36 protein-coding genes (1 of these 36 only partly in view) are annotated in these 57,671 nt (G+C 35.6%); 21 read left to right on the top strand and 15 right to left on the bottom strand.

The genetic code is table 11. The annotated features are described in order from the left end of the window. Positions 1–117 precede the first annotated feature (117 nt). From M666_RS09925 to M666_RS09910, 4 genes are all read right to left on the bottom strand, one after another. The gene (locus tag M666_RS09925; protein ID WP_029446844.1) at positions 118–1,689 is read right to left on the bottom strand and encodes a carbohydrate binding domain-containing protein; all 1,572 of its coding nucleotides are present in this window, start codon (positions 1,687–1,689) and stop codon (positions 118–120) included. Between the two features lie 9 nt (positions 1,690–1,698). Continuing rightward, complete coding sequence (locus M666_RS09920) at positions 1,699–3,423, bottom strand: RagB/SusD family nutrient uptake outer membrane protein (RefSeq protein ID WP_029446845.1); 1,725 nt, start codon at positions 3,421–3,423, stop codon at positions 1,699–1,701. Positions 3,424–3,433: 10 nt separating this feature from the next. Beyond that, complete coding sequence (locus M666_RS09915) at positions 3,434–6,559, bottom strand: SusC/RagA family TonB-linked outer membrane protein (RefSeq protein WP_029446846.1); 3,126 nt, start codon at positions 6,557–6,559, stop codon at positions 3,434–3,436. A gap of 335 nt (positions 6,560–6,894) precedes the next feature. After that, positions 6,895–8,508 carry a tetratricopeptide repeat protein gene (locus M666_RS09910; RefSeq protein ID WP_158400231.1) on the bottom strand — a complete coding sequence of 538 codons (1,614 nt, stop codon included), beginning with the start codon at positions 8,506–8,508 and terminating at the stop codon, positions 6,895–6,897. 444 nt (positions 8,509–8,952) lie between these two features. Between M666_RS09910 and M666_RS09905 the strand changes: the two genes are divergently transcribed. From M666_RS09905 to M666_RS09855, 11 genes are all read left to right on the top strand, one after another. Next, positions 8,953–11,475, top strand: coding sequence for a glycoside hydrolase family 2 TIM barrel-domain containing protein (locus M666_RS09905; protein WP_029446848.1), 2,523 nt, complete (start codon positions 8,953–8,955; stop codon positions 11,473–11,475). 7 nt (positions 11,476–11,482) lie between these two features. Next, positions 11,483–12,709 carry a glycoside hydrolase family 117 protein gene (locus M666_RS09900; RefSeq protein ID WP_029446849.1) on the top strand — a complete coding sequence of 409 codons (1,227 nt, stop codon included), beginning with the start codon at positions 11,483–11,485 and terminating at the stop codon, positions 12,707–12,709. A gap of 109 nt (positions 12,710–12,818) precedes the next feature. Beyond that, complete coding sequence (locus tag M666_RS09895) at positions 12,819–13,610, top strand: IclR family transcriptional regulator (RefSeq protein ID WP_029446850.1); 792 nt, start codon at positions 12,819–12,821, stop codon at positions 13,608–13,610. A gap of 218 nt (positions 13,611–13,828) precedes the next feature. Next, positions 13,829–14,845: a (R,R)-butanediol dehydrogenase gene (locus tag M666_RS09890; RefSeq protein ID WP_029446851.1), complete on the top strand. Its 1,017-nt coding sequence runs from the start codon at positions 13,829–13,831 to the stop codon at positions 14,843–14,845. Between the two features lie 16 nt (positions 14,846–14,861). Continuing rightward, the gene (locus M666_RS09885) at positions 14,862–15,626 is read left to right on the top strand and encodes an SDR family NAD(P)-dependent oxidoreductase (RefSeq protein ID WP_173399844.1); all 765 of its coding nucleotides are present in this window, start codon (positions 14,862–14,864) and stop codon (positions 15,624–15,626) included. A 27-nt stretch (positions 15,627–15,653) separates the two neighbouring features. Further along, positions 15,654–17,057, top strand: coding sequence for a sulfatase (locus M666_RS09880; RefSeq protein WP_029446853.1), 1,404 nt, complete (start codon positions 15,654–15,656; stop codon positions 17,055–17,057). Positions 17,058–17,068: 11 nt separating this feature from the next. Further along, entirely contained in the window at positions 17,069–18,523 is a 1,455-nt protein-coding gene (aldA, locus tag M666_RS09875; protein ID WP_029446854.1) for an aldehyde dehydrogenase, read from the top strand. Between the two features lie 62 nt (positions 18,524–18,585). Next, positions 18,586–20,772 carry a glycoside hydrolase family 3 C-terminal domain-containing protein gene (locus tag M666_RS09870; RefSeq protein ID WP_029446855.1) on the top strand — a complete coding sequence of 729 codons (2,187 nt, stop codon included), beginning with the start codon at positions 18,586–18,588 and terminating at the stop codon, positions 20,770–20,772. Positions 20,773–20,789: 17 nt separating this feature from the next. Next, the gene (locus M666_RS09865; protein ID WP_029446856.1) at positions 20,790–21,881 is read left to right on the top strand and encodes a mandelate racemase/muconate lactonizing enzyme family protein; all 1,092 of its coding nucleotides are present in this window, start codon (positions 20,790–20,792) and stop codon (positions 21,879–21,881) included. Positions 21,882–21,890: 9 nt separating this feature from the next. After that, positions 21,891–22,940, top strand: coding sequence for an aldose epimerase family protein (locus M666_RS09860; protein ID WP_029446857.1), 1,050 nt, complete (start codon positions 21,891–21,893; stop codon positions 22,938–22,940). A gap of 22 nt (positions 22,941–22,962) precedes the next feature. Continuing rightward, positions 22,963–23,976, top strand: a complete 1,014-nt coding sequence (locus M666_RS09855; protein ID WP_029446858.1) for an L-rhamnose/proton symporter RhaT — start codon at positions 22,963–22,965, stop codon at positions 23,974–23,976. Positions 23,977–24,042: 66 nt separating this feature from the next. On the opposite strand, the gene M666_RS09850 is transcribed toward M666_RS09855, so the two are convergent. From M666_RS09850 to M666_RS09800, 11 genes are all read right to left on the bottom strand, one after another. Continuing rightward, positions 24,043–24,993: a family 16 glycosylhydrolase gene (locus M666_RS09850; RefSeq protein WP_029446859.1), complete on the bottom strand. Its 951-nt coding sequence runs from the start codon at positions 24,991–24,993 to the stop codon at positions 24,043–24,045. A 152-nt stretch (positions 24,994–25,145) separates the two neighbouring features. Continuing rightward, complete coding sequence (locus M666_RS09845; RefSeq protein WP_024481433.1) at positions 25,146–25,487, bottom strand: L-rhamnose mutarotase; 342 nt, start codon at positions 25,485–25,487, stop codon at positions 25,146–25,148. Between the two features lie 5 nt (positions 25,488–25,492). Then, positions 25,493–26,830 (bottom strand): L-fucose:H+ symporter permease, encoded by a 1,338-nt coding sequence (fucP, locus tag M666_RS09840; protein WP_029446860.1) that lies wholly within the window; start codon positions 26,828–26,830, stop codon positions 25,493–25,495. Positions 26,831–26,925: 95 nt separating this feature from the next. Continuing rightward, complete coding sequence (locus M666_RS09835) at positions 26,926–27,717, bottom strand: SDR family oxidoreductase (protein ID WP_029446861.1); 792 nt, start codon at positions 27,715–27,717, stop codon at positions 26,926–26,928. 10 nt (positions 27,718–27,727) lie between these two features. Then, on the bottom strand, positions 27,728–28,555 hold the full coding sequence (locus tag M666_RS09830) for an amidohydrolase family protein (protein ID WP_029446862.1): 828 nt from the start codon (positions 28,553–28,555) through the stop codon (positions 27,728–27,730). Between the two features lie 9 nt (positions 28,556–28,564). Continuing rightward, positions 28,565–30,016 (bottom strand): tagaturonate reductase, encoded by a 1,452-nt coding sequence (locus M666_RS09825; RefSeq protein ID WP_029446863.1) that lies wholly within the window; start codon positions 30,014–30,016, stop codon positions 28,565–28,567. Positions 30,017–30,077: 61 nt separating this feature from the next. Then, positions 30,078–31,730 carry a UxaA family hydrolase gene (locus tag M666_RS09820; RefSeq protein ID WP_029446864.1) on the bottom strand — a complete coding sequence of 551 codons (1,653 nt, stop codon included), beginning with the start codon at positions 31,728–31,730 and terminating at the stop codon, positions 30,078–30,080. 4 nt (positions 31,731–31,734) lie between these two features. Further along, on the bottom strand, positions 31,735–32,745 hold the full coding sequence (locus M666_RS09815) for a zinc-binding alcohol dehydrogenase family protein (protein WP_024481439.1): 1,011 nt from the start codon (positions 32,743–32,745) through the stop codon (positions 31,735–31,737). A gap of 244 nt (positions 32,746–32,989) precedes the next feature. Further along, positions 32,990–34,018 carry an SMP-30/gluconolactonase/LRE family protein gene (locus M666_RS09810; protein WP_029446865.1) on the bottom strand — a complete coding sequence of 343 codons (1,029 nt, stop codon included), beginning with the start codon at positions 34,016–34,018 and terminating at the stop codon, positions 32,990–32,992. A gap of 29 nt (positions 34,019–34,047) precedes the next feature. Further along, the gene (locus M666_RS09805; protein ID WP_029446866.1) at positions 34,048–35,208 is read right to left on the bottom strand and encodes a mandelate racemase/muconate lactonizing enzyme family protein; all 1,161 of its coding nucleotides are present in this window, start codon (positions 35,206–35,208) and stop codon (positions 34,048–34,050) included. Between the two features lie 11 nt (positions 35,209–35,219). After that, positions 35,220–36,530, bottom strand: coding sequence for an MFS transporter (locus tag M666_RS09800; protein ID WP_029446867.1), 1,311 nt, complete (start codon positions 36,528–36,530; stop codon positions 35,220–35,222). A 313-nt stretch (positions 36,531–36,843) separates the two neighbouring features. On the opposite strand from M666_RS09800, the gene M666_RS09795 reads away from it, so the two are divergent. From M666_RS09795 to M666_RS09750, 10 genes are all read left to right on the top strand, one after another. Then, positions 36,844–41,127, top strand: a complete 4,284-nt coding sequence (locus M666_RS09795; RefSeq protein WP_029446868.1) for a two-component regulator propeller domain-containing protein — start codon at positions 36,844–36,846, stop codon at positions 41,125–41,127. Between the two features lie 164 nt (positions 41,128–41,291). Beyond that, entirely contained in the window at positions 41,292–42,809 is a 1,518-nt protein-coding gene (locus M666_RS09790; protein ID WP_029446869.1) for a sulfatase family protein, read from the top strand. A gap of 29 nt (positions 42,810–42,838) precedes the next feature. After that, a complete protein-coding gene (gene galB, locus M666_RS09785; RefSeq protein WP_029446870.1) occupies positions 42,839–45,316 on the top strand; it encodes a beta-galactosidase GalB in 2,478 nt (825 codons plus the stop codon). Position 45,317: 1 nt separating this feature from the next. Beyond that, the gene (locus M666_RS09780) at positions 45,318–46,709 is read left to right on the top strand and encodes a sulfatase-like hydrolase/transferase (protein ID WP_029446871.1); all 1,392 of its coding nucleotides are present in this window, start codon (positions 45,318–45,320) and stop codon (positions 46,707–46,709) included. Positions 46,710–46,716: 7 nt separating this feature from the next. Continuing rightward, complete coding sequence (locus M666_RS09775; RefSeq protein ID WP_029446872.1) at positions 46,717–48,306, top strand: sulfatase family protein; 1,590 nt, start codon at positions 46,717–46,719, stop codon at positions 48,304–48,306. Positions 48,307–48,530: 224 nt separating this feature from the next. Further along, positions 48,531–51,404, top strand: coding sequence for a glycoside hydrolase family 2 protein (locus M666_RS09770; protein WP_029446873.1), 2,874 nt, complete (start codon positions 48,531–48,533; stop codon positions 51,402–51,404). 14 nt (positions 51,405–51,418) lie between these two features. Then, positions 51,419–53,263, top strand: coding sequence for a sulfatase-like hydrolase/transferase (locus M666_RS09765; RefSeq protein ID WP_029446874.1), 1,845 nt, complete (start codon positions 51,419–51,421; stop codon positions 53,261–53,263). A 33-nt stretch (positions 53,264–53,296) separates the two neighbouring features. Then, positions 53,297–54,253: a hypothetical protein gene (locus M666_RS09760; RefSeq protein ID WP_039325575.1), complete on the top strand. Its 957-nt coding sequence runs from the start codon at positions 53,297–53,299 to the stop codon at positions 54,251–54,253. A 4-nt stretch (positions 54,254–54,257) separates the two neighbouring features. Continuing rightward, entirely contained in the window at positions 54,258–56,075 is a 1,818-nt protein-coding gene (locus tag M666_RS09755) for a hypothetical protein (protein ID WP_029446876.1), read from the top strand. Positions 56,076–56,085: 10 nt separating this feature from the next. Beyond that, a protein-coding gene (locus tag M666_RS09750) for an arylsulfatase (protein ID WP_029446877.1) crosses the window boundary here: on the top strand, positions 56,086–57,671 show its 5' portion. 238 nt of this gene lie beyond the right edge of the window; only the first 1,586 of its 1,824 coding nucleotides appear in the window; the start codon lies at positions 56,086–56,088; its stop codon lies beyond the right edge, outside the window.

Raw genomic sequence — 57,671 nt, 5'->3', positions numbered from 1 at the left:
AAACTTTTAATAATTTAAAACCCTGATAAAAAAAAGGTTTGGAAGCTGTTCTGCTAAAATAAAAAAAGGTGCTTAGAAAATTCTAAACACCTTTTTCACTACTCAACTAACTAATTATTATGGTCTAATTTCAACTTCTGCAACGCTGATATTATCCATGTAAAATTTTAAAGTTTGACCATTGCCAACATTATAACCGCGAATAACAAAATTTACATCTTCGTCTGCTCCTGGCGTAATAAAGGCCGAAGTGTACACCCATTCATTCACAGGAAAATCTTCTGTAAAAAATGTAGTTGCTGCTTCAAAACCAAAGCTTCTAGGGTAAAATCTTAAATCTGACACAAAGTTACCACTGGTTGGGTAAGGAGCTGTAAAGAAAGGGCCATCAATATAAATCCACACCCCTACTTCATATGTGGTACCTGCTACCAAAGAAACTATTGCATTTTCACCAAGCATATCTGTATGGCTTATTACCATACCACCTTCAGGTCTAAATTCTACATAGGCACTTTTACTCCCATCTTGACTTACAACAGAGGATAAACTAAAGTCATATTCACCCCAGTTTCCACCCCAAAATTGATAAGGCCAATTGGTATTGGTTGTATTCTCAAAACTATAATCATAATTGCTATTCTCTAGCATATTTACGGTGTTGAATACAAGTGCCTCATCTGTAAAAGATGTGGCCGCTACAGCATCTAGAGTGCTTAATTCGCCCGCCGTATAAGAAACCATGACCTTATCATTATTATACACTCTTTCTCCTTCTAATTCCAATAAAAGAATATTTTCATCTACAGGATCTGTTGTGATTGATGCAATTTGTGGAGAAATTATAGCTCCACCTGCTGTTTCAATTGAAATAGAAAAATCTGTTTTAGCTGCAGTTGCTGCATCCATATCTCTACTAAATTCCAAAGCCACTTTACCCTCTTTATCGGAGACCGCGTCTAAAATAACAGGATCGGTAGACGGGATTACTTTTATAAAGTTTTTAATTGAAATGGTATCTCCGCCAAAAGGTCTACTTCTTGAAGCAATAAATTCTAAATCATGAACACCTACTTTACTATACCTTACATCTGCATCTCCCTCTGGATTTTGCAATGTGTTTGGCTTAGCATTAGGTAAGTTCCAAATAAAATTGATTGGATCACCTTCTGCGGTATAGCTCAATCTAATATAGTTACTTGCTGTAATTACATTTTCTGCATTATCAACTAATGATAATTCTGCTCCTAGAGAGCCATCAGCATTGACATAATTTGCCTGAATCTGTGCCGTTACATCTCCTAAAACCGTCACTACAATAGTCGTGTCTAATTCCGTAGAGCCACTAGGTGTTGTACGCTCATCTGCATAGGCTTCGTTTTCAAATGTTTGTTTCAGCGTCACATTATGTACCCCTACTTTACTAAATGTAGCTTTCACTACAGCTTCAGAAGAAGTAGATACATCTGCAACACCTTCAGGAAACGTCCAAGTACGAGATACAACACCCGATGAAATATCACCGAAATCTATATGCCCACCTACATTAATCTTATTTTCGAAATTCATTTCTGAAGTTACAATAGCCCTATGGCTCGCTTCAGTAAGCTTTACCTCATCTTCTTCTGTACAGGCATAAAATGCTAGCAATGAAACAATGGCAAAGCCAAATAATTTTATTTTTTTCATAATAGTATATTATAAATTATCATTAGTCTGTACTTCCTGAGTTGGTATCGGGAAATAATTATGCTTTGCTGGGTTATAATTTGCCGCAGCTAAAACAAAGTCGGGACGTATTCTTTCAATTATATATAAAGGAGCTACTCCGCCATCACTTACTTTAAGTACTGATTCTTTATTTGCTTCTCTCCAAATTTCATCTGCTCTTAAATCATCAAAAACTTCTTGAACAATACCCCAACGCACTAAATCTTTCCATCTATGACCTTCAAAACATAATTCTATAGGACGCTCCACACGTTGTAAATGTTTCATTACTGTTTCTGAGGAAGCCGCTACCATTGGAAAGTCTCCATGTACTTGCTTACTGACATGTAATTGCGGAAACATACCTGCATTATCGGCCATATACTGGCGAAGTGTAACCACACCCGCTCTACTTCTTACCATATCGATATAATCAATGGCAGTTTCATAATCATTATTAGCTTCTATAACTGCTTCTGCATACATCAATAAAACATCAGCATATCTAATATGTCTGAAATTAATACCTGATCTACTCTGCGCAGGTTCTGATTCTAAATGATACCAATTTGAATGTTTTTTCACGTAAGCACTCTGTCCGAAGGCAAAACCACGAATAGCAGAATATTCTTGCTGATAGTATAAGCCTTCTCCATTTCTGGTAGCGATGGTAGCGGTCATTCTTTTAGATTCGCTATTACCATCATTTATGGCATTGCTTGGATCTACTTGATCATTAACCAACATTTCATGTAAATTGTAACTAGGTAATATGGTATTGAACCCTCCATAATTTAATTGACCAACGGCAGTAGCCATCGTAGTAGACTCTGCTCCTGTTTCATTAGAGTTATCATCTACAACAGCTCCAGGAACTCCAGGGCTTAAATCAAACGAATAGTTTACTTCAAAAATAGATTCTGAGTTAAACTCATTTTCATGTTGAAAATTATCAGAAATATTTGCAGTTAAACTATACACGTTTGATTGGATCACATCATTAAATTCTGATGCCGCCTTAGAAAAATCTTTATCAAATAAATATGCTTTTCCTAAAAGGCTTTTTGCCGCTCCCCATGTTGCTCTACCTATATTCTTAGCATCCCAAGTTTGCGGTAAATTATCTTTTGCAAAAATTAGGTCTGGAAAAATTACAGCGCTATTAACTTCTGCTATAGAAGAAAATGGTTTAGATAACTCTTCTTTTGTTTCTGCTACACTCGTATGAATTACAGCACCTCCATAATTATGAGCTAATTGAAAATAAAAGAAAGCTCTTAAAAACTTTGCCTGTGCTTCTATTTGCAGTTTAGCATCCTCACTAAAAATAGCACTGTCTGCAGTTTGGATGTTTTGAATTACTTGATTGGCTCTAAAAATACCGACATACAATTGGTCCCATTTATCGGTTACGTGGTACGTACCATCATTATAGGTTAAATTTCTAAAAGCTGCAGGTCTATACCAAGATTCCGTTCCTGCTATATCTCCTAAAATCATTTCATACTGCAACTCTCCACCACTTATATCTTGAAACTGCAATGCTCCATATACTGAAGAAAGTGCACTAGTATATTGCTGTTCCGATTCCCAAAAAGTATCTGGTGTTATTGCATTAGGATTTATTTCTTCTAAAAAAGAATCCTCGTTACATCCAAAAAGCAATAGCGTGCCTATAAGGATGATATATATTTTATATTTAATTATTTTCATATTTCTAGCTTTAAAAACTTAATTGAACACCTAACATAAATTGTCTTGTAACAGGGTAGTTACCTCTATCTACACCTCTTGTGAAAATACCATCTCCTCCAACTTCAGGATCGTATCCAGTATAATTTGTAAATGTAAATGGGTTTACGGAAGTTAAATACAACCTTACTTTTTCAATTCCTGAGGTCTCTGTAATGCCAGGAATAGTATAGCCCAGTGTTAGTGTTCTAATTCTAAAATAAGTACCATCTTCCAAGAAATAATCAGATCTAGCTCTTACATTATTATGAAAGGCATTTTGTCTATCTGTTGGGATATCTGAATCTGGATTTTGAGGGGTCCACATAGAATACAAATCTTTGTGTCTACCACCACCATAAGCGTATAATTTTGCTCCGTTATAGATTTCTGCGCCATAAGAGAAATAAGTTTGTGCATAAAAATCAAAGCCTTTATATTCTAAATTCAGGTTTAATCCTGCTTCGAAATCTGCTTGCCCAGAACCTGAATAAACTCGGTCATTATCATCAATTTGACCATCTGCTTGATCTGCAATACCATCATTATCAGAATCTATTGTCAATTGATCAATCATCATTAAATCTCCTAATTGAGCACCACCATCAATAAGCTTGTAGGCATCTAATTGTTCTTGAGTTTTAATCACTCCATCATTTTGCACTAAGAAAAAAGCACCTGCTTCATACCCTTCTGCCAAAAATGTGGTATAATCAACATTAGTTCCCTGAGATACAATTGGCCTACCATTGGCATACCCACGTTCCACTCCGTTTAAATCTAATACCTCATTCTTATTTTTAGTAAATGTTCCTGAAATCGTATATTTAAAATCATCTCCGATTCTGTCTTTATAGCTTGCTGCTATTTCAAGACCTTTATTCACCATATTCCCCGCGTTTACGGTTCTAACACTATAAATATCTGCAGCTCTTGGTTGGTAAGTACCAGAAGAGGCTGGTAACCTTTCTTGCAATAACATATCTTCTTTATTGTTCTCATAAACATCTGCAGTTATGCTTAGCTTATTTTGGAACATACTTAAATCAATACCAATATTTTTAGAGATTGTAGTTTCCCATTTTAAATCGCTATTAGCATATCTACGTTGAATGTTTCCAAAACCAAGTTCTTCATTAGGACCAAATGGATAATTAACACCAGATTCTATAATAGGAATGGCTGAGTATGCCGCTCCTGTATTTTGATTTCCTAGTTCTGCCCAACTAGCTCTAATTTTTAAAGAATTAACGCTAGTGATATTTTTGAAAAAATTCTCTTCGCTTATATTCCAACCAATAGAAACACTAGGGAAAGATCCGTATCTGTTATCTTTTGTAAAATTCGAAGAGCCATCATGTCTGATACTGGCAGAAAGCAAATACTTTTCGTCAAAGTTATATTGCAATCTAGCTAGTTTCCCGGCAAGAGTACTATTTACATTAATACTACTTGGTTTAATGCCTTCTGCACCAGAACCCAAAGTTTGTAAATCGTTACTTGCATCTTCACTATAAATTACACCAACTCCTAATGCTCTTGAATTAAACTCTTCATAAGAGATTACTCCTGTAAAGTTGAAATTGTGCTTGTTAAAGCTCTTATCATAGGTTACAATATTTTCTATTGTTTCTCTTTTAGAAAACGTATAATCTTCATTCAAAGAAGCTTGTACATTAGAGGCAGTAGCATTAAGTACTCCTTGATTTGTAAATGCTAAATATTGTGGTTTGAAAAATTTTCTGAAGTAGTTATAACTATTTCTCCCTAAATTAATTTTATACTTTAACCCATCAATAATTTCATATTCCAAGCTTAAGGCTATGTTGTCAGACTTTACTTCACGTTCATCTACATTATCTAATTGGCGTGATAAAAAGCTAAAAAGTATATCATTATCAACATCCAACTCTACAGAATTTTGTCCTACAGAAGGAATATCCTTTAAAGGTTTGTTCCACGGTGCTTGTGCTATGGCATATTCATAAAGTGCAAAAGGCTCTTGATCTCTATTTTCAACAGAATATCCCATTGAAGCAAAAGCTTTAAATTTTCCTTTTGTGAACTGGCCTGTAAATCTATTTGTTAAACGATTGAAACCAGAATTAATTAAAACCCCTTCTTGCTTAAAGTAGTTGGTATTAAAATTTAAGGTTAAATTTTCAACACCTCCAGATATATTTACATCTAAATTTTGAATAACAGCATTATCATTCTGTACTTCTTCAACAAAATTAGAATCGTAGTCTAGAACATTTGCATTTAAGAAAAATGTTAATGGTTCTGTACCTAGTAATTCTGTTTTTTGCTCTAGCTCGTATAGCTGTTCTGTAGTATTCATTAAAGGAGTACCCGAAGTAATATTCTGAATCCCTGTATAGGTAGAGATATCTATTTTCATTTTACCCGCTTTTCCTTTTTTGGTGGTAATTAAAATAACACCATTAGATGCTCTCACCCCATAAACTGCTGCCGATGCACCATCTTTTAAAATGTCAATAGATTCAATTTGCTCAGGTGCTATATTAGGGTTACCATCAAAAGGAATACCATCTACAACATATAATGGACCTAAACCACCAGAACTAATAGACCCTAAACCTCTAATTTGTACGTTGGCTGATTCTCCTGGTCTACCACTTCCTGCCTGGATATTTACCCCTGCTACTTTTCCTTGAAGCGCCGTACCTAAATCTGAAGTTGCCGTTTTTACAATAGTCTCAGAACTAACATTGGCTACAGAACCCGTAATCTCTTTCTTTTTCTGTGTTCCATACCCTACGACTACTACTTCATTTAAGAGCTCTGTGTCTTCAATTAACACTATTCTTACATTTGAGGAAGCTCCAACCGTCACTTTTTGTGTCTTAAAACCGATGGAAGAAAACACTAAAACCTCACCTTTAGTTGCATTAATTGCAAAATTTCCGTCAAAATCTGCCACAGAACCTTCTTTAGTTCCCTGTTTAAGAATAGATACTCCTGGCACTGGAGTTCCTTGCTCATCTATTACCGTTCCCGTAATAGCACCTTGGGCGTAACCTTGCTGTACCACCAAGATCATTAATAGAGAGAATACTGAAAGTATTCGCCTCCATAGTTTGTCTTTTTTCTTCATAAATTTGTTTGAGTTAATTAGTATTAAACAAGTTTTGGTGAGTTATTTTTAATAAATTCTTATTTACAAATAGATATATTCATTAAACAATAAATTTATTGGCACTAAATTATTAATTTAATATTGTCACCCACCCTAAATAGACTCGACAAAAACTGAACAAAAGACAAAAAGATTAGCCATTTACCAGTGTTTTCCATGAAAACAAACACAACTAGACAATTTTATCTTACCTATTGAAAAGAAAAACACTGAAATTTTATTGTACCCTTTAAAAACGAAAATTGTATTTAAAAACCTGCTTTCCAATAGCATATGAGGCAGTTTTATAAGACTCAAAAATTAGCTATGAACTCCGTAAGATTATCGTTCCGTTCTAGGTTTAACTTTTTTCTTAAACGATAACGCGAAGTATGAACACTTTCTATAGATATCCCTAATAAAGAAGACATTTCTTTACTGGAAAAATTGAGTTTGACCAGTGCGCATAATTTCAGATCTGTCTGACTTAAAGAAGGATAAGTATCTTTTAGATTTTTATAAAAACTTTGGTTAATTGCTGTAAACCTAGCTTCAAATTCTTTCCAATTACTATTAGGACTCCCCTGTGCAGAGCTAATGATTCTATTGATTGCCGGTACATCTAGGTTTTCTTTACTCTTACCTATAGTATCCTTCATTTTCTTAATAAACTCTTCTTTCTCAATTAGCTGCAATGCAGAAGAGGTTAGCTCATTATTTTTAAGTTCTAAAATTTCATTCGCTTTTTGCAGTTCCACCGCTCTTTTTTCTTCAAGAGATTTTTTCTCCAAGCTATGCTTACGCCGAATATTTCTAATCAGAAGAAAACTTAAAATTAAAATTGAAAATATCACTACAACCAAAAGCCATGACTTTAGTGTCCAAAGTTTTTCTTCATTTTCTAAGTTGGCTATATGCTGCTCTTTTATAAGCTCTTTTTCTTTTTCTTTTTGAATTCTATAGCGGTCATTAATTTCAAAAAGATGCTGATTGTTTTTACTCTGCCTACCGAAAATAGATTTATCCAATTGGCTTGCTGCCTCTAAATGAAGAAATGCACTTTTATAATCTTTTGAATTTTTACTGATTAATGCCAAAGCTTCTTGGTCCATTAATTTGTAGTTGGAATGATTGGTATGCTCTTCGGTCAGTGTCAATGAGGTTTTAAAATACTTTTTACTAGCGGTCATATCGCCCATCATATAATAAACCTTACCCAATAAATAATTTATTATAATAAGGTACGATGGGTTTTCTTTTTCAAAAACAACTTTGGCGTTGTTCAATCGGTTAATAGCCAAATCATACTCCATATCAATAGCATCTTGGTATCCAATTTCAGCATCCAAATAACTAGATTTTGTTTGAAATTTTTTCTGGATAATGACACTACTATCAATGTATTTTCGCGCCATTACATTATTACCATTGGTTCTAAACAAATTAATTAACGAGAAATAATCAGAAAGTAGGTAATATTCTTTTAATTCATTTTTTTCAATAAGCCCTCTTTTAAGCTGTATGGAATGATTAAAATATTTTATAGCTTCGTTATCTCTTCGATAAAATAAATACAACCAACCTAGCGCTTGGTAAATTTCTGCGCGTGCAAAATTATCGTTAATTTTTTCTGACAGCAATAGAGCATCCCAGTACCCATCATAAGCATTTCCATAGTCCAAACTATGCGCATACAAATTAGATAATTCACATAAACTTTTTATTAAATGGGTCGTGTCTTTAGCACTTCTATTATAGGAAATACTTTTCTTATACAAAACAATAGCGCTATCTGTATCTATATCCTTTAATAGTTCTGCTTTTTCAAAATACGAATCGGACTTCACAGCTTTTTGAGCGTTAAGCACAAAACCGAAACCATTTAAAACACTAACAACTATTAGTATTATAAAATAGCTTTTCTTCATTTTGAGGAGATAATTCATCATAATATACCTGCTGTTCGAAATTTTAGATTCAAAAATTGATTGAATATATGCAATGTCTAGTTCAAATGTTTTTAAAACTAGCACAAATTAATGTCTGTTGAGTTTTTGTCTAGTTAGATGATATCTTTAAATCCTTTAATAGCTTGATATTTGCGTGATTATCAATGAGACATCGTTTGTAGTGCTTTTTTGTGATATTATAAATTTTAAACCCTCAAAATTATCAAATAGCACTATCCAACAGAAATATAGCACAAAACATAACCTGTTAATTAAAGAGATATTACAAATGCAAAAATCAGATTTAAAACTATAAAAGTACCAATAGTCTAGTACAGGTTAAAAGTTCATGTTTAGTTGGATAACCCATTATAAAAATAAAGAAACGTTAAAAAATAGCTAGTAATAAAGCACATCACCCTTATGAAATATATCATCACTATTCTTGCCTTTATCTCAATTTTAGTCACAAGCTGTCAAACCAAAGTTGCTCAAAATCCTATGGTAGATTTTAATTTTGATTGGGAGTTTAAATTAGAAGATACAGTATCCAATACCTATGATACAGATTGGAGAAAAATTAATTTACCCCATGATTGGAGCATTGAAACTCCCTTAGACTCCATAAAAGGAGAAGGTGCTACAGGGTATTTTTTAGGAGGTATTGGGCATTACAAAAAAGATTTTAGTCTGAATCTAAATGACAACCAAGTGGCCTATCTTATTTTTGACGGGGTATACAATAATGCCACCGTACATTTAAACAATCAGGAACTAGGAAAGCATCCTTATGGCTATGCTCCTTTTTATTACGACATCACCAACAAATTAAATAATGAAACAAATACGGTAAAAGTTACCGTAGATCGCACAAGATATGCTGATAGTAGATGGTATACAGGGTCTGGAATTTACAGGAATGTAAATTTAATTACCAAAAACAAATTACATATTCCGGTCTGGGGAACCTTTATTACGACCCCTAATGCTACAAAAGAATCTGCCACCATACGGATTGAAACTAGTATTAAAAATAACTACGAGGAAGCAAAAAATATAACCGTTACTACTGAAATAATAGATGCCAATCTAACTGAAGTTGGCAGCATAACGTCCACTCTGGATGTCAAAAAATCAAGCATTGAAAAAAATACTGCTGTGCTAACTATAGAACAACCCATGTTATGGGATGTAGACCAACCTCATCTATATACAGCCATTACTAAAGTGATAGAAAATGGTGAAATTATAGATACAGAAGAAACTGTATTTGGCATACGAAGTATAAAATTTGATGCAAGTACCGGGTTTTATTTAAACGGTAAAAACAGAAAAATAAAAGGAGTTTGTTTGCACCATGATGCCGGTTTGGTAGGTGCTGCAGTACCAAAAGACGTATGGAGAAGACGCTTAGAAAAATTAAAAGAAGCAGGTTGCAATGCCATAAGAATTTCTCATAACCCTGCCTCTAATGAATTCTTAGATCTATGTGATGAAATGGGCTTTTTAGTTCAAGATGAATTCTTTGACGAATGGGACAATCCAAAGGATAAACGAAAAAATATGAATGAGCGTAGTGTGGATTACATTACGCGAGGTAATGCTGAGCATTTTCAGGAATGGGCCGAAACAGATTTGAAAAATACAATCCTTTCGCACCGAAATCATCCCTCTATCTTTCAATGGAGTATAGGAAATGAAATAGAATGGACCTACCCTAGAAATGCAGAAGCTACGGGTTTCTTTAATAATATGGATTGGAGTGGAAACTATTTTTGGTCTGTACCTCCAAACAACATTGATGAAATAAAAGAAAAAATAAAAACTCTTCCTAAAGAAAAATATGATATTGGCGCTACTGCACAAAAATTAGCAAAATGGACCAAAGAATTAGATACTACGCGCTATGTTATTGCTAATTGTATTTTACCTTCTTCTAGCTATGAATCTGGTTATGCTGATGCGTTAGATATTATTGGTTTTAGCTATCGTAGGGTTATTTATGATTACGGCCATGAGAATTATCCTAACAAGCCTATCATGGGAACTGAAAATTTAGGACAATGGCATGAATGGAAAGCCGTATTAGACCGGCCGTTTATTTCAGGTACCTTTTTATGGACTGGCATTGACTATTTAGGAGAATCTAATGGTGGATGGCCTAAAAAAGGAACACCAAGCGGACTCTTAGATGTTGCAGGCTTTGAGAAACCCTCTTACTATATGTTCAAGTCTTTATGGAATGATGCTCCATCTCTATACATTGCGACACAAACAGAAGAAAAATCGAACTACAAATCTTCCCATAACGCAAATCCAATAGAAAAGAAAGAAGGTGCATGGAAAAATGCACTTTGGGTATGGCAAGATGTAAATGAGCACTGGAACTATGAAGATGGTCAAGCCACCATTGTGGAAATCTATTCTAATTGTGAGGAGGTAGAACTCTTTTTAAATGAGCAATCTTTAGGGATAAAAAAGTTAACTGAATTTGAAGATCACATCTATAAATGGGCAGTACCTTTTCAAAAAGGATCATTAAAAGCTGTTGGCCTAAAAGATGGGCAAAAAGTTGAAACGTTTTTAAAAACAACAAGCAATCCTGAAGCACTAACATTGTCTTCTGATAAGAAACAATTAAAAGCCGATGGATATGATACTGCCCATATCATCCTACAAATTACAGATAAAAACGGAAACGCTATTAAAACTGAAAATCAAAAAATAAACTTTAGTGTTAGTGGTGGCGCTAAAGTATTAGGAGTAGATAATGGCGCTATCACGAACACTCAAGATTTTAAAAGCGAAGAAATCACTACAGATAAAGGTCGCGCTTTATTAATTATTCAATCTATAAAAAATAGCACAGTTCCCATTCTAATTAAAGCAAGTTCATCCACACTTAAGAGTACCGAAATAGAAATTACAGTTCAACCAAATAACTAATAGTAAAATGAAAAAAAATAATATAAAATTAGTAGCACTAGCGTGTATCTTAGCATTCACAGCATGTGATGAATCTAAAAACTCTGAAAAAGAAACAGGCATGGAAGAACAAAAAATAACCATTACTGATGCCCAAATGGATGAATTAGGTATCACCAATAAAGATTCGCTAAGTGCTGCGTCTAAACGAGCTTTGCAATGGCCCGAAGGTTTGGGTAACGAATGGTTTGTAGAATTCTCCAACCTTCAACCTTTAAAAGGAGATTTAGCCTATGAAGAAGGTGTGGTTAGAAGAGATCCTAGTGCCGTAATTAAAGAAAATGGAAAATTTTATGTTTGGTATAGCAAGAGTACAGGACCCTCTCAGGGCTTTGCTGGAGATATAGAGAACGATAAGGTTTTTCCTTGGGATCGTTGTGATATCTGGTATGCCACTTCTGAAGACGGAGAGACTTGGAAAGAAGAAGGGTTAGCAGTTCCTAGAGGAGAAAAAGGTGCTTATGATGACCGTTCTGTATTTACTGTAGAAATCATGAAGTATGAGAACAAATATTACTTATGCTATCAAACCGTAAAATCACCTTACAATGTACGAGTTAAAAATCAAGTTGGCTTAGCTTGGTCAGATTCGCCAAATGGTCCTTGGATAAAAAGCGAGGAGCCTATTTTAAGTCCGGCAGATAATGGCATTTGGAAAGGGGAAGAACAAAATAGATTCTTAGTAGAGAAAAAAGGAGATTTTGATAGTCATAAAGTACATGACCCTTGTATTATTCCTTACAAAGGAAAATTCTATTTATACTATAAAGGAGAGCAAATGGGAGAAAAAATTACTTTCGGAGGAAGACAAATACGCCATGGTGTCGCTATTGCTGATAACCCTTTAGGTCCTTATGTGAAATCTCCATATAATCCAATTAGCAACAGTGGTCATGAAATTTGTGTATGGCCGTATAATGATGGGATTGCAGCCTTAATTACAACAGACGGTCCTGAAAAAAACACTATTCAATGGGCACCAGATGGTATTAATTTTGAAATCATGTCAGTCATTCCTGGTGTTTCTGCACATGCCATAGGCTTAAATAGAACGGCAGATAATGAAAAAGAACCTACAGAAATCTTACGATGGGGATTATCGCATGTTTATAACAATAGTGATTACCAAAGCATCATGAGTTTTACCTCTGCTAGAAAAACTACGCATGCAGCAAAAGGAGAGAAATCTAAATAACTTCAAGTATTAGTAAATCAAGAGGAACAAATTTAACAGTGTTCCTCTTTTTTTTTGACGCCTTGTAATTAGCTAAATAATAGTAGTTTTGTATTTCAAATGTTTCTCGATGAATAAGCCTAAGACCGATTTAAAATCTGAATACAATGTTCCTAATTTAGAACGAGGGTTACTCGTCATCGAATTATTAGCCACTAAAAAAAACGGATTAACCTTAGCGGAGATTACGGAAACTTTAGCGCTTACCAAAACATCTGCATTTAGAGTGGTAAGCACGCTTATCTTTAAAAATTACCTTCAGAAAAACGAGACCACAAAAAAAATTACCCTTTCTCGGAAAATGCTCACCTTGGGTATTTCTGCAATGACAGAACAAAGCATTGTTGAAATGTCTATTGATGTAATGCGCGCCCTGAGAGATGAATTAAAAGAGTCCGTTATGCTAGGTATACTTTTAGGCGATAAAGGCACAATTCTAGAACAAGTCTCTTCCTCTTATCCCGTAAAATTATTTGTAGAACAAGGCACCCAATTTAGCCTACATAGTTCTGTTGGTGGAAAATCTATACTAGCCAACATGCCTCAAGAAGATTGTAATGATATTCTCAAGAAAATAACACTTACAAAATTTACCAAAAACACGATTACCTCAAAAAAAGAGTTTAAAAAAACCTTACTGGATGTAAGACAAAAAGGCTACGCGATTGATAATGGCGAGGACATTCAAGGTATTCATTGTATTGGAGCCCCGATTTATAATGAATCTGGTTACCCCGTTGCTGCACTTTGGATAACCGCACCTCATGGTAGATTACCCCATGAAGAATTTGATTCGAAAGGAAAAATCATAGCGCAATATGCTTTAGATATCTCTACCAAATTGGGCTATATCTCTCAATAAACAAACTTCTTAAGCCAAACCTATTGGCTCTTATTTTCAAAATGTATTCTTTTTAAATCAGTTTTATCTTAAAGCTATTTTTAAAGGCCTGACAACATCATCCTAAATTTTAACAATTTAGCTACAATCTATGCATTTTTATACGCTTGTTGTTTTATAAATAATTGTATATTTGTTTCAAATGTGAAACTAGTTTATTATTTGAAACAATAAATTTAATGAAAGCAACCATATACGAAGGCAATAAAACCTTTACAGTTATAGACAAAGAAATTGAACAACCTAGCAATAGAGAAGTTCGAATTAAAGTAGCGTATTCAGGTGTTTGTGGCACTGATGTGCACATTTACCACGGTATGATGGATAAGCGCGTTGCTATGCCACAAACTATAGGACATGAGATGTCTGGTATTATTGATGCAGTAGGCACAGGTGTTACTGGCTTTTCCGTTGGGGAAAAAGTAGTGGTACGCCCCTTAGATGATAGAAAAGTAAAAGCTTCTGATAAAGGTTTTAATCACATCTGTGAAGAATTAAAATTTATTGGTATAGATAGCCCAGGATCAATGCAGCAATATTGGAACGTTCCTGCCTTTGTACTTCATAAATTAAAAGCGGAGACCGATTTGAAATTAGCAGCCTTAATAGAACCCCTATCTGTTGCCACACATGATGTGCGCAGAAGTGGTTTAGTAAAAGGAGAAACTGCCGTAGTTTTAGGCGGCGGTCCTATTGGCTTATTAGTGGCCATGGTCGCTAAAGAAGTAGGTGCACAAGTAATAATATCTGAAGTAAATCCTAAACGTATTGCAAAAGCAAAAGAATTAGGATTTGATGCCGTGAGTCCGCTTGAATTAGATTTAGTTGAATATGTAAAAAGCAAGACAGAAAACAGACGTGCAGATGTGGTTTTTGAAGTAGCTGGTGTGCAGCCTGCTTTAGATGTGATGTGTGAAGTAGCAGGTATTCGAGGAAGAATTTTAATGGTAGCCATCCATGGAGAGAAAAAACCAGTAGATCTATTTAAATTTTTCTGGAAAGAGCTAAGCTTAATAGGGGCTCGTGTATACGAAAAAGAAGATTATGAAAAAGCCATTGAACTGATCACTGCAAATGAATTGCCATTTGAACAAATGATTACAGATGTGCAGCCTTTAACGAACATTCAACAAGTTTTTGAAAACATAGATAACAATCCTGACGGCTTAAAAGTATTAATGGATTGCCAATTATAACACACAAACAATGAGCATATTAGATAGTTTTAGCCTAAAAGGCAAAGTGGCCCTAGTAACGGGTTGTAAAAGAGGAATTGGAAAAGGAATGGCTTTAGCGCTTGCAGAAGCAGGTGCAGATATAATCGGGGTCTCGGCATCATTAGAAGCTAGTGGTAGTGCCGTAGAGAAAGAAGTTAGTGCACTTGGACGAAAGTTTAGCGCCTACCAATGCGATTTTTCAGATAGAAAAGCCCTTTATAATTTTATAGCGAAGGTAAAAGAAAACCATCCTACTATAGATATTTTGGTTAACAATGCAGGTACTATCTTAAGAACTCCTGCTGCTGAACACCCAGATGATATGTGGGATAAAGTTATTGAAGTAAACCAAAATGCGCAATTTATTCTAACCCGTGAAATTGGGAAAGATATGATAGCCCGTGGCTCTGGAAAAATAGTATTTACGGCCTCATTATTAACATATCAAGGAGGAATTACCGTACCTGGCTACGCAGCAAGTAAAGGTGCAATTGGTCAAATGATTATGGCATTCGCTAATGAATGGGCTAGCAAAGGTGTCAATGTAAACGGGATTGCCCCAGGCTATATTTCTACGGACAACACTGAAGCATTACGTAATGATCCTGAACGTGCTAAATCTATTTTATCTCGTATACCAGCAGGTAGATGGGGAGAACCTAAAGATTTTGCAGGACCCATAGTTTTCTTGTGCTCTAAGGCATCAGACTACATGCATGGATCAATTACCCTTGTAGACGGGGGTTGGATGGGAAGATAAATTTAAATTTTAAAAAAAAGGTATACAATGCATCATCGGTACATAAAAATAATAATAATTCTGCTAGGCTTTTTTAAGGTGAGTTTTTTAACTGCTCAGCAGCAACCAAATATTGTGTTTATTTTATCCGATGATGCGGGCTATGCTGATTTCGGCTTTCAAGGAAGCAAAGAATTTAAAACACCTGAATTAGACAAGCTTGCTAAAAAGAGTATTAAATTTTCTCAAGCGTATGTAAGCGCTGCTGTTTGCGGCCCTTCCAGAGCCGGAATATTAACCGGAAAATACCAACAAAAATTTGGTTTTGAAGAAAACAATGTTCCTGGTTATATGAGTACTTCTGGTATCATAGGCGATGAAATGGGTTTGCCTTTAGACCAAATTACGATTGCCGATTATCTACAAGATCTAGGCTATAAAACCGCACTTTTCGGAAAATGGCATCAAGGGAATGCAGATCGTTTTCATCCTACAAAACGTGGCTTTGATGAATTCTATGGATTTAGAGGTGGTGCTCGCAGTTATATGCCTTATGATGATTCTAATCTTTTAAGCAGAAACGAAGACCGACTAGAAAGAGGGTTTGGTAACTTCTTAGAACATGAAGGGTATCTTACAGATGAACTGGCTCATGAAGCTATTTCATTCATCAACAGAAATAAAGAAAATCCATTTTTTATCTATTTATCCTTTAATGCAGTGCATACCCCTATGGAAGCTACTGCTGAAGATTTAAAGCAGTTTCCTCATTTAAAAGGAAAAAGGAAGACATTGGCAGCAATGACGTTGGCCATGGATCGTGCTATTGGTACAGTCCTAAAAGAACTGGACAAACTAGGCCTTTCAAAAAACACATTAATTGTTTTTACCAATGACAATGGTGGTCCATCAGACGCTAATGATTCTGACAATAGTCCGTTAAGTGGTACCAAAGCAAATCATTTAGAAGGCGGAATTAGAGTGCCTTTTTTAATGTCTTGGCCTAAACAATTACAAAAAAATAAAAATTACAACTACCCTATTAGCACCTTAGATCTTTTCCCTACTTTTTTATCCGCTGCAAGCGGAAATAATAGTGAAATTGAAGGATTAGACGGCGTAGATCTCTTACCATATTTAAAAGGAGAAAACACAGAAAGTCCACACGAGTTTCTATACTGGAAAAAAGAAAACAGAGGAGCCATTAGAAATCAGGATTGGAAATTACTACGCTTTCCAGACAGGCCTGCAGAATTGTACAACTTAAAAGAAGACGAATCAGAAATCAATGATTTGGCAGACCAATATCCTGAAAAAGTAAAAGAACTTTACAAACAACTATTCACTTGGGAATTGACATTGGAACGTCCTCTTTGGCAATTACGGAGAGAATTTGAAGGAAAAGCTGCGGACCGAATGGATGCCTATAGAAAAACGAATACAAAACAATAATACCATATACTATGTCATCAATACAAGAATACAAGCTTTTTATAAACGGAGAATGGAGAACCTCAACATCAGGAGAAACTATAGATATCATTAGCCCTTCCAATGGAGAGATTGTAGCACGTGTGCAAAACGGTACTGCCGAAGAAGCTATAGAAACACTTCAATTTGCAGATAAAGCTCAAAAAGAATGGAAAAAATTACCTGCTAGAACCAGAGCAGATTTGTTATATAAGTTAGCCGATGAAATTGATGCAAATACAGAATATCTAGCAGAATTGTTAACTAAAGAACAAGGAAAACTTTTAAAAGTAGCTCGGTTTGAAGTAGCTGTTACAGCTTCATTTATCAGATATGCTTGCGAAGGTGCACGTAGAATTGAAGGAGATATTATTCCTTCTGACAATCCGAACGAACAAATATGGATTCAAAAAGTTCCTCGTGGAGTCGTAGTTGCTATTACGGCTTGGAATTTCCCACTGGCGTTAGCAGGTCGTAAATTGGGACCAGCTTTAGTTGCCGGAAATGCGATCGTAATTAAACCAACTTCTGAAACGCCTTTGGCAACTTTGGAGTTAGGAAATTTAGCAAATAAGGTAGGTATCCCTGCAGGAGTTATCAATATTCTTACAGGACCAGGTAGAGCTATGGGGAATGCCTTAGTAGAAAGTCCTATTTGCAAAATGGTCACCATGACTGGCTCTACACCGGTTGGCCAACAAATAGCACGTAATGCTGCTCAAAACTTAACACATGTTCAATTAGAGTTAGGAGGCAAGGCACCTTTTATCGTTTTTGAAGATGCCGATATTGATGCTGCTGTAGATGCCGCTTTACATTCTCGTTTTGACAATTGCGGACAAGTGTGCACCTGTAACGAAAGAATGTATTTACATGAAGGTATTTATGATGCGTTTATGGAAAAATTCATAGCAAAAACAAAAGCTATAAAAGTTGGCGATCCTATGTTAGAAGATACAGATATGGGGCCTAAAGTAAATGCTGCAGAATTAAAGCACATGGAGCACTTAGTAGCGGTAAGTATTCAAGAAGGTGCAACCGTTGCCACAGGAGGTAAAAGACCGGAAGGTGCCGAGTTTGAAAAAGGATTTTGGTTTGAGCCTACCGTTTTAACGAATGTGACTCAAGATATGACTATTGTTCACGAAGAATCATTTGGCCCTATTCTACCGGTTTTAAAATTCAAAACTTTTGACGAAGTCATTGAGTATGCAAATGACTGTGAATATGGTTTGGCGGCAATGGTTTTTACCAATGATATGAATACCATCATGAAATGTAATGATGAATTAGAATATGGTGAAATCTACGTAAACCGTGGCCATGGAGAGCAGCACCAAGGGTTCCATAATGGATATAAATTATCGGGTTCTGGTGGTGAAGATGGCAAGTATGGTTTTGAACAATACATGGAAAAGAAAACTTTTTACATTAGACATAAAGCATAATTAGTTTGTATGAATTGGGTTTGTACTATAGAACTACAAGCCCAATTATTTTATTTAGAAAAATGAACAAAAAGTCCTTAATTTTTTTAATTCTTTTTAGCGTAATCTCTCAAGGTTATGCTCAAAATAATTTTGAATGGTTTGATGAAACTATTGCTTTTGAAGAGCGAGTAGATGCATTAATTAAGGAAATGACCATTGCTGAAAAATGTGGTCAATTTTTATCAGCGTCTCCTAAAATTGAGCGCTTAGGAATACCCGAATACAATTGGTGGAATGAAGCACTTCACGGTGTTGCCCGTAATGGAAAAGCTACCATTTTCCCTCAAGGTATTGCCATGGGTGCAACTTTTAATCCTTCTTTAATAAAACAAGTAGCAAGCGCCATATCTGACGAAGGAAGAGCTAAATTTCAAGTTTCAAAATCTATTGGTAACCGAGGTATGTATGCTGGTTTAACCTATTGGTCTCCTAACATAAATATTTTCAGAGATCCACGATGGGGTCGCGGTCAGGAAACCTATGGTGAAGATCCTTTTTTAACTTCAAAAATTGGTGTAGCTTTTGTTGAAGGCTTGCAGGGTGATAATCCTAAATATTTCAAATCTACAGCATGTGCTAAGCATTTTGCTGTGCACTCTGGCCCCGAAGCTTTGCGCCATTCATTTAATGCCAGCCCATCTAAATTAGATTTAAATGAAACCTACCTTCCTGCTTTTGAAGCCTTAGTCAAAGAAGGTAATGTACAAGGTATCATGGGGGCTTATAATGCCGTTTATGGGGAGCCTGTAAACAGCAGTAAATTTCTACTGGATGATATTCTAAAAAAAGAATGGGGTTTTAACGGGTATATTGTTTCCGATTGTGGTGCATTGGGTGATATTTATCAAGGGCATAAAAGAGCTAAAACTGCCGAAGAAGCTGCTGCTTTAGCACTACTTGCAGGAGTAAATTTAAATTGTGGATGGATTTATAATAATCTAACAAAAGCATTAGACCAAGGTTTAATTACCGAAGAATTAATTGATGAACGCTTAAAAAAACTATTCCTAATTCGGTTTAAACTAGGCTTCTTTGATAAGGAAGAAAGCAACCCATACAACCTCATCGGCACGGAAGTCATCAATTCTAAAAAAAACAAAGAACTTGCTAGAACGGTAGCACAACAGTCCATCGTATTACTTAAAAATGATAATAATACGTTACCCTTAGATAAAAATATAAAATCTCTTTATGTAACAGGACCATTTGCGGCGTCAACAGATATTTTATTAGCCAACTACTATGGCATGTCTCCCAATATGGTCACCGTCTTAGAAGGTGTTTCCGAAAAAATTTCTCTAGGTACTTCCTTAGAGTACAGACTCGGTGTTTTGCCTTTTCAGAAAAATTTAAACCCATTAAATTGGGCACCAAAAGTTGCTAAAACTACAGATGCTACTATTCTTGTGGTTGGCATATCTAATGAGATTGAAGGAGAAGAAGTAGATGCCATTGCTTCAGAAAACAAAGGTGATCGAAAAGACCTAAGACTTCCACAAAGTCAAATAGAGTATATCAAGGAAATTAGCGAAAATAAAGTAGGACCGTTAATTTTAGTTTTGGGTACTGGGAGTCCGGTTTCTTTAGAAGAAATAGAACCTTTAGTAGATGCTATCGTTTTAATGTGGTATCCGGGTGAGCAAGGTGGTAATGCCGTTGCCGATGTTCTTTTTGGAGATGTTGCGCCATCTGGTCACTTACCTATTACATTCCCGAAAAACGTAGCACAACTACCTCCTTTTGATTCTTATAGCATGACAGGTAGAACCTATAAATATATGACCAAAGAACCCATGTATCCGTTTGGCTTTGGTCTTTCTTACGCTAAAACAAAATTTAACAATGCCTCTGCAAGTACCGCTGCCTTAAAAAGAAAACAATCAGTACACATCACTTTTGATGTCAAAAACACCGGTGCTATGAAGCTTCAAGAAGTTGTTCAGGCCTACCTCGTACCTTTAGACATTGCAGATTACTTACCCATGTATTCTTTAAAAGCATTTAAAAGAATTGAATTAAATGGCGGAGAAACAAAAAAAATCCAATTCAATCTTTCTGCGGATGATTTTATGCAAATAAACCAAGAGGGCGTAAAGTCATGGATGAAAGGAAATTATAAAATTATCTTCAGTAACGCCTTACCAAGTAAGAGAAGTCAAGAACTTGGTGCTGCTATTCCTGTTGAAATTTCAATTAAATTAAAGTAGCAAATAATTACGATAAAATGAGCACAGCAATAAAGAGTATCATTTCAAAACTATTTAAAGTACCCCTACCGGAAGTATTGAATGATGCCAAACATGGTGACCATACCCATTTTGAATTAATTACCACCACCATTACTTTAGAAGATGGTAGTGAAGGAACCGGCTATACGTATACCGGAGGAAAAGGTGGTCATGCCATTAAAGCAATGATAGATCATGATTTCGCCGGGGTTCTTCTAGGTAAAGATGGTACAGATATAGACGGTATCTATGATTTTATGGAGTGGCATATTCACTACGTTGGTCGTGGAGGGATAGCTTCTTTTGCTATATCTACTATTGATATTGCGCTTTGGGATATTAAATGTAAAAAAGCAGCACTTCCGCTATGGAAAATGGCCGGTGGTGCAGATAATACATGTAAAGCATATTGTGGAGGAATAGATTTACAATTCCCGATACCTAAGCTTTTAAATAATATGAAAACCTATTTAGCAAATGGCTTTAACGCTGTTAAAATAAAAATAGGAAGAGAAAATTTAGAAGAGGATTTAGAACGCATAAAAGCGGTACGAGAATTTATTGGTCCAGAAGTAACATTCATGGTAGATGCTAATTATTCTATGTCTATTGAAAAAGCAATTAGGGCCATTGAAGGTTTTAAAAAATATAATATCACTTGGTTCGAAGAACCTATTATTCCCGATGACTATAAAGGGTTTGCGGAAATTGCAGAGAAAACGGGATTCCCATTAGCTATGGGAGAAAACCTGCATACTATTCATGAATTTGAATATGCTTTTGATCAAGCAAAATTATCCTTTATTCAGCCAGATGCTTCTAATTGTGGTGGAGTTACGGGTTGGCTTAAAGCCGCACGTTTAGCAGACAAGCACGGAATACCGGCATGCTCTCATGGTATGCAAGAACTACATGTAAGTTTAGTTTCTGCACAACCAAATGCGGGATGGTTGGAAGTTCATAGTTTCCCTATTGATACATATACCACCAGACCACTCGTAGTAGAAAATTACCGTGCAGTAGCCTCTGACGAGCCTGGAACAGGGGTGGTTTTTAATTGGGAAAAACTAGCACCATATCAACAATAAAATAATCGTATGAAAGTGATAAAAAGTGATTTCGGAGTTATAGAAGATAAGAAAGTAGCATTATTTACTTTAAAAAATGCTAAAGGTATGGTAGTGAAAATTACCAACTACGGAGCTACTATCACCTCCATACAACTACCCGATGCTCAAGGGGAACTGAAAGAAATTGTATGTGGTTTTGATTCCTTAGAAGGCTATTTCTCTGAAGCATATAAAAATAACTCCCCTTATTTTGGAGCTACGGTGGGCCGGTATTGCTCTCAAATAAAAGATGCGAAGTTTAGCCTAAATGGCAAAACCTACGATTTAGCAGATAACTGTGGCCCTAACAATTTACATGGTGGCGTTATTGGTTTTGATAAGAGAATTTGGAGTGTCACCACCAAGGATGCCGATGCAGCTTCTATTACGATGTCTTTACAAAGTAAAGCTATGGAAGAAGGCTTTCCTGGGAACGTAAAATTAAGTGTTTCCTTTACGTTGACCGATCATAATGAGCTAAAAATTCAATACTTAGCCACCCCAGATGAAGATACTCCTTTATCACTCACTAACCACACCTATTTTAATTTATCAGGCTTCTCTGAGAGCATAGAAAACCATACCGCTCAAGTGCATACCAACAAGCGTTTAGCATTAGATGAAACTGGTGCCGCTACGGGAAAAATAATCAATGTAGAAGGGCAACCTGATGATTTACGAGAAGAAAAACGTATTGGAGCTGTTCACGAAGCCATAAATGATGGCTTTGAACATTTTTATGTTTTTGATGAAGAAGAAGCCCTAAAGAACGTAGCTTCAATTGTTGATAGTCAGAAACTAGTACGTTTAGATGTTTATTCTACAGAGCCCTGTATGCTTTTGTATACGGGAAAATATACTTCAGATGATTTGAAAAGAGAAAACGGAATTCAATATGGTAAATATAGAGGATTCTGTTGCGAAACACATCGATATCCTAATGGGCCTAATATTGAAGGTTCTCCTAAATCGATTACCAAAGCTGGCGAAAATTTCACGAGCACGACGGTATTCAAATTTTCATTTTACGATAATTAATTAACTCAAAAAATAACCAATTATGACAGAAGGAGTTTTACTGGCAATTTTTGCCGGACTAATGCTTGGACTTTATGCCTTACCTGAAAAGTTCACTAAGGGCTTTAAGTATGAAAACACTTGGAGTTTATTCTTTTTACTCACCATGTTTGTGGTACCCATCATTGCATCGGTTACTTTAATTGATGGGTTTGTTTCCATATTTGGCAATATGCCTACAGATATTTGGATAAAAATGGGTCTTACTAGTTTTCTATGGGGCGTTGGGGTTATGATGTGGAGTAAAGCCATTAATCATATTGGTCTTTCTTTAGGTTTCTCCCTTTTTATCGGTACCATAATATTAGTAGGTTCCGTCTTACCATTTATTGAAGATGGCTTACCTCCTACCAACAAACTAACAACCATTCTACTAGGACTCTTTGTTGTTTTAATAGGAATATTTGCCAATGGAAAAGCAGGCTTTATTCGTGAAAAAGTTGAAAAGGCCAATCATGAAAATAAGGAACAAAAAGGTTCTATGGCTACAGGTATTTTAATTGCGGTTATCGGTGGTTTACTCGCCACAGGATTCAGTTATGCCAATGCGGCGGGTAGACCCTATTTACATGAAGCTAGTCAGGCTGCAGGAAATGCGGAATGGATAACAGCCGTTGCGGTAATGTTTCCTATTTTTATTAGTGGTGGTCTAGTAATGACAGCCTATTTTCTTTGGCAACTGACTACAAAAAAGGCATGGGGAGATTTTAAAACACCTGCTTTTGGTAAAAACTTTGTACTTATACTCGTCATGGCTTTCTTTCATTATGCCGCATCTGCCCTATTCGCATTTGCAGCCTATAAATTAGGTGCTTCAGGAAATACCGTTGGGTACGCCATATTTAATACCTCTTGTGTGGTAACAGCTATTATCAGTGGTATTATCACCAAGGAATGGGTTAAAGCTTCGCCCAAGGCACGGAAATTCTTATATGTTGGTTTAAGCTGTATGGTAATAGGTATCGTCATTGTTGCTTACAGCAATAGTTTAGCATAAGCCTACCTTAAAAAACATTATTTAAAAAAAGCCAAATCATTTTTGATTTGGCTTTCTTATTGCTTATTATTCCGGTTTGTAAACCCGAATCCAATCTACTTTCATGACTGTTTTTTCTTCATTAGTTACCGTAGGGTCTGTTAAAAAATTAATTCCTTGAGTTTCCCTCCAGGACTGTGCTGCGGCGCTAATAATCATATGCATTGGTTTAGTTAAACCCATACCATCGGTATACCTCTCAGGGTCTATTTCTGCAATGGGTGTTTTACGAACTAGAACGCCATCAACATAATAAGATAAATTCCAAGGGTCCTCCCATAATACTCCATACTTATGATAATCTTCTGACCAAATGGTATTATTACCATCCGCATACCAAGTTTCAGTACCTGTTGGTTGATAATCTTGAAACGGTTCTCGAATAAATACATGATGACTCAAATGCAATCGTTTTGAGAAATAATCATTGCTTTTAGCTCCAAAGGCTTCTAAGTTATCTATCTCCTCCGTAGAATCATCACTAAGCATCCATACCGCAGAAGAAAGAACAGATTCGCTTAGCTTAACACGTACTTCCATATATAAAGGATAAGTCGCCTTTGCTTTAGACGTAATACAACCGGTTTTGATAATTCCGTTATCAATAGTTGCCTTAAATAGTAATTCCCCATCTTCTATTGACGATTGTGCTGCGGTATACTTTGTTATACCTGGACCTGTCCAACCATTAAAAAATCCGTCATGCCAATCTTCAGAAAACTTTTCGGACTGTTTCCCTTCTGTATCATTAAACTCGTTAGATACATTAGCTTGTATAGTCCATGTTTTTCCTGCTCCTGCATTTGGTAAAAATGCAACATCAGTACTTTCAGGAGCACTTAAATCATCCAAGACTGTTTTTTCTTCACCTAAAGGCTCATTAGATACACTTTGATGTTGGGTAGAGCAACTCCCCAGAAATATACTTATCATCAAAACTCTAAAAGCATTGCCCATCGCGATTATTTTATTTTTCATCTCTTAAATTTTATACTAACTGAAGATCTCAAAAAATAAATCATACCGCGAACGGTACCACTAGACAAAAACTGAACTAAAAAAAAAGAGTTTAGGAGTTTTATATAAAACTCCTAAACTCTAAACTATCTAACACTAAAACTAACGATATCTTACAACTGGAAAATCTTATCTAATGCAATCCATTTTTCGCCTTTTTCTGCCCATGGCAATTCTTGTTGATAATCCCACATGAGATTTTCCCATTCCTGCACTTTTGGATTTTGAGCATCCATTGCTGCTTTTTTATCAGGATTAAAAGTATCATTTACTTCCATGATCATAAACATTCTATTTCCTGTTAAATAAATTTGCATGTCTACAATACCAGCATCTTTAATGCTTTTTGTTATTTCTGGCCAAGCTTTTCCTTCCGCATGATAGGCTTTATATTCCGCTATTAATTTAGAATCATCTTTTAGATCGCAAGAATAACAATATCTCTTTATACTCATTAGTTCTATTTTTTTGATGTATTAAAAGTTACATAACCGTAGATTGTCACAACAACCAAACAGATGAGTGGTAAAATAAAGGAAAAATTAACTTCAGGAATAAATCCTAAAACCTGTACATCTGAAAAACCAGGGCCACCCCAATCTAATATTCCTCCTTGTAAAACGGGCATTAAAGCACCTCCTACAATGGCCATTACTAAACCTGCAGAACCAATCTTTGCTTCATCGCCCATATCTTTTAAGGCGATGCCATAAATTGTTGGAAACATAATGGACATAAATAATGAGATTCCTACTAGTGAATACAAGCCTATTTCTCCTGGCAATAAAATGGCTCCTGCAGAAAAAATAACTCCTCCAAGTCCAAATAACATTAGAACCTTAGACGGATTCATGGTTTTCATTAAAGCTGTACCTATCCATCTTCCTGATAAAAATATAATCATAGCTGCTACATTATACCACGTTGCCGTTAATGCCTGATCTTCTGGTAAACTTTCATTGATATTATCTACATATTGAAAAATATAAGTCCAACACATAATTTGAGCTCCTACATAAAATGCTTGTGCCACTACCCCAAAAAGGTAATTTTTATTGGCGAACAATTTTTGAAACGACGCTGAGAGCGACATCTTATCAGCAGCTACCGTTTTAGGTATTTTAGTAAATAAGATGACTCCCATAATAACCAACACCACTAGACCTAAAATAATATAAGGAACACTAATTACACTTAAGTCATTTTCTCTCACCACAGCTTTTGCACTGGTAGATAGGGTATCATACACCAATTCTCCTGCTTCATTTTTATCATCGGAACGCAATGCAGAGATAACAAACTGTTGCGCAACAATCATCCCTATTAAAGAGCCTATGGGATTAAAAGCCTGGGCTAAATTTAAACGTTGCGTTGCCGTTTCTCTATCTCCTAAGGATAAAATTAAGGGATTAGAAGTTGTTTCTAAAAATGCCAACCCGCAGGTAATTACCCAAAGTGATATTAAAAAATAATTAAATTCTTGAAAAGCTGCAGCTGGATAAAACAAGAAAGCGCCAATAGCATATAATGTTAAGCCTAAAATTATTCCAGCTTTATAACTGTATTTTCTGATAAATAACGCTGCTGGTAAGGCCATAAAAAAGTATCCAAAATAAAATGCAAATTGCACTAAAGAAGCTTGCATATTAGATAGTTCCGGCATCACTTTTTTAAATGCAGAAACCATAGGATTCGTTAAATCATTGGCAATACCCCATAAGGCAAATAAAGAAGTAATGATAATAAAAGGAAATAATAACTCTCGTTTTACAACTGGCGTATTTTTAGATTGACTCATATGTAGATTGATTAATTTTAAAATCAAAAATAGAAATGACAAGGGTGCTTCAAGGCGATAAGCGTCTTAAATAATAACACAAATGTCTTTTAATCTTATTCTGTGAGTAGTGATCTATCCAAATGAACGTATCCGCCATCTACAGTTATAAATTGTCCTGTAGTATGTGATGATTTCTCTGAGATGGTAAACAAACATTGATCTGCAATTTCCGCAGGCATGGTCATTCTATTTTCTAAAGGAATTTTCTTTACAATAGCATTCAATTTTTCTTCGCCGTTTTCTAAGGTTTTTATCCAAGCATCATAGGCGGGAGTCCAACTTTCTGCAATAACTATGGCATTGGAACGAATTCCGAATTTTATTAAATCTACAGCCCATTCACGAGTTAGACCAAAAACACCTCCTTTAGAAGCTGCATAGCCAGACGTTCCTCCTTGCCCCGTAAGCGCAACTTTAGAACCTATATTTAGAATATTTCCTTTTGTTTTTTTCAACATTGGAAGGCAGTATTTCGTCATTGCAAAATAACTTACCATATTTAGCTTTAAAGAGTACATAAAATCATCAATAGAAGCATCTAAACCTGCACCATCATTTACACCTACATTATTAATGAGCGCATCGATTTTACCGTATTTATTTTCTATTTTTCTTACTGCTGCTTCAATCTGAACGGCATCCGATAAATCTGTTTTCACAAACAACGCATCAATCCCTTTGTCCTGTAATTCTTTCTCGTAGCCAAACCCTCTATCATTACGGCAAACAATAACTGGAATTGCACCTTCTGCAGCTAAATGTTGAACAATAGTTTCTCCAATGCTACCTTTTATACCTGCAGCACCAGTGACTACAATGATCTTATCTTTTAACTTTAAATCCATCTGCTATATTTTATAAATTGTAAAACTTTATGGCATTCAAGCCCATAATTTTGGCCTGATCATCCTCTGGTAAGTGCGCAATAAAATTGGTCACTATTTCTTTTACCCTTTGATAATTTCCTGCTACTAAACATACCGGCCAATCAGAGCCAAAAAGCAACTTATCGGCTCCAAAAGCATCTAACACCCATTGCATATAGGGTTGTAATTGTTCTGGCTTCCATGTATTATAATCTGCTTCCGTAATCATCCCTGAGAGTTTACAAAACACATTAGGCTCTTTTCCGATAGCCTCCATAAGCACTGCCCAACCTTCAAAAAAACCATCTTTGATATACGGCTTTGCAATATGATCTATAACAAAATTGATTTTCGGAAACTTTTTCACAAACTCTAAAACAGCTCCTAATTGATGAGGAAATACAAGAATATCATACGTAAAATTATACGGCTCTAATTTTGAAATTCCGTTTAAAAAATCGGGTCTCAATAAAAAATTGTGATCTGCCTCTCCTTGAACTACATGGCGAAACCCTTTAACAATAGGAAACTGATGGTAATGTTCTAACACCTCTTCAATATCATCGGCTCTAAAGTCTACCCAACCCACAATTCCTTTTATAAAATCGTTCTTAGAAGCCAAATCCATTAGAAAATCGGTTTCCATTGTACTTTGGTTTGCTTCAACGGCTACACAACCCGCTATACCGTTTTCAAAATAGGTTTTCTTAAGACTTGCTGGCATAAAATCTTTTCTGATTACGGCCATGTCATCGTCTATCCAACTATGTTTTTTTGGTTCGTATTTCCAAAAATGTTGATGTGAATCTATAATCATATCTCTAACTTACAAGGTGCTTAAACACACTTTTACTCCTTTTTTATCTATTGCTAATAAGACTTCTGAAATATACTTTACCAAACCAGGATACTGGCTCAGATCTGTTCCCACAATAGCACTATTGGAAAGTACATTCTGCACTAAATCATCTATAGTTTGCTCCTCTTTGGTCACCTTTCCCCATTCTTGACTAAAGAAGTCTAGAACATTTTCATCATCATTCACTGCTATTTTATCGCCTTTAAAATCTCCTTTATAAAAGCGTATCATACAAGCTAAAGAAAAGGCTATTCTTTTTGGGAAAACACCCTTCAGCTGTGTATACTCTATAAAAGCAGGTAGCAAACGCGCTTGAAATTTAGAGGTACTATTCAGCGAAATTGCAATTAGGAAATGTTTTAATGTTGGGTTCTTAAATCGATCTATAACGGCATTTATAAATGCATCTATTTCTGCTGTAGAAAAATTATTAAGTGTAGGTTTTATTTCGGTAGAAAGTACTTGCATCACATGATTACAAACTGCAGTATCATCCATGCTCTCTTTTACCGTACGTAAGCCTGCTAAATAACCTACAGGCACCAAAGAAGTATGTGCTCCGTTTAAAATACGCACTTTCATTTCTCTATATGCCGATAAATCATCTACAAACTGCACATTTAAATTTGTTTGTGCAAAAGGTAGCTCTGCCTTTACTAGAGATGGTGCTTTGATGACCCAACTATGGTAATCTTCACCAGCTACCAATAACTCATCTTTAAAACCTATTTGTTTTTCAATTGCTTCTTTACGATCTTCAGGAAAACCAGAAACTATCCGATCTACTAAAGTGCTACAGAAGTAGTTATATTTTTCTATCCAAGTCGCAAACTCTTTTTCTAACTTCCAATGTTCTGCATATTGAAGAATCGTGCTTTTTAATGCCTCCCCATTATTTTCAATCAGTTCACAGGGTAATAAAATACAGCCTTTATCTACGGCACCGTTAAAAAAATTAAATCGGTGGTACAACCATAGTGTTAATTTTGCTGGGAATTCATGCGGAGGAAAATCAGTTTGTTTATCATTCTCCGAAAATTTTATTCCGGCCTCTGTTGTATTAGAAACAATAAACCGCAGTTCTGGTTGCTCTGCTAATTGCAGGTATTTATCCCATTCTGTATAAGGCTGAATAACATCACTCACAGATTCTACTAGGGTTACTTCCGAAACTAATGCACCATTACGGACCCCATCTAACGCTACATGAAACAAACCATCTTGTGCTCTTAGCGCTGTGTAGTCACCACGTTCTGTTGGCTTGACCACAGCAACACTCCCATTAAAATCAGTGGTTTTATTTAAAACATCAAACATCCAATCACAAAAGGCTCTTAAAAAATTTCCTCCTCCAAATTGCAGTACTTTCACTGGGTGAGTAATTGGTTTATTTGCTGTAGTTCTATCTAATATTTTCATTTTCACTGCCTTTTTTTCTACTATCATCGTGCGTTTACTTTTCTTTAAACTGAAAAATAATTTATAAAGAGACTCCTCTTTTCCAAGGAATAAAGTCGTTATTCCCATGTAGTACGGCTTTTGATGCAAGCTCACCGCTTGCTACTTTTATAATATGTTCTAATATTTTTTCACCCATAGTCGCTATGGTATCTTCTCCGCTAATTACAGTACCTGCGTTGATATCAATAATATCATTCATACGTTCGTACAAATTTGTATTACTAGACATTTTTAATACAGGTGCTACAGGGTTTCCCGTTGGCGTCCCTAAACCTGTAGTAAATACTACAATATTGCACCCAGACCCTACTAAACCTGTAGTAGACTCCACATCATTGCCCGGAGTACACAGTAAATTTAACCCTGGTTTGGTCACCTGTTCCGTATAATCTAAAACCGCTACAACAGGAGAAGTTCCTCCTTTTTTAGCTGCTCCAGCAGATTTCATGGCATCCGTTATCAAACCATCTTTTATATTTCCTGGTGATGGATTATTTTCAAAACCAGAACCAACCGCTACTGCAGCAGCAGAATAGGCACGCATTAAGTTATAGAACTTTTTCGCGTCTTTTTCTGTGGCACAACGGTTAATCATTTCTTGTTCTACCCCATTCAGTTCTGGGAACTCCGCCAATACAGGACTACCGCCTAAGGCTACCAATAAATCTGAAGCATACCCCAATGCTGGATTAGCAGATATTCCTGAAAAACCATCAGAACCACCACACTCTAATCCTAACACCAACTTACTTAACGGTGCTGGTTTTCTTTCTATCTCATTGGCTTCTATCAACCCTAAAAACGTAACTTTTACTGCTTCTTCTATAAAATGTCTTTCACTTAAACTTCCTTGTTGCTCTAAATAATGTACAGGCTTATCACCATCTATATTTAACGTTTTTAACGCATTATGCAACATGGATATTTGTGCATTTTGGCATCCAAGACTTAAAATTGTAGCCCCCGCAACATTCGGATTCGCAATATATCCGGCTAATAACTTGCAAAGCGTTTCAGAGTCTTGTCTAATGCCGCCACAACCACCGTCATGCTTCAAAAATTTTATACCATCTATATTTGGAAACACTCTATTCTTAGCCATTTCCTCATGGGTAGCTATTATTGGCGTATTCAAAAGGTTTTCTTTAGAAGCACCTGCTTTATACTTACGGATTAAGGCATCGGTATCTACTGCAAAATCTTTTTTAGTTTGATATCCTAATTTTTCAGAAAGCGCCGCCTCGAGAACATCTATGTTTCTATTTTCACAAAAAGTTAATGGAATTACTAACCAGTAATTGGCGGTACCTACTTTAGTATCTTTTCTATGGTACCCATTAAAAGTGCTATTCTTAAATTTAGTAATGTCTGGAGCTTCCCAAACAAACTGCTCTTTAGTATCACTAAATGTTGCCGATGCATGTTTAACATTATCAACGGTAATAGCGGTACCCGAAAGAATTTCTTTGGTTGCTTTACCTATTAAAACGCCATACATAAATAGCTCATCGCCTACGCTAAAATCATAAAGCGCAAATTTATGTTTCTGCTTAATAGGTTCTTTTAAAATAACTTCCGTTCCTGCAACGGAAGCTACTAAGCCCTCTTTTAGGTTTGTAATCGCAACAATAATGTTGTCTTTTGAATCTATTTGAACATAGCTTTTTTGCATCTATTTAACTAAAATTTACAGTGGCTTTAATTACGCCTGTTTCTGGTTTTAACCAACTATCAAAATTTTCAATCATTTCTGTAAAGGGAACGGAATGTGTTATAAATGATGCCGTTGGAAATTGATCTAAAACATTGATAACATGTTCAAAATCTTCGGTTGTTGCATTTCTACTGCACATTAGGGTCATTTCTTTTGCATGTATTGCCGGGTGTGTATAGGTAAGTTCACCTTTAGATAAACCTACTAAAATAAACCTACCTCCATGAGACATGTACGACGGACACATTTCTAAAGCCCCTTTGTGACCCGAAGCATCAAAAACTGCAGTACATAAATCTCCATTTGTAATTTCAGTGATTTTTGCCACAGGATCATTTGCTACATTTACCACGTAATCTACGCCAATTTTATCTTTAGCATATTGTAAACGTTGTTCATTCATATCTAGCGCAATTACTTTTGCTCCTGCAATTTGCGCTAATTTCATTATTCCAATTCCGATAGGACCACAACCAACTACTGCTACGGTTTCTCCTGGAGTTATCTGAGCTCTTCGTATAGCGTGCGCTCCAATAGCCAGAGGCTCTACTATAGCCATCTGATCATCAGATAAATTATTGGCTAGTAATAAAATATTGGTAGGAACTGTAATCATCTCTTGCATTCCTCCATCACTATGCACCCCTAACACACGTATATTTGTACAGCAATTTGTTTTACCGTTACGGCAGGCTATACATTTCCCACAACTGATATAAGGCATTACTACCACCTTATCTCCTGCTTTAATTCCACGGTCATTTGCTCCAATCTCCACTACTTCTGAAGCCAACTCATGGCCTAAAATTCGCGGGTATGTAAAAAAAGCTTGATTGCCTCCATAAGCATGTAAATCTGTACCACAAATTCCTACTTTTTTTATTTTAAGCAAGGCTTCATTCTCTTTTCTAACAGGTGCTTCTTTTTCTTTTAAAAGAAATTCTCCTGGTTTTTCACAAACGATATATTTCATTAATTCGGAATTATGGGTGATTGAAATTACTCTAAAGCTTGTTAATTCCACGTTCAGATTTAACAAGTGTAAAGTTCGATAATATCCGATTTTCTAAAGATAGCAAATGATTTAAAAGCTAGAACATATGTATAGATTTTTAATCCTATACAAAATCTTTAAATTTTAACATACTAAGAAACAAGCATTTAAAGTTAAAACTATTAATACACTCAAAAAATGATAGCAAGCCTTTACGTGCATTTTATTTTAAAGCAACTTTCAAGATATAATCATCGGCGGTTAAGAATAATTGAGATTCATCTGTAGACAGAGCACAATTTGCCGTCAATAATCCTGTATGGATTCTAGCAATTACAACTCCATCAGGATTAAAAATCCAAACACCATCTGGACCAGTAGCAAACAGATACCCTTCTTTATTTGTTTTCATCCCATCTGGCAACCCTTTATGTTTTTTATCACGATCTAGAGCAGTAACATCATAAAACATTTTTTTATCAGTTACTATTCCTGGTTGCACAATAGCATAAGAATACCAAGCTGCTTTTTCAGGATCAGAAGCCGCCACATAAAGTGTTTTCTCGTCAGGCGCTAGGGTAATCCCATTAGGGTACTTTAGCTCTTTGTCAAGCACTATTAGTTTTCCAGAAGCCAACAAACAATAAACACCCTGAAAATCTAGCTCTTTTGTAATATCGTTTATTCCATCAGGCAAACCATAAGGAGGATCTGTAAAATAAAGGTTCCCTTGCGCATCAAATACGCCGTCATTTGGACTATTTAATCTTTTGCCCTCATACCTATCAATAATCATTTCATAATGTTCTTTTGGAGCATTCATAGGTGCCTTCATTCTAGCAATTCGTCTTTCCCCTTGTTGCATCAAAATCAGTTCATCCTTATAATACATCAACGCATTAGAACCAGCTTCTTTTCCTGTATAATTCTTTACATCACTTCCTGACGGATGCAAATAAACACGCGCTTTTCCTTGAGCATCAATCTTAAAAACTTTACTATTTGGAATATCCGAAAATAAAAGATAATCTCCTTTTTCTATGTACAACGGCCCCTCTGTCCACGTAAAACCACTGGCCAGAATTTCTATACTACTGTGCTTATCTATGACCAAATTACCTTCCTCGGTTAAGATTTCTATAGAGAAATTAGCGGCTAACTCACTATTGGAACCAGCTACAGCTTCTTTTTTAATCTTACAACTAGAAAGGATGATAAAGACAATAAAAATACTTATACTTTTAGAAAACACTGGATCTATTTTTAGTTATACTTCTTATTTTACCAATTGGTGAAAGAACCATCACTACGGTGTAGTCTAGGAATTTCTACCGGAACAAATTCTGATTGTGCCGCCAAATCTTCATTGAATTCTACACCTAAACCGGGCGTATCTAGAACTTTATACCGAGGCCCTTCTAATGTGTGTTGCACTGGGTAATACTCCGGAGCATTAGTTCCCATGTATTGTGCTGGCGTATTTACCTCTTCTAACCAACTAAAATTAGAGCATGCTGCCCCCAAATGAATGGATGCTGCCGTACAAATAGGCCCTAATGGGTTATGTGGCATTAGATCTATATAATGAGATTCTGCCATTGCCGCTACTTTCATTGCTTCCGTAATTCCGCCAACGTTGCAAACATCAAGACGAACATATTGCGTAATATTCTTCTCTATAAAAGGTACAAATTGCCATTTGCTTGAAAATTCTTCACCGATAGTAAAAGGTACCGTTATAAGCTTACGAAGACTTTCATAAGCCTCTGGGCTCTCATCTCGAATAGGTTCTTCTATAAAATCTATTGTTCCCGCTGGCATCTTGCTGATAAATGAATACGTCTCTGCAGCATTTAAACGTGTATGATAATCAATACCTAATGTGACTTGAGAACCAATCTCTTTTCTTAAATCGATAAGCCAATCTGATAATAAGGCTATTGATTTTCTAGATTCAAAGAGACCTTTATCTTCTTGCGATTCAAATTCTGCAGGTGCCAACCGAAGCATTGTCCACCCTTCTTTAACCAATAGCAGTGAATAATCAAATAACTCTTCCCTCGTGGTAAAACGTACGGATGCAAAACAGTCTACATAGTCTCGTTGTTTTCCTCCTAATAATTCATAAACAGGAACCCCTAGCGCTTTACCTTTAATATCATATAAAGCAATGTCTATTGCCGATATAGCAGCAGCCAATACGCGTCCGCCTTCAAAATACTGGCCCCTATACATCTCTTGCCAAAGTGCTCCAATTTGCCTTGCATCCTTACCAATTAAAAATGGTTTAAAATGCTGAATAGCTCCCACAACAGCAAGTTCACGCCCAGATAATCCCGAAGCACCCCAGCCATATATACCTGACTCTGTTTCCACCTTTACTACCAATTGACTACCAGACCCTACATTAATGGGGTAGGTTTTAATATCTTTTATTTTCATAACTGTAATTCTTAATTCTTTGGTCTAGAAACAATACGCTCTACCTTCCCTACAATAAAAGTGTAACTTATAAAACCTAGTAAAGCTATAGCTCCGATAAAAAACAAAGCAGGCTTAAAATCTCCATCCTTAACCAAGTATCCTATAATAACAGGCACAACAATACCCGCCAAACCACCTATAAAATTAAATGCACCACCCGTAAGACCTATAAGTTTTTTGGGCGCCATTAAGGAGATAAATACCCAAGCAATACTGGCCAAACCATTTCCAAAAAATGCAATGGATAAAAATAAGATCACTAGAAACGTATCATCGGTATAGTTTGCCCCTATAATTGCTGTAGAAAGCAACATACCACATATGATAGGCAGCTTACGCGCTATCTCAACGGTATAGCCTCTTTTTATTAAAAAATCTGAAGTAAACCCAGATAACAACACGCCAAAAAATGCTGCTAAAAATGGAATAGATGCTAAAAATCCTGACTCAAGAAAATCTAACCCTCTATATTTCACCAAATACGTTGGAAACCATGTTAAAAAAAATATGATAATAGTTCCCAAGCAAAATTGTCCAATATATAAGCCCCAGAGTTTCCGATAGGAAAACACTTCCCTAAGGTCTGACCAACTAAACTTTTCTACTTTCTCTTTTTTATCAGTGTCAGACACCCCGTCTATCAACCCACCGCCTTCAGCGATATAATCTATTTCTTCTTGATTCATGGTTGCATGTTCTTTAGGGTCTCTATATAGAACATACCACAGCACAGCCCACACCAAACCAATAGCTCCTGATACATAAAACAAGCCTCGCCAACCCAGATAACTCTGAATAGCCGTCAAAACTGGTGTTAAAAATGCAAGCCCCAAAAATTGACCTGAAGTATAAATTGCAATGGCAGATGCGCGCTCTTTTTCAGGAAACCAACGCGTAACAATAACATTATTCGTAGGATAAGAAGGTGCTTCAAAAACACCTATTGTAGCTCTTAATCCTAATAAGCTTACAAAAGAATTAGCCATTCCCTGAACCAAAGTGGCTATAGACCACAATGCCATAATCACCGAATACAAAACTCTAGTCTTTATTTTATCTGCCATAAATCCTCCAGGAATTTGTAGAATAGCATAGGTCCATGCAAAAGCAGAAAAGATAAATCCCATTTGAACAGATGATAAATCTAAATCTTCACTTAAGGCAAAAGCTGCTACAGAAATATTACTCCTATCCAAATAATTTATAACCACTGTTAAAAAGACCATCGCTAAAATGCCGTACCTTTTATTGGTTTTCTTGGTGTTTTGTTCTTTTTGCATCTGTTCTTTTGTATTGCTGCGCAGACCACTAAAACTCTAAAAAGTAATGAATTAGCTATCCGAAAAAATGATTTTTAATAAGTTGAAGTACAGAGGTAAGAAAAAAAATATCTAGTTTGTAGTAATCCATTTTTTAGGGACGCAACATATGTTCAAAAGACTACAACATATGGAACAAAGAAATAGAACCACCTTATTAAATCTATTTTAAAATACTGAAATACAGTAATTTAAGTTGAAAATCAAAAATAGTTCATGAACCCTAAAAACGATATAGACACATATATATCTGCAATTTGATATATTTGTTAGTATGAGCTACCCCCTTAATCATATAAACACAAAACAAAGTATTGTCTATTTAATATGGAGTCTTCTCGTATTAATATCTCCTGCTTGTTTTGCGCAAAATTCATTAAAATTTGAGCATCTAAATACCGAGAATGGATTATCACAAAGTGATGTAAATACCATTTTTCAAGATGATAATGGTTTTATGTGGTTTGGTACACATGACGGATTAAATAGGTATGACGGTTATAATTTTACCGTTTTTAAACCTAATCCGGAAAATCCTCATAGTATAAGTAGCAATTTAATTTGGAAGATTATTGATGATGACCAAGGTAATTTATGGATTGGAACTACTGGAGGTGGCCTAAATTATTTTGATAAAAAGACAGAAAAGTTCAAGAGTTTTAAGAACGATCCAAAAAATGAATTTAGCATCAAGAGCGATTATATTACCTTACTTTTTAAAGATAGTAATAATAGATTATGGGTGGGTACGACAAAGGGCATTGATATGGCCGATTTATCTAAGTCTGCTGATTCCTTAAAATTTGAGCATTTTAACTTATATCAAAATAGTAACTCCCCAACAAGAAATAGTAACAACGTTAGTACTTTTTACGAAGATAGTATGCATCAAGTATGGATTGGTGGCATCAACGGACTTTCAAAATTATCTAGAGATAGTAATGGCGATATGTACTTTCAAGAAGTAAACAAACAAATAAATTTACCTAACACTCAAGTAAAGTCGATTATTGAAGATAGCTATGGCCATTTAATATTAGCCACAAGTAATGGCCTATATCGCTACGCACCCAATAAAAAAGAAAATCAACTTCAATATATATACAAAGGTTCCTACAATACAGTTTCGATCAATAATTTTCATATATGGGCGGGTACAGATGACGGACTATTAGAATTCTCCAATCTAGCAGAAAACAAAATGCCCGAGTTAGTCGGTTTATATAAATATGATCCAGAAAACCCTACCAATAGCTTAAGCAAGAACGCTGTAAAATCGCTTCACATAGATCATACCGGTATTGTTTGGGTGGGTGTTAATGGTGGCGGGATTAATAAATTGGACCCGCAACGAAAGCAGTTTTCACATATTAAAAAAAATCTAGAGCTAGGCAGTTTAAGCAACGATAAAATTAGAGCTATACATGAAGATAGTAATGAAAACTTATGGATTGGAACTGAAGGTGGCGGACTTAATTTACTAGGTAAAACCAATACAACGAGTAATTTTAATGAATTTCAGCATTTTACAAAAATTAATAAAGTATTTGCTATTGAAGAGATAAAGCTCAAGAGTTCTACCAAATTATTTGTGGGTGGCGAAAATGCACCCGGATTGTTTGAAATACAGTTAGACACACATAAAAAAATCACCGATAAAGATCTTAAAGAATTCTCAGATGTTCCTAGTAGCGTCTTTTCAATTTTACAGGATAAAGACCGTAATGTTTGGTTAGGATCCTACAATGGTGGTATACAACGTTGGCTAATTAATGAAGATGGGGACACTTTCACCAAAGATGGCTTAAAACATAATGCAACTATTGAAACAAGTATACCCAACAATATTATCAGAGATATCTACCAGGATAAAAAGGGTAACATTTGGTTTGCAACAGGTAATGGCTTAGCTAAATTACCTCCTGATCAAATTACCTCGAAAAATCCAAAATTTATTATATACAAGAATATACCCAATGACGATAGTTCCATAAGTCATAACTACATTTTAACCGTTTTTGAAAGTAAGTCTGGAGTTATTTGGGCAGGGACATTTGGTGGTGGATTAAATAAATTAATTCCCGCCACTAAAGATACGCCTGAACATTTTAAAACCTATGCCGAAAAGGATGGCCTCCCCAACAATGTGATCAAAGGTATTCTAGACGATGATCATGGAAACCTGTGGCTATCTACCAACAAAGGGCTATCAAAATTTGATACTCAAGCAGAGAATTTTCAAAATTATGATGTAAACGATGGGTTACAAAGTAATGAATTTAGCGAGTTAACCGCTTTTAAAACTAAAGATGGTTTAATGCTTTTTGGTGGCATTAATGGCTTTACTGCTTTCTATCCAGAGGAGATTATTAGCAATAAAGTTATGGCAGAAACTGTTCTAACTAATTTTTCAATCTTTAATAAACCCGTTGCCATAGGAGCAAAAATTAATGGCCGTATTATTCTAGATCAATCAATAAATTCTATTGACGAAATTGAATTGAAATACAGTGAGAATAGTTTCTCGTTTGAATTTGCTGCCTTGCATTATGCAGCCTCTAGTAAAAATAAATATGCTTACAAACTAGATGGTTTTGATAAAGATTGGATTTATACTACTGCAGATAACAGGTTTGCGACCTATACCAACCTTGAACCAGGCTCCTACATTTTACGCGTAAAAGCGTCAAATAATGATAATATTTGGGATGAAACACCCATTGAACTAAAAATAAATGTTACTCCTCCTTGGTGGCGTACTACTTTTGCTAAAATTCTTTATGTATTAATGGCCATTGGATTACTACATGCTTTTAGACGATTTACAATTATTAGATCTGCAGAGAAACATCAGCTGGAATTAGAGCATTTAGAAAACGATAAAAATGAAGAAATTCATCGCTTAAAGTTGGAGTTTTTCACCAATATATCTCATGAGTTTAGAACCCCATTGACGCTTATTAAAGGGCCTTTAGATTACTTAATTAAAAAAGGATCAGAAATGAGTCCCAAAGAAGCAAGAGATCAATATGGTTTAATGCGAAAAAATACAGATTATCTCTTACGCCTTGTAGATCAGCTATTAGACTTTAGAAAAATGGATCATGGAAAAATGAACCTTAATCTAAGTAAGAGTGATATTGTTGGTTTTTTGAAGGAAGTAGGCGAACCTTTTCAGTTTTTAAGCAGAAAAAAAGAAATCAATTTTAAAATTGAAACTTCCAAGGATGCTATTGTTTCTTGGTTTGATCCTGATGCGGTTGAAAAAATTATCAATAATTTATTATCAAACGCCTTTAAATTCACCCCTGAAAATGGAACTATTCTTTTAAATATATTTGACGGTACAGACTTCAAAAAGCCAAGTGACATTGCGGTAGATATCGATCAATCTAAATACATTGTTATACAAGTAAAAGACTCTGGACCTGGAATTCCTGCGCATAGATTACAGCATATTTTTGAGCGCTTTTATACGGAGATTGGACTAACCACGCATGTTAATACAAAAGGAACAGGGATTGGACTATCTTTTACTAAAAACTTAGTAGAGCTACATCAAGGAATTATAAAAGTAAAAAGTGATTCTGAGAATGGATCTACCTTCTTTGTATGGCTCCCTAAAGAAAAAGAAACTTTTGAAGCTACTAAAGAAATAAACTTCCATGAAGTTTTTGAGCCCAATACCTTTATCAGCAAAATTGACGCCGATTCTCATGCTATTAGCTTTATGGATGATATTATAGACCAAAACATGACAAGATCTAGGTCCAAGCTTCCATTGCTATTAATTGTAGATGACAATCCAGACATTAGATCTTTTATTAAGAGAGGATTAGGAGAAAGCTACTATATCTATGAGGCTGAGAATGGTGAAAAGGGCTTAGAATTGGCAAACAAATTTATGCCTAATATCATAATCACAGATCTTATGATGCCGGTCATGGACGGAATAGAACTTTGCAACAAACTAAAAAGTGCCAAAGAAACAAGTCATATTCCTGTAGTAATGTTAACAGCAAAGACATCACAAGAAAAGGAAATTGAAGGACTAAAAACAGGTGCAGATGCCTACATTAGAAAGCCATTTGATCTGGAGTTATTGGAACTAAAACTTTCCAATATTTTAAAAGATCGCGAAGAGTTGCGGAAAAAATTTAACCGAGAGATTACATTACAACCAAATGAAGTAACCGTAACCTCATCTGATGAGAGCTTCTTGCAAAATGCCATTGAGATTGTAGAAAAGCATATGATGAATTCAGAGTTTAGTGTTGAAATGTTAGTCAAAGAAATGAGTATGAGTAGAAGTAACTTGTACTTAAAAATAAAAGAATTAACCGGACTCTCTTCTAGTGAATTTATACGAAATATCAGATTAAAAAGAGCCGTACAGCTTTTTGAAAAAAGCGATTTATCTGTAAAAGAAATTATGTACATGACTGGTTTTAATACCGCATCATACTTTTCTAAATGTTTTAAAAAACAATTTGGTGTCATCCCTAGCAAGTACATAAGACTTACCAACAATGAGGAGGGCACTACTGAGGAATCGTAAACTTAAAACATTTGTTTTATTATAAAAACCATCTGTGATTCTTAACTAAGAATAGAAATCTCAATTTTGCTTTATAGTGATTTTTAGTACATAAGTAATTTATTGAGTTAATTATTTAATGCTCACTTTAACCGGTGGGCATTATTTTTTAAGAATGCCTACACATGAAAACAAAAGTTTACTTATTTGTAGCTACAAGCTTTTTTCTTGCTTGCAATAGCAAACCAAAACAAAACCCGGAACCTAAGAAACCCAACATCGTTTTTATTTTCACAGACGATCAAACCTATTCTTCCATACATGCTTTAGGAAACTCGGAAATCATTACTCCTAATATGGATGCCATGGTTCACGAAGGCACCACCTTTACGAATGCTTACAATATGGGTTCATGGAGTGGCGCTGTTTGTGCTGCCTCTAGAGCTATGTTAATTTCCGGAAGATCCGTATGGAGAGCTAATAATTTTAGGCAACATTGGATTCAAAACGACTCTATTGATAAAACTTGGGGTAAATTACTTCAAAATAATGGCTACGAGACTTACATGACAGGGAAATGGCATGTAGATGCTCCGGCCCATAAAGTTTTTGAACACACCACACATATTAGACCAGGCATGCCAAAAGATGCTTGGGATCATGCTACTATGGTCGCTAAATTTGATTCGCTCTCAAAAATTCCAAATGCTAAATCGCAAGATATTATGCCTAATGGCTATAACCGGCCGCTTTCCTTGAATGATACTACATGGGATCCAACAGATACTTCTAAAGGCGGATTCTGGAAAGGTGGACAGCACTGGAGTGAAGTGCTAAAAGACGATGCTATTGGATTTATAAATACGGCTAAAACTAGTGAAAAGCCTTTTTTCATGTACCTAGCTTTTAACGCTCCGCATGACCCTAGGCAAGCGCCGCGAGAATACCAAGACTTGTATGCTGTAGAAAATATGACGGTTCCTAAAAGTTATATGCCCGAATATACCTATAGACATGCTATTGCCAACGGTGATAATTTGAGAGATGAAGCGCTAGCGCCATTTCCAAGAACAGAATTGGCTGTAAAAACCCATAAAAAAGAATATTATGCAAGCATCTCTCATGTAGATGCTCAAATTGGCAAAATCATTGAGGCACTAAAAAACTCTGGCAAGATGGACAATACCTACATCATCTTTACGGCAGACCATGGCTTAGCAATGGGCAGACACGGCTTACTAGGAAAGCAGAGTTTATTTGATCACAGCATTAGACCCCCAATGATTATTTTAGGTCCTGATATCCCTAAAAACAAAAAAACAAATGTAGATGTATACTTGCAAGATGCTATGGCTACCTCATTAGATCTTGCGGGTATAGACAAACCAAAATACATTGAATACAACAGCTTCTTAAACATTGCAAAAGGAAAAGAATCCAAAAGCAGCTATGCTGCTATTTACGGAGCATATTTAGATGTACAACGAATGATTCGTAAAGATGGATACAAATTAATGGTCTTTCCGAAAATTAAAAAAATACTGCTCTTTGATTTAAAGAATGACCCTGAGGAAATGAATGATATTTCAAAACTTCCAGAGGAACAAAAAAGAATAAAAACACTGTTTCTAGACTTACAAAAACTACAAAAGGAAATGGACGATCCTCTTGATATTAGTGACTGTATTGTCGCCATACACTAAAACAACTCGACTAAAACTAAACAAAACGCATGAAAGCTTTAAAACTTACCCCATTGATCATTTTGTTCATTTCCATTTTTATATCTTCCTGCCAAGAGAACGGCGTAGAAGTTATAGCCGATCAAGAATTTAATAAAGATTGGCTTTTTTTAAAAGATACCGTACCAAATGGTGAAGCCATAAATTTAGATGATAGTACCTGGCGAAAACTAGACGTACCTCATGACTGGGCTATAGAAGGTCCTTTTGATAATAAAAATAATGCCAGAAATGGTGGGTTACCTATTGATGGTATTGCGTGGTACAGAAAACACTTTACCCTTGAAGATAAAAATAAAAACAAGCAAGTAGCCATTGAATTTGATGGGGTCATGGATAATTCTAAAATATATGTAAATGGAAATTTTGTGGGTGAACGTCACTATGGGTATAGTGGTTTTGAGTTTGACATCACTCCATATATAAAATTTGGTGAAGACAATATTATTGCTGTACAGCTTGCTCCTGAAGTTTTATCAGAAAGATGGTATCCTGGAGCCGGTATTTATCGCAACGTACGCTTAAAATTAAATGAGAAAGTACATATCCCACAATGGGGAACATTTATTTCTACTCCAGAAGTTACTTCAGAAAAAGCAACTGTAACGATTAAAACAAAGTTGAAAAATGCTACCGATAAACCTCAAGAGATCTTTCTAGAAACTACGATTGTTGATGCTTCCAATAAAACTATGGGCATATCAACCGAAACCATAGAAGTAGCAAATGATTCTGAAAAGCAATTAACACAACACATGACGGTTGTAAACCCAAGCCTTTGGGATATTGGCAAGCCTAATTTATATAAAGCAATAAGCCGCGTAAAAATAAAAGATCAAATTGTGGATGAATTTGAAACGGAATTTGGAATTAGAACTATCGAATTTAAAAAAGAAGGTTTCTTTTTAAATGGAAAAGCGGTAGAACTTAATGGCGTTTGTATGCATCACGATTTAGGGCCCTTAGGAGCTGCTGTAAATTACAGAGCAACAGAGCGCCAGATGCAAATTATGCAAGAGATGGGAGCCAATGCATTACGTACCAGTCACAATCCTCCATCACCAGAAATGCTACAAGTATGTGATAGATTAGGTATTGTGGTTATCGACGAAGCTTTTGATGAGTGGAAAGAACCAAAAGTTCCTAATGGTTATAGCAAATATTTTGATCAATGGGCAGAAAAAGATTTACGTGATATGATTAAGAGAGATCGTAACCACCCTTCTGTAATTATGTGGAGTATTGGTAATGAAATCCTAGAACAAGGTAAAAAAGACGGTTGGAAAATTGCCAAAATGCTGAATGATATTTGCCATGATGAAGATGATTCTAGACCCACAACTGCTGGTTTCAATTATTACCCAGCTTCTTTCGTAAATCAATTAGCCGCTCAGATAGATGTTGTTGGGGTTAATTATAAACCTGCATATTACGGAGAAATCAGGGAACAGAATCCAGATATGATTTTTTACGGATCAGAAACTTCATCACAAACGAGTACAAGAGGCTTTTATGAAATTCCTCAAGAGTATCATGTCAATAAAGAAACCAACCAAGTTTCTAGTTATGATGTTACTGTTGGTCCGCCTTGGGCCTACGCTCCAGATATTGAGTTTGATGCTCAAGAAAAAAACCCACATTCTTTAGGAGAATTTATATGGACAGGCTTTGATTATTTAGGAGAACCAACGCCTTATGGTGGTAGAGACAATTCTACGAATGGTTATTGGAATGATGATTGGCCTTCTCATGCCTCTTACTTTGCTCCTGTTGATTTAGTTGGTTTTCCTAAAGACCGTTTTTATTTATACCAAAGTCAATGGACATCGGCTCCTATGGTTCATGTCTTACCACATTGGAATTGGGAAGGCAAAGAAGGGCAAACAATACCTGTTTACGCTTATACAAATGCAGAAGAAGTGGAGTTATACGTAAACGGAATATCTTTTGGAAAAAAAGTAAAAGGCAAAGATCTAACAGACGTTTTTACAGAATATAATGGCTTTAAGAAAGGCATCTACAAATCAAAATACCGACTATCATGGCAGGTGCCTTATCAACCTGGCAGCTTAAAAGTGGTTGCGTACACCAAGGGAAAACAGGTAGCTTCTAAAGAACTAAAAACGGCAGGGAAACCTGCTAAAATTTCATTAGTAGCCGATAGAAATACAATTAAGGCAGATGGTAAAGACCTATCATTTATCACGGTACGCGTTGAAGACGAAGAGGGTAATTTATGCCCTAAATCGGATAATTTGATTAAGTTTAAAGTAGAAGGATCTGGTAATTTAGCAGCGGTTGGAAATGGAAATTCTGCATCACTAGAATCTTTTCAGGAAAACTACATCAAATCATTTTTCGGTAAAAGTTTAGCCATTATAAAAGGTACTGAAAACAAAGGGGAGATTACTATTACGGCAACCGGAGAAAATTTAACTACAGCAACCTTAACCATTAAAACAGAGTAGAATGATATCCTACAAAAAATTTATATTGCTTTGTGCTGTACTCAGTTTTGTCCTGAAGACCAATGGGCAAGAACAACCTAATATTATTGTGATTCTCACAGATGATCAAGGATGGGCAGATGTTGGCTTTAACGGAGCAACAGATATACCTACACCAAATTTAGACAGACTAGCTTCTGAAGGTGTTATTTTTTCTAATGGATATGTATCACATCCTTATTGTAGTCCTTCGAGAGCAGGGTTATTAACTGGCCGCTACCAAGCACGTTTTGGCCATGATTGTAATATGCCTTATGATGGAAAAAATGATGCTACTGTAGGCACACCTTTATCAGAAAAAATGATTTCCGAAGCCTTGAAAGAACAAGGATACAGAACCAGTGCAATTGGAAAATGGCACTTGGGAGACCATCCAGATTTGTATCCACCTGCACAAGGTTTTGATCACTGGTTTGGTTTTCCTGGAGGCGGTATGAATTATTGGGGTGAGTCTAAAAATGAAATTCAGACAATCTATAGAAATAGAAAGGTGGTACCCGAAGAGGAGTTAACCTATCTGACTGATGATTTTACAACTGAAGCCATTAGTTTTATCACCAAAAAAGATAAGAAACCTTTTTTCATGTACCTTGCCTATAATGCGCCCCATGCCCCAGATCAAGCAACAAAAGAATACCTTGAGAAAACCAAACATATAGAATATGCTGGTAGAAGTGTATATGCTGCTATGGTTAATGCTGTAGATGCTAATGTTGGTAAAATTGATTCTACACTAATTGCTAACGGTTTAAAAGAAAATACCATTCTGGTATTTTTAAGTGATAATGGAGGGAGAATAGAACATGCCGATAATAGACCTTATAGAGGCCATAAAGGCATGTTATTTGAAGGCGGAATTAAAGTGCCATTCTTTATCACGTGGCCTAAAAAAATCAAAGAAAAATACACCTATAATAAACCAATATCTTCCTTAGATTTATTCCCTACATTATTAAATGCAGCTGGCGGTAAAGCAAAAAAAGAAAGCCAGTTAGACGGAGTAGACTTACTTCCTTTCATTCTACAGAAAACACAAGAAACTCCTCATGAAACCTTGTTCTGGAGATCATCAGGAAACTTTGAATATGCCGTTAGAAAAGGCAATTACAAGCTCTACAAGAGTGCTTATAAGAACAAAACCTTACTTTTTGATCTTGAAAAAGACCATCTGGAACGCTATGATATTTCAAATGAAAACCCTGAAATTATAGTCGCCTTAGAAAAAGCCTACAAAAAATGGGATGCCAAAAACATGGCTCCAGGTTGGTTGGATCCACATGCAGAAAATGTCCTTAAAGAGGACAAAAAATGGCAAGGAGACAGAAACAAATCACTAAACAAAAAAATAAAATAACAGGCCAATGACTCCACATTCAATCTCTAAAAACAATTTTTTTAAACTTGGTTTATTGCTTTTAATCGTCTTTGCTTTTAGCTGCAAACAAGAGAATAAAAAAAAGGAAACAGCTCCTACGGAAGTAAAAGAAGCTTCTTCAAAACCTAATATTGTGGTAATTTACTTAGATGACTTAGGTTATGGTGATATCAGTGCTAATGGCGCAACAGAAATTAGTACTCCTAATATAGATAAACTTGCACATGGCGGAGTGCGTTTTACCAATGGTTATGCTACCTCAGCAACCTGTACTCCTAGCCGATACGGCATTTTAACAGGAGTGTATCCTTGGAGAAACAAAGATGCCCAAATATTACCTGGTACGGCCCCATTAATTATAAGTACGGAACAAACTACCGTTCCTAAAATGTTAAAACAACAAGGCTATACTACCGGCATTGTAGGTAAATGGCATCTTGGTCTAGGAACAGGTCATGTTAATTGGAATGAAAGGGTATCTCCTGGTCCTAATGAGGTTGGTTTTGACTATTCTTATATCATGGCAGCAACACAAGATCGAGTTCCTACCGTGTACATTAAAGATGGTCATGTAGATGGTTTAGATCCTAATGATCCTATCGAAGTAGATTATGCGCAGAATTACGAAGGACAACCCACAGGAAAAGATAATCCTGAGTTATTAAAAATGAAGTGGCATCATGGTCATAACAATAGTATTGTAAATGGTATCCCTAGAATTGGGTTTATGAAAGGTGGTGAAGCTGCAAAATGGAAAGATGTTGATATGGCCGATCACTTTTTAGAAAAAGCAAAAGACTATGTCAAAAATCATAAAAAAGAACCTTTCTTTTTATACTATGCCTTACAACAACCACATGTACCGCGTACTCCTCACCCACGCTTTGTAGGCGCATCTGGTATGGGACCACGTGGCGATGTAATTCTTGAAGCTGACTGGGTTATCGGAGAATTTATAAAAACATTAGAAGACGAAAAAATATTGAAAAACACTTTAATTGTTTTTACGAGTGATAATGGCCCTGTTTTAAATGATGGTTATTTTGATGATGCGGAAGAAAAGGTAGGCAACCATACTCCTACTGGCGGCTTGAGAGGAGGAAAATATAGCTTGTTTGATGCAGGAACGCATGTACCCTTTATTACGTATTGGAAAGGAACCATTACACCGAGTGTTTCTGACGCTCTTGTTTGTCAAGTAGATTTATTGAACTCCTTAGCAAAACTTGCGGGCAGTGACATCACTACAAGCGATAGCGAAGAGTTAATCGATGTATTATTAGGAAAATCTAAAATAGGAAGAACTAATCTAATCTTAGAAGCTGGTCAAAAAACAGCCCTGAGAAGTGGCGACTGGATATTAATTCCGCCGTATAAAGGCAATCCAATAAACACCCAAGTAAATATAGAATTAGGGATAGCAGATACGTACCAGCTCTACAATCTTAAAACAGATAGAAAGCAGGAAACTAATTTAGCCGCTTCGAATCCAGAAAAACTTAAAGAGATGATTGCTACCTATGAAGAATTAAGAGGAGAAACATCTGTAGAAATAAAAGAATTAGAACTAAAATAACTAGCACTAGTTTAAATAACAGAAAAAGACTTTGGAGGTATTCCAAAGTCTTTTTTGTTTTAGCGCAGTATTCTGCATTTTTTTCATCTAAAAAAAACTTCAATTTTCAAGATTATAAGCAATCTGGCTACAATAAACCATATGTGGTATGTTTACAAACATTTCTACTGACGTACCATTTTAAGAATAAATAATTTTATTACCACAAAACTCACTCACTTAAAATGAAACTAAACTATTTATTATTCAGCCTATTCATTAGCACATTAACATTTGGTCAAAACACAAAATTACCACAAGGTTTTGAAGCAGGTGACCGAACAAAAACAAACTTAAACATTGGATGGAAATTTCATTTGGGAGATCTAGAGCAGACTCCTACGGCTACAGATTTTGATGATCGTTCTTGGAAAGAGGTTTCTGTTCCGCACACTTCTCAACTAGTATCCTATGAAATGGATAGTATTAAAGAAACCTGGGTGCAAGAAAAATTCTTACGGGATATTAGCTGGTATCGTAAAAAAATAAAAATTGATGCAAAACCATCTAACAAGATTTATTTAGAATTTGAAGCAATTCATAATGCCACAGAATTATGGATTAATGGAAAAAAAGTAGGGAAATACGCGGTGAATGGATATGTACCATTTCATTTTGATATAACCGACTTTGTTACCTTAGGGAAAGAAAATACGATAGCGATAAAAGCAGATAATAGCTATAGCCAGACTATTGCTCCTGATCCGCATAGAACAGATTATGTAAAATTTGGAGGATTGTATAGAGATGTGTATTTGGTCACTACAAACCCAGTACATGTAACTTTCAATTGGGAAGATTATGATGCAGGTGTTCATATTACGACGCCTACGGTAAATAAGCATAATGGTACTGTAACTATTAAAACTACGGTAAAGAATGATCATGCAGCAGATAAGAAAACAAAGATTGTCACGAATATTATTACGAAAGAAGGTTTAGTCCTTAGAAAAGTGATTTCTGAATCTACTATAAAAGCACACAGTACCCACACATTTAGACAATCGGTAACTGTTGAAGATAATTACCATTTATGGTCTCCGGACAGTCCTTATTTGTACCGTGTAAATTCTGTCCTCTATACTGACAACGAAGCCATAGATTACACAGAAAACACTTTTGGATTTAGAAAATTTGCCTTAGAAAAAGGAAAAGGCTTTGTGTTAAACGGAGAACCTTTATTCTTGGTGGGCGCCAACCGTCATCAAAACTATCCTAATATCGGAGATGCCATTCCTAATTCCTTCCATTATAACGAAGCGCTTCAATACAAAGAAGCTGGAATGAATATTTTAAGATTATCTCATTATACGCAGGATGATGCTTTTTTACAAGCTTGTGATGAATTGGGTATTTTAGTTTATGAGGAACCTTCTACTTGGATTGAGTGGGGAGATGATGCTTGGTTTTCTAACTTAGAAACTGCCACAAGAACCATGATCAGGAATCATAGAAACCATCCTTCTATTATTATATGGGGCGCAGGTATCAATCACCGAGGACCGGTTCCTAGAATGCAAACGGTAGCAAAAGAAGAGGATCCTTTTAGATTAACTGCTTCGGCTTCTAGCCCATGGAACGGTGTAAAAAATGAGGGTGTTACAGATGTGCACGCAACTATGGATTATCGTAGAACAGAATTTCCCGAAAGTGCATTCACCATGGTCATGGAACACGGTAGTACGCCCGATGCTGAAGTAAATCAGTTTCATATTTCTAGATACAAAGGAAATAAGAACAATTTTGCTGCCATCACATGGTTAGGAGCAGATTACAACCATTTACAACCCGATGTTGATGATGACCAATGGAAACGAGATTTTATGACTACCTATGGTGTACTTTCTGCATACCGCATCCCTAAGCCTGTATACTACTGGTATCAATCAGAGTTAGTCGCAACTCCAATGGTACATATCGCCGATGAAACCGCTTCTAATAATGGGAAGGTCCGCATATTCAGTAATTGCCAAGAAGTTGCTTTATATCACAACGGAACATTGGTAGCCAAACAATTACCAGATAACGACCTTACAAAGGTTAATTTAAATCATCCTTCTTTTACTTTCAAATACCAATGGAAAGAAGGCACTTTAAAAGCTGTTGGCTATAAAAATGGAAAAGAAGTTACCGAATTCATAAGACATAAAGAAGCGCGTCCGCAGCACCTTGAGATTGATTTTAATATTACAGACCAACCATTTTATGCCGGTGGTTCTGATATACGATTAGTGCATGCTTCCATACGAGACAAAAATGGTGAAGTAGTCACTACGGCTACAAACAAAGTAGAATTTTCTATTTCTGGAGCTGGAGAATTTATAGATAACGGTAAGATCAATGCAAATCCAGCACGGATTTTTAATGGGGTAGCTTCTATCTATATCAGAGGAAACAAAACTCCAGGAACGATAACAATTACGGCTAAAGCTACAGGCCTAAAATCTGCTAAAACGAGCATTCAAACAATTCCTTTTAATACCGATGAAATTGCAACGAAGGCAAAAGCAATTTATGACTTTCCAATTGCTAAAGTAGACATTGGCGGCGCTAAGCAGTTAGTACAATTTGAATGGAAAGAATGGACTGGAACCGGTAACACTAATTTGAGTTACCAACTAAAAGATTTTAATGCCCAAGTGGAAATAAGTGCAAAAGAAAATATTAATTGGCTAGGAGACACGGCTATGCTAGGTGATTTAAGTTTTGTAGGCACCGATGGTTTATATGTAGAAAAAGGAATATTGACTTTAAAAATAAATAAACTAGAAAGAGGTACTTATGAACTAGAAACTTTTCATCACTCGAGAAGGGCTAATGTAAAAATGACTAATGAAATTGAGATAGAAATAATTGATACCAATGGAAGTTTCAGTAGAAAATCGGATGACCATGTGGTAGATTATTATCAAAATGACAACACTGGTGAACGTAAACCCTTAGCTATAAAATCTAATTTTACAACTAATGGAAATACCGACATCATCATCAATCTTAAAAACTTACAAGATAAAGGAGATTTATGGTTGAACGGATTTGTTCTAAGACAAATTAAATAATTGATTTTAAAATCATGAAATACATTTTTCTACTTGTATCAATATTTAGTTTAGCGCTGTCAGCACAGAATCACGAGCATGAAAAGCCTAATGTTTTATGGATTTTAACAGATGACCAACGTGTAGACTCTAATGGTTTTTATAATGAAATAGTAACTGGCACCAAAAATAGTCCCTTAGGCTTTGTGTCATCCCCTAACCTAGACAGCCTAGCGCAAGAAGGCATTGTTTTTACTAATATGTATTGTAATTCCCCAGCATGTGCTCCGTCAAGATCTTCAATGATTTCTGGAAAATATCCGCATCATAACGGAGTTTATGGCTTTGAATATTTCAATGCGGATACCGATTTTTCTACTAAAACACTACCACAAGTCATGGAAGAAAATGGCTATGAGACTAGTTTATTTGGTAAAGCAGGGTATAGAAATAAAAGCATCGATTTAAAAAACAGAAAAAAGTTAACAGGCTTTTACCAGCAATTTGTCCTCGATACCGAATTAAGTAGAGCGGGCATCACTGATTGGAATAATAACATCGTATTTGGAAAAGTGAATGGTAAATATGCTAAACTTGATAGCAGGGTAGAATTCTTCTACCCTAATGGTGATAAAAAATCATGGAGTCGGGAAAAGAATATTTCACAAGAAGAAAAAGTTTTAAAAACAACAATTGAAAAAGAGCTAGATATTCTATACGCCTATACAAAACCTTCTAAAGATCTAATCATTGGCGGTGTGAGCCCTATGCCTACAAACAAAACTTTAGACGGAAATATTTTAAAAGAATACTCTAACTATTTAAACCATCATGGCAAAGAATACGAATCTTTACTAGGATATAAAATGAAGAGTGCAAGCGGCACAAAACCAATTTTCACGAGCTTGAGTTTTCACTTCCCTCATACCCCTGTAATGCCTTCAAAAGAGTTTAGAGATCAATTTAAAGACAAAGTATATGCCATACCTGTATTTAACAAAGAAGAAGAATTAAGCAAGTTGCCCAAGCAATTGGTAGAACTATATCAAAAATTAAAAATTGACGGTTTAACCTTTAAAGAAAAGCAGCAGGCCATAAGGGACTACTATGCATTTTGTGCTTTTGGCGACTACCTTATTGGTGAAGCAATAAAAACCTTTAAAGCTTACTGTAAAAAAAATAATCAAGAGTACGTTATTCTATACACAAGCGGTGACCATGGTTGGCAACTAGGAGAACAAGGTATAGAATCAAAATTTTCTCCTTGGCAATTGGCTACACATACCACAGGAATTTTAGTAGCCTCAGATAAAAATAAAATTCCGGCTCAAAAAGTCTATACAGGTTTTGCCGAATATGTAGATATTATGCCTACTATTTTAGCGGCAGCCCAAATAGACCTTACCGCTAAAGATTTAGATTTCCTTGATGGTTTTAACTTGACCGCGTTATATGCCAACACTAAGAAACGTGACTATATTATTGGCGAAATTAATAGCGTTGCTGGTCCTCGGGCTTATTTACGCAGTACAGAATTTTCATTTTCTATGCGTACAAGACCTTTAAACGGTGGTCCAGGAGGAAAATATCTTCCGAATAAAAATATTCGTTGGGGATTAGATGCTCCAAGAAAAGAAGTGCAAATGGCATTGTATGATTTACGAAACGATCCTCTGGAACAGAATAATGTTGCCAATGATAAAGCCTATAGTTCATTAGCCGATTGGCATAGAAATAAACTAGGCAATATTGTTCTTGGAGATGGAAGAATAGAAAGCAATTGGAATAATACCAACGATTATAAGGAAAGTAATTTTGCTCTCGGCACTGATGATAAGCGACTTGCTATTCCCGAAAAATTGATTCCAAAAACTAAATAAGATCATACGATAACCAACAAAAAACCATACCCAATGATCAAAAAAACAGCTTCAATACTTGTTGTACTGCTCTTTATGGTGCCGTTACAAGCACAAGAGAAAATTGAAAAAGTACTTTTTGCAAAACCTCAACCCGTAAAAATTCAGATAAGCGATTCTTATGATTTCACCATAGGTTATATTGCTTTAGCAGATGGAGATTTAGCTATAGACATTAGTGGAGGGCCTTCAAAATATTACGCCACTACAAAAATTAAGGTAAAAAAAGGGCAAGGCATTCAAAAATTAACGATTACCTCAGCACAAAAACCGGCACCTGGAAAAGGATATAAATTAGTACTTAGTCTTAGAGCCGTAAACGGAAATTGGGAAACGACTCGCGTTGGTCAGATTATTAATAATATTGAATTTGTTAAAAAACCAGTTCCCTTTTCTGAAAATGCTTCCTTCTCACCTTTATTAAATACCCTTGTTGAAAATGCTGCCCAATACCAATTTGATGTGGACTATTCTTTTAGCAAGCCCATGCAAGTTCAAGTGGCATTATGGCAAAAAAATAATTGGTTGGCATCCTCCAAAAGAATAGCTATTGGCGCTGGTAATGGCTCTAAAAAGATAGCCATAAACTATGAGGAACCTCTGGAAGGAAAAGATTTTCGGTTAGTGTTATCTTTTGGGCTGCCAGAAGATTTCACTACCAAAAACACGATCACCAAAGAACTTTCTGGTGTACAATTCCTAAAGCCCGTTGAACAGATTACGATGTCTGAAATTAATTCAAAGAGTATTCAAATTTCTGTAAACAAATCATCTGATATTTTAACGCTTCCCGGTTCTAGCTCTTTTGATTTTATTAAAATCATCGACAGAAATGGAAAAATTATTCTTGAAGAAGTAAATCGTAAGAACATAACCATCAATACGCTACCAAAAGGAGCCTATTTTGCGATAACAAGCACTAACGACTATTATAAATTTGTAAAATTTTAATCCTATGAAACAGTTAATAATACAACTTGTAATTGGTCTTATTTGTGGTGTGAGTTTTGCTCAAAATAATGAAGTATTCATTGACTTTACCACACAAAAATATATAGGATCGGAAAGCAAATTGCAAAGAGAAAAATACTTTGCGATGCATGCTTCTTATAATGATCATGAATTTGCAGCCGATGCAACATATCTATTTGATAATTTAGGCATTGAATTTGGTCGGACTTTTGGTGGTCCCGGCCCTTATGCTACTTATAAAAAAGGAGACTTATCTATAGAAAACGCAGAGAGATTAGCAAAAAGCAATGCACAGCGGTTTTTAAATTCTCCTCTATATGAGAATTATAGAACTACCGATCTTATTATTACGAACCATCCCAGAGATGCCTTTCAACTAAAAAAAGATTATGAGAAGGCCGCGGCGTTTAATGTCGCTTATTTAAAAAATGCTTATCCAGAAATGCCTAAGTACTATGAGGTTATGAATGAGCCTTTTGTGCATGCTAAAGATTATGTAAAAACCTATGATGAAACAGACGAAGTAATTCTTGAAATGTCCAAATTTCATAAATTAGTAGCTGATAAAGTTCATGCCGAAATACCTAATATTATGGTTGGTGGCTACAGCGCTGCTTGGCCTGAATATGACAAAAATAATTTTGCTATTTGGAATACCCGCATGAAAGTATTCATGGATACTGCCGGTGAAAGCATGAAATTTTTTGCTACACATATATACGATGGACGAAATGTTGAAGGAGATTTTAATTACAGATCTGGGAGCAATTCTGAAGCAATTTTAGACCTTATAGAATCCTATAGCTATCAGAAATGGAGTCTTGTAAAACCTCATTTAATTTCAGAATATGGGTATACGGCTAAAGGTCTGCAAGGAGAACCCTACTCTCCTACTTTAAACGGAGTATGCTTAATGTCTTATAATAAAATACTAATGTCGCTTTTAGACAAACCAGACCGCCTTCTAAAGGCAGTACCATTTATCACGGGTAAAGCTACTTGGTTTTATAAAGATGACAGAAACCCAAATAAACACCCATATCCTTGGGTCTTACTTAGAAAAACAGACGATGGTTCTTATGAGTACACCCATTTAAAAAAGTTCTGGGAACTATGGAAAGATGTTCAAGGAAGCCGAATTCATGTACAATCTATAAACCCTGATATTCAAGCACATGCATTTCTAAATAAGAATAAAGCGTATGTTGCCTTGAATAATTTAGCCGATGAACCGCAAAGTGTTCCTCTAAATTTTTTAAATAAAAGTCAAAACTTAATTGAAAACATTACTATAAGAAGATCGTATACTACCGCAACAGGATTTCCAAAATTGGTCTATTTCACTGATATTAAAGAGAAGACTGATATAACGCTAAAGGTGGGAGAAACGGTAATTATAGCCTACGACCTTAAAGAAAATACATTTTTAAATAGTATAACGGAGCGTAACTATTATTCAAAAACATGTCTTGAAAAAATTGAAGCTAATAAAACCTTGACTTTCAAAATTGATGATGTTATTTCTGGAGAAAAAGGAATAGCAACTCTAAAAATGGGGCTTGGGAGAACACATGACTTAAGTAAGAAACCAATCCTAAAAATCAATGGTACTATCGTAACTATCCCAGAGAATTGGGCAGGATATGATCAAGCAGGTAGGGAACAATTTTTTGGTGTTATTCCCGTACCTACACCTCTTAAAAATATTAAAACAGGAGAAAATATTATTGAACTTACTTTTCCTGATTCTGGAGGATACGTTAGTTCTATTATAGTAAACACTGAGGTATATTCAAATTGAAATTCATCTTATGAAAATAAAACATTTAGCACTATTTAGCATCATAATTCTAATAGGCTGCCAATCTAAAAAGAAAGAACTGGTGGTCACGGACAAAAGTTCTAAACCTAATGTAATTATTGTTATTACAGATGATCAAGGATATGGAGATCTAGGTGTTCATGGCAACAACATCATTAAAACGCCAAACATAGATTCTTTTTATACAGAGAGCTCACATTTAACTAATTTTCATGTAGGACCTACGTGTGCACCGACACGTGCTGGGTTAATGACGGGTAGATATGCCAATAGTACTGGCGTTTGGCACACCGTCGGCGGATGGTCTCTATTACGTGAAAATGAAAAAACATTAGCCAATATGTTTGCCGAGGCGGGTTATAAAACGGGCGGGTTTGGCAAATGGCATTTAGGAGATAATTATCCGTTTAGACCCGAAGATCGTGGCTTCCAAGAAACGGTAATGCATGGTGGTGGTGGCGTACAACAAACTCCTGATTATTGGAATAACACCTACTTTAATGACACCTATTTTCATAATGGAAAACCTGAAAAATACCAAGGATATTGTACCGATGTGTTTTTTGACGAAGCTATTAAATTTATTGAAACGAATAAGGATACACCATTTTTCTGTTATCTAGCGCCCAACGCTCCACACGGTCCTTATAATGTACCAACAGAATATTATGACTTGTATAAAGATCTAGATGAGGCTGTTTTAGCAGATACTCAAAAGCGTTTTTATGGGATGATTACCAATATTGATGATAATTTTGGAACACTGCGAACCAAATTAAAAGAACTCAATATTGCTGATAATACCATCTTAATTTTTATGACGGATAATGGTACCGCCGCAGGATATTACAATAAAAAAGGAAAGGTTACCGGTTATAATGCAGGCATGCGTGGTCAAAAAGGAAGTGAATATGAAGGAGGTCATAGAGTTCCTTTCTTTATTCACTGGAAAGACGGCAAAATTAATACGCCGAAAGATATTAATGCGCTTACAGCTCAAATTGATATACTACCTACACTTGCAGACCTCTGTGGTATCTCATTACCTAAAGATCATTTAGCACTGGACGGCCAAAGTATTGCCCCTTTGTTAAAAGGAAAAGATACCCTAAACAATAGAATGCTAATTACGGATTCTCAACGGGTACAAAATCCTAGAAAATGGAAGAATTCTGCAGTAATGCAAGCTAATTGGCGCTTAATTAATGGAAAAGAACTGTATAATGTTTCCGAAGATATAGGTCAGGTTACCAATATTGCTGCTGAAAACCCCGAGAAGGTTAATGAAATGAAAGCGTTTTATGAGCAATGGTGGACTCAAGTTTCGAAAGATTTTAATGAAGAGATTTACTTTAAAATAGGGTCAGAAAATGAAAATCCTATTACCCTTACCGCTCATGACACTCATGGTAAAGAAACGATGCAACCTTGGAATCAAATTCAAATAAGAGAAGGTAAGATCGGTAGTGGGTATTGGAGTGTTGATATTCTGGAAGAAGGCACTTACGAAGTAGCACTTAGAAGATACCCGATAGAAGCTGACCTAAGCATCAATGCGACCACCCCAAAAATAAC

The sequence above is a fragment of the Cellulophaga baltica 18 genome (assembly GCF_000468615.2).
Lineage (GTDB): Bacteria > Bacteroidota > Bacteroidia > Flavobacteriales > Flavobacteriaceae > Cellulophaga > Cellulophaga baltica.
This window is presented reverse-complemented; position numbering and strand designations above follow the sequence as displayed.

What these genes read in the sequence shown, in the direction of transcription:
- M666_RS09925 (WP_029446844.1), bottom strand. Translation starts at nt 1,689, where the DNA reads ATGAAAAAAATAAAATTATTTGGCTTTGCCATTGTTTCATTGCTAGCA.
- M666_RS09920 (WP_029446845.1), bottom strand. Translation starts at nt 3,423, where the DNA reads ATGAAAATAATTAAATATAAAATATATATCATCCTTATAGGCACGCTA.
- M666_RS09915 (WP_029446846.1), bottom strand. Translation starts at nt 6,559, where the DNA reads ATGAAGAAAAAAGACAAACTATGGAGGCGAATACTTTCAGTATTCTCT.
- M666_RS09910 (WP_158400231.1), bottom strand. Translation starts at nt 8,508, where the DNA reads ATGAAGAAAAGCTATTTTATAATACTAATAGTTGTTAGTGTTTTAAAT.
- M666_RS09905 (WP_029446848.1), top strand. Translation starts at nt 8,953, where the DNA reads ATGAAATATATCATCACTATTCTTGCCTTTATCTCAATTTTAGTCACA.
- M666_RS09900 (WP_029446849.1), top strand. Translation starts at nt 11,483, where the DNA reads ATGAAAAAAAATAATATAAAATTAGTAGCACTAGCGTGTATCTTAGCA.
- M666_RS09895 (WP_029446850.1), top strand. Translation starts at nt 12,819, where the DNA reads ATGAATAAGCCTAAGACCGATTTAAAATCTGAATACAATGTTCCTAAT.
- M666_RS09890 (WP_029446851.1), top strand. Translation starts at nt 13,829, where the DNA reads ATGAAAGCAACCATATACGAAGGCAATAAAACCTTTACAGTTATAGAC.
- M666_RS09880 (WP_029446853.1), top strand. Translation starts at nt 15,654, where the DNA reads ATGCATCATCGGTACATAAAAATAATAATAATTCTGCTAGGCTTTTTT.
- aldA (WP_029446854.1), top strand. Translation starts at nt 17,069, where the DNA reads ATGTCATCAATACAAGAATACAAGCTTTTTATAAACGGAGAATGGAGA.
- M666_RS09870 (WP_029446855.1), top strand. Translation starts at nt 18,586, where the DNA reads ATGAACAAAAAGTCCTTAATTTTTTTAATTCTTTTTAGCGTAATCTCT.
- M666_RS09865 (WP_029446856.1), top strand. Translation starts at nt 20,790, where the DNA reads ATGAGCACAGCAATAAAGAGTATCATTTCAAAACTATTTAAAGTACCC.
- M666_RS09860 (WP_029446857.1), top strand. Translation starts at nt 21,891, where the DNA reads ATGAAAGTGATAAAAAGTGATTTCGGAGTTATAGAAGATAAGAAAGTA.
- M666_RS09855 (WP_029446858.1), top strand. Translation starts at nt 22,963, where the DNA reads ATGACAGAAGGAGTTTTACTGGCAATTTTTGCCGGACTAATGCTTGGA.
- M666_RS09850 (WP_029446859.1), bottom strand. Translation starts at nt 24,993, where the DNA reads ATGAAAAATAAAATAATCGCGATGGGCAATGCTTTTAGAGTTTTGATG.
- M666_RS09845 (WP_024481433.1), bottom strand. Translation starts at nt 25,487, where the DNA reads ATGAGTATAAAGAGATATTGTTATTCTTGCGATCTAAAAGATGATTCT.
- fucP (WP_029446860.1), bottom strand. Translation starts at nt 26,830, where the DNA reads ATGAGTCAATCTAAAAATACGCCAGTTGTAAAACGAGAGTTATTATTT.
- M666_RS09835 (WP_029446861.1), bottom strand. Translation starts at nt 27,717, where the DNA reads ATGGATTTAAAGTTAAAAGATAAGATCATTGTAGTCACTGGTGCTGCA.
- M666_RS09830 (WP_029446862.1), bottom strand. Translation starts at nt 28,555, where the DNA reads ATGATTATAGATTCACATCAACATTTTTGGAAATACGAACCAAAAAAA.
- M666_RS09825 (WP_029446863.1), bottom strand. Translation starts at nt 30,016, where the DNA reads ATGAAAATATTAGATAGAACTACAGCAAATAAACCAATTACTCACCCA.
- M666_RS09820 (WP_029446864.1), bottom strand. Translation starts at nt 31,730, where the DNA reads ATGCAAAAAAGCTATGTTCAAATAGATTCAAAAGACAACATTATTGTT.
- M666_RS09815 (WP_024481439.1), bottom strand. Translation starts at nt 32,745, where the DNA reads ATGAAATATATCGTTTGTGAAAAACCAGGAGAATTTCTTTTAAAAGAA.
- M666_RS09805 (WP_029446866.1), bottom strand. Translation starts at nt 35,208, where the DNA reads ATGAAAATAAAAGATATTAAAACCTACCCCATTAATGTAGGGTCTGGT.
- M666_RS09800 (WP_029446867.1), bottom strand. Translation starts at nt 36,530, where the DNA reads ATGCAAAAAGAACAAAACACCAAGAAAACCAATAAAAGGTACGGCATT.
- M666_RS09795 (WP_029446868.1), top strand. Translation starts at nt 36,844, where the DNA reads ATGAGCTACCCCCTTAATCATATAAACACAAAACAAAGTATTGTCTAT.
- M666_RS09790 (WP_029446869.1), top strand. Translation starts at nt 41,292, where the DNA reads ATGAAAACAAAAGTTTACTTATTTGTAGCTACAAGCTTTTTTCTTGCT.
- galB (WP_029446870.1), top strand. Translation starts at nt 42,839, where the DNA reads ATGAAAGCTTTAAAACTTACCCCATTGATCATTTTGTTCATTTCCATT.
- M666_RS09780 (WP_029446871.1), top strand. Translation starts at nt 45,318, where the DNA reads ATGATATCCTACAAAAAATTTATATTGCTTTGTGCTGTACTCAGTTTT.
- M666_RS09775 (WP_029446872.1), top strand. Translation starts at nt 46,717, where the DNA reads ATGACTCCACATTCAATCTCTAAAAACAATTTTTTTAAACTTGGTTTA.
- M666_RS09770 (WP_029446873.1), top strand. Translation starts at nt 48,531, where the DNA reads ATGAAACTAAACTATTTATTATTCAGCCTATTCATTAGCACATTAACA.
- M666_RS09765 (WP_029446874.1), top strand. Translation starts at nt 51,419, where the DNA reads ATGAAATACATTTTTCTACTTGTATCAATATTTAGTTTAGCGCTGTCA.
- M666_RS09760 (WP_039325575.1), top strand. Translation starts at nt 53,297, where the DNA reads ATGATCAAAAAAACAGCTTCAATACTTGTTGTACTGCTCTTTATGGTG.
- M666_RS09755 (WP_029446876.1), top strand. Translation starts at nt 54,258, where the DNA reads ATGAAACAGTTAATAATACAACTTGTAATTGGTCTTATTTGTGGTGTG.